Annotated in this window: 53 protein-coding genes and 3 pseudogenes (2 of these 56 running past the window's edge); 25 read left to right on the top strand and 31 right to left on the bottom strand. The window is 59.2% G+C overall.

Annotated elements, in window-relative coordinates:
• The 3 genes from J8G15_RS00855 to J8G15_RS00845 form a co-directional block, all read right to left on the bottom strand.
• Positions 1-115: the beginning of an IS256 family transposase gene (locus J8G15_RS00855; RefSeq protein ID WP_210544498.1), read on the bottom strand. Its footprint begins 1,115 nt before the window's first position; the window shows 115 of its 1,230 coding nt (coding positions 1-115); its start codon is at positions 113-115; its stop codon lies beyond the left edge, outside the window.
• 251 nt (positions 116-366) lie between these two features.
• A complete protein-coding gene (locus J8G15_RS00850; RefSeq protein WP_240538522.1) occupies positions 367-2,841 on the bottom strand; it encodes a YbcC family protein in 2,475 nt (824 codons plus the stop codon).
• 83 nt (positions 2,842-2,924) lie between these two features.
• On the bottom strand, positions 2,925-4,520 hold the full coding sequence (locus J8G15_RS00845) for an NADH-quinone oxidoreductase subunit L (protein WP_210545313.1): 1,596 nt from the start codon (positions 4,518-4,520) through the stop codon (positions 2,925-2,927).
• 98 nt (positions 4,521-4,618) lie between these two features.
• On the opposite strand from J8G15_RS00845, the gene J8G15_RS00840 reads away from it, so the two are divergent.
• A complete protein-coding gene (locus tag J8G15_RS00840; RefSeq protein WP_210545307.1) occupies positions 4,619-5,509 on the top strand; it encodes a LysR family transcriptional regulator in 891 nt (296 codons plus the stop codon).
• A gap of 484 nt (positions 5,510-5,993) precedes the next feature.
• Here J8G15_RS00840 and J8G15_RS00835 read toward each other — a convergent pair whose 3' ends face one another.
• Both J8G15_RS00835 and J8G15_RS00830 read right to left on the bottom strand, forming a co-directional pair.
• Positions 5,994-7,235: a hypothetical protein gene (locus J8G15_RS00835; protein ID WP_210545303.1), complete on the bottom strand. Its 1,242-nt coding sequence runs from the start codon at positions 7,233-7,235 to the stop codon at positions 5,994-5,996.
• A gap of 3 nt (positions 7,236-7,238) precedes the next feature.
• Complete coding sequence (locus J8G15_RS00830) at positions 7,239-8,765, bottom strand: NB-ARC domain-containing protein (protein ID WP_210545301.1); 1,527 nt, start codon at positions 8,763-8,765, stop codon at positions 7,239-7,241.
• A gap of 125 nt (positions 8,766-8,890) precedes the next feature.
• Here J8G15_RS00830 and J8G15_RS00825 point away from each other — a divergent pair, with 125 nt between their 5' ends.
• Positions 8,891-9,865: an IS481 family transposase gene (locus J8G15_RS00825; protein WP_210545300.1), complete on the top strand. Its 975-nt coding sequence runs from the start codon at positions 8,891-8,893 to the stop codon at positions 9,863-9,865.
• Positions 9,866-9,989: 124 nt separating this feature from the next.
• Here the strand turns inward: J8G15_RS00825 and J8G15_RS00820 are convergent.
• From J8G15_RS00820 to J8G15_RS00810, 3 genes and pseudogenes are all read right to left on the bottom strand, one after another.
• Positions 9,990-13,508 (bottom strand): annotated as a pseudogene (locus tag J8G15_RS00820) (pyruvate carboxylase).
• A gap of 550 nt (positions 13,509-14,058) precedes the next feature.
• Entirely contained in the window at positions 14,059-15,480 is a 1,422-nt protein-coding gene (locus J8G15_RS00815) for an FAD-binding oxidoreductase (protein ID WP_210545298.1), read from the bottom strand.
• 525 nt (positions 15,481-16,005) lie between these two features.
• Positions 16,006-17,010 carry a hypothetical protein gene (locus J8G15_RS00810; RefSeq protein WP_210545296.1) on the bottom strand — a complete coding sequence of 335 codons (1,005 nt, stop codon included), beginning with the start codon at positions 17,008-17,010 and terminating at the stop codon, positions 16,006-16,008.
• 119 nt (positions 17,011-17,129) lie between these two features.
• Between J8G15_RS00810 and J8G15_RS00805 the strand changes: the two genes are divergently transcribed.
• Positions 17,130-18,992: an acyl-CoA synthetase gene (locus J8G15_RS00805; RefSeq protein ID WP_210545295.1), complete on the top strand. Its 1,863-nt coding sequence runs from the start codon at positions 17,130-17,132 to the stop codon at positions 18,990-18,992.
• Positions 18,993-19,545: 553 nt separating this feature from the next.
• Entirely contained in the window at positions 19,546-20,436 is an 891-nt protein-coding gene (locus J8G15_RS00800; protein ID WP_210545293.1) for a tetratricopeptide repeat protein, read from the top strand.
• 364 nt (positions 20,437-20,800) lie between these two features.
• On the opposite strand, the gene J8G15_RS00795 is transcribed toward J8G15_RS00800, so the two are convergent.
• From J8G15_RS00795 to J8G15_RS00770, 6 genes and pseudogenes are all read right to left on the bottom strand, one after another.
• Complete coding sequence (locus J8G15_RS00795) at positions 20,801-21,034, bottom strand: hypothetical protein (protein ID WP_210545291.1); 234 nt, start codon at positions 21,032-21,034, stop codon at positions 20,801-20,803.
• 282 nt (positions 21,035-21,316) lie between these two features.
• Positions 21,317-21,643 (bottom strand): annotated as a pseudogene (locus J8G15_RS21975) (EamA family transporter); the annotation flags it as partial.
• Between the two features lie 161 nt (positions 21,644-21,804).
• Complete coding sequence (locus J8G15_RS00785) at positions 21,805-22,740, bottom strand: metal ABC transporter substrate-binding protein (protein ID WP_210545288.1); 936 nt, start codon at positions 22,738-22,740, stop codon at positions 21,805-21,807.
• Between the two features lie 50 nt (positions 22,741-22,790).
• The gene (locus tag J8G15_RS00780) at positions 22,791-23,681 is read right to left on the bottom strand and encodes a metal ABC transporter permease (protein ID WP_210545287.1); all 891 of its coding nucleotides are present in this window, start codon (positions 23,679-23,681) and stop codon (positions 22,791-22,793) included.
• 8 nt (positions 23,682-23,689) lie between these two features.
• Positions 23,690-24,490 carry a zinc ABC transporter ATP-binding protein AztA gene (gene aztA, locus J8G15_RS00775; protein WP_210545285.1) on the bottom strand — a complete coding sequence of 267 codons (801 nt, stop codon included), beginning with the start codon at positions 24,488-24,490 and terminating at the stop codon, positions 23,690-23,692.
• On the bottom strand, positions 24,487-24,639 hold the full coding sequence (locus J8G15_RS00770) for a hypothetical protein (RefSeq protein WP_210545284.1): 153 nt from the start codon (positions 24,637-24,639) through the stop codon (positions 24,487-24,489). The genes aztA and J8G15_RS00770 overlap by 4 nt, the downstream gene beginning before the upstream one ends.
• A gap of 105 nt (positions 24,640-24,744) precedes the next feature.
• On the opposite strand from J8G15_RS00770, the gene J8G15_RS00765 reads away from it, so the two are divergent.
• The 8 genes and pseudogenes from J8G15_RS00765 to J8G15_RS00735 all read left to right on the top strand — a co-directional run bounded on the left by J8G15_RS00765 (position 24,745) and on the right by J8G15_RS00735 (position 29,415).
• A complete protein-coding gene (locus J8G15_RS00765; RefSeq protein ID WP_210545282.1) occupies positions 24,745-25,257 on the top strand; it encodes a Fur family transcriptional regulator in 513 nt (170 codons plus the stop codon).
• Positions 25,254-25,758 (top strand): annotated as a pseudogene (locus tag J8G15_RS00760) (ATP-binding cassette domain-containing protein); the annotation flags it as partial. The gene J8G15_RS00765 and the pseudogene J8G15_RS00760, both read left to right, overlap by 4 nt.
• Before the next feature lie 189 nt (positions 25,759-25,947).
• Positions 25,948-26,793, top strand: coding sequence for an ABC transporter permease (locus tag J8G15_RS00755; protein WP_210545280.1), 846 nt, complete (start codon positions 25,948-25,950; stop codon positions 26,791-26,793).
• A 140-nt stretch (positions 26,794-26,933) separates the two neighbouring features.
• Positions 26,934-27,071, top strand: coding sequence for a hypothetical protein (locus tag J8G15_RS21970; protein WP_370627466.1), 138 nt, complete (start codon positions 26,934-26,936; stop codon positions 27,069-27,071).
• 74 nt (positions 27,072-27,145) lie between these two features.
• On the top strand, positions 27,146-27,481 hold the full coding sequence (locus tag J8G15_RS00745) for a hypothetical protein (protein WP_370627465.1): 336 nt from the start codon (positions 27,146-27,148) through the stop codon (positions 27,479-27,481).
• A 45-nt stretch (positions 27,482-27,526) separates the two neighbouring features.
• A complete protein-coding gene (locus tag J8G15_RS21965) occupies positions 27,527-27,661 on the top strand; it encodes a hypothetical protein (protein WP_370627464.1) in 135 nt (44 codons plus the stop codon).
• 186 nt (positions 27,662-27,847) lie between these two features.
• On the top strand, positions 27,848-28,276 hold the full coding sequence (locus tag J8G15_RS00740; protein ID WP_210545278.1) for an ankyrin repeat domain-containing protein: 429 nt from the start codon (positions 27,848-27,850) through the stop codon (positions 28,274-28,276).
• A gap of 89 nt (positions 28,277-28,365) precedes the next feature.
• On the top strand, positions 28,366-29,415 hold the full coding sequence (locus tag J8G15_RS00735; RefSeq protein ID WP_210545276.1) for a nitronate monooxygenase family protein: 1,050 nt from the start codon (positions 28,366-28,368) through the stop codon (positions 29,413-29,415).
• Positions 29,416-29,436: 21 nt separating this feature from the next.
• Here the strand turns inward: J8G15_RS00735 and J8G15_RS00730 are convergent, their stop codons facing one another.
• Positions 29,437-30,363 (bottom strand): pyridoxal-phosphate dependent enzyme, encoded by a 927-nt coding sequence (locus tag J8G15_RS00730; protein ID WP_210545274.1) that lies wholly within the window; start codon positions 30,361-30,363, stop codon positions 29,437-29,439.
• Between the two features lie 268 nt (positions 30,364-30,631).
• On the opposite strand from J8G15_RS00730, the gene rarD reads away from it, so the two are divergent.
• Complete coding sequence (gene rarD / locus J8G15_RS00725) at positions 30,632-31,525, top strand: EamA family transporter RarD (protein ID WP_210545272.1); 894 nt, start codon at positions 30,632-30,634, stop codon at positions 31,523-31,525.
• Between the two features lie 40 nt (positions 31,526-31,565).
• Here the strand turns inward: rarD and J8G15_RS00720 are convergent, their stop codons facing one another.
• A complete protein-coding gene (locus J8G15_RS00720; protein WP_210545270.1) occupies positions 31,566-32,453 on the bottom strand; it encodes an SDR family NAD(P)-dependent oxidoreductase in 888 nt (295 codons plus the stop codon).
• 109 nt (positions 32,454-32,562) lie between these two features.
• Here J8G15_RS00720 and J8G15_RS00715 point away from each other — a divergent pair, with 109 nt between their 5' ends.
• Complete coding sequence (locus J8G15_RS00715; RefSeq protein ID WP_210545268.1) at positions 32,563-33,438, top strand: NUDIX domain-containing protein; 876 nt, start codon at positions 32,563-32,565, stop codon at positions 33,436-33,438.
• Positions 33,439-33,695: 257 nt separating this feature from the next.
• Here the strand turns inward: J8G15_RS00715 and J8G15_RS00710 are convergent, their stop codons facing one another.
• Together J8G15_RS00710 and J8G15_RS00705 are read right to left on the bottom strand one after the other, a co-directional pair.
• Complete coding sequence (locus J8G15_RS00710; protein ID WP_210545266.1) at positions 33,696-35,021, bottom strand: MFS transporter; 1,326 nt, start codon at positions 35,019-35,021, stop codon at positions 33,696-33,698.
• A 45-nt stretch (positions 35,022-35,066) separates the two neighbouring features.
• Positions 35,067-35,345 carry a metal-sensing transcriptional repressor gene (locus tag J8G15_RS00705; RefSeq protein WP_210545264.1) on the bottom strand — a complete coding sequence of 93 codons (279 nt, stop codon included), beginning with the start codon at positions 35,343-35,345 and terminating at the stop codon, positions 35,067-35,069.
• Positions 35,346-35,404: 59 nt separating this feature from the next.
• Here J8G15_RS00705 and J8G15_RS00700 point away from each other — a divergent pair, with 59 nt between their 5' ends.
• The 5 genes from J8G15_RS00700 to J8G15_RS00680 all read left to right on the top strand — a co-directional run bounded on the left by J8G15_RS00700 (position 35,405) and on the right by J8G15_RS00680 (position 40,170).
• The gene (locus J8G15_RS00700) at positions 35,405-35,809 is read left to right on the top strand and encodes a hypothetical protein (RefSeq protein WP_210545262.1); all 405 of its coding nucleotides are present in this window, start codon (positions 35,405-35,407) and stop codon (positions 35,807-35,809) included.
• Positions 35,810-35,880: 71 nt separating this feature from the next.
• Complete coding sequence (locus J8G15_RS00695; protein ID WP_210545260.1) at positions 35,881-36,618, top strand: HupE/UreJ family protein; 738 nt, start codon at positions 35,881-35,883, stop codon at positions 36,616-36,618.
• Positions 36,619-36,638: 20 nt separating this feature from the next.
• Positions 36,639-37,301, top strand: a complete 663-nt coding sequence (locus J8G15_RS00690) for a transmembrane anchor protein (protein ID WP_210545259.1) — start codon at positions 36,639-36,641, stop codon at positions 37,299-37,301.
• A 705-nt stretch (positions 37,302-38,006) separates the two neighbouring features.
• Entirely contained in the window at positions 38,007-39,386 is a 1,380-nt protein-coding gene (locus J8G15_RS00685; protein WP_240538401.1) for a nodulation protein NfeD, read from the top strand.
• Positions 39,379-40,170: a slipin family protein gene (locus J8G15_RS00680; RefSeq protein WP_210545257.1), complete on the top strand. Its 792-nt coding sequence runs from the start codon at positions 39,379-39,381 to the stop codon at positions 40,168-40,170. Before J8G15_RS00685 ends, J8G15_RS00680 begins: the two co-directional genes overlap by 8 nt.
• Positions 40,171-40,209: 39 nt before the next feature.
• Here J8G15_RS00680 and J8G15_RS00675 read toward each other — a convergent pair whose 3' ends face one another.
• Positions 40,210-40,851: a cold shock domain-containing protein gene (locus tag J8G15_RS00675; RefSeq protein ID WP_210545255.1), complete on the bottom strand. Its 642-nt coding sequence runs from the start codon at positions 40,849-40,851 to the stop codon at positions 40,210-40,212.
• A gap of 341 nt (positions 40,852-41,192) precedes the next feature.
• Here J8G15_RS00675 and J8G15_RS00670 point away from each other — a divergent pair, with 341 nt between their 5' ends.
• From J8G15_RS00670 to J8G15_RS00660, 3 genes are all read left to right on the top strand, one after another.
• Positions 41,193-41,984, top strand: coding sequence for a restriction endonuclease (locus J8G15_RS00670; RefSeq protein ID WP_210545253.1), 792 nt, complete (start codon positions 41,193-41,195; stop codon positions 41,982-41,984).
• 169 nt (positions 41,985-42,153) lie between these two features.
• Positions 42,154-42,774 (top strand): glutathione S-transferase family protein, encoded by a 621-nt coding sequence (locus J8G15_RS00665; protein ID WP_210545251.1) that lies wholly within the window; start codon positions 42,154-42,156, stop codon positions 42,772-42,774.
• A gap of 45 nt (positions 42,775-42,819) precedes the next feature.
• Positions 42,820-43,206, top strand: a complete 387-nt coding sequence (locus J8G15_RS00660; RefSeq protein WP_210545249.1) for a DUF1761 domain-containing protein — start codon at positions 42,820-42,822, stop codon at positions 43,204-43,206.
• A 28-nt stretch (positions 43,207-43,234) separates the two neighbouring features.
• Here the strand turns inward: J8G15_RS00660 and J8G15_RS00655 are convergent, their stop codons facing one another.
• From J8G15_RS00655 to J8G15_RS00640, 4 genes are all read right to left on the bottom strand, one after another.
• On the bottom strand, positions 43,235-43,378 hold the full coding sequence (locus J8G15_RS00655) for a hypothetical protein (RefSeq protein ID WP_210545247.1): 144 nt from the start codon (positions 43,376-43,378) through the stop codon (positions 43,235-43,237).
• A 27-nt stretch (positions 43,379-43,405) separates the two neighbouring features.
• Entirely contained in the window at positions 43,406-44,419 is a 1,014-nt protein-coding gene (locus tag J8G15_RS00650; RefSeq protein WP_210545245.1) for an ABC transporter permease, read from the bottom strand.
• Positions 44,420-44,520: 101 nt separating this feature from the next.
• Positions 44,521-46,236: an ATP-binding cassette domain-containing protein gene (locus tag J8G15_RS00645; RefSeq protein WP_210545243.1), complete on the bottom strand. Its 1,716-nt coding sequence runs from the start codon at positions 46,234-46,236 to the stop codon at positions 44,521-44,523.
• Entirely contained in the window at positions 46,233-46,961 is a 729-nt protein-coding gene (locus J8G15_RS00640) for a hypothetical protein (RefSeq protein ID WP_210545241.1), read from the bottom strand. Before J8G15_RS00640 ends, J8G15_RS00645 begins: the two co-directional genes overlap by 4 nt.
• A 205-nt stretch (positions 46,962-47,166) precedes the next feature.
• Between J8G15_RS00640 and J8G15_RS00635 the strand changes: the two genes are divergently transcribed.
• From J8G15_RS00635 to J8G15_RS00625, 3 genes are all read left to right on the top strand, one after another.
• Positions 47,167-47,349 (top strand): hypothetical protein, encoded by a 183-nt coding sequence (locus J8G15_RS00635; protein WP_210545239.1) that lies wholly within the window; start codon positions 47,167-47,169, stop codon positions 47,347-47,349.
• A gap of 534 nt (positions 47,350-47,883) precedes the next feature.
• Positions 47,884-48,132: a hypothetical protein gene (locus J8G15_RS00630; RefSeq protein WP_210545237.1), complete on the top strand. Its 249-nt coding sequence runs from the start codon at positions 47,884-47,886 to the stop codon at positions 48,130-48,132.
• 199 nt (positions 48,133-48,331) lie between these two features.
• A complete protein-coding gene (locus tag J8G15_RS00625) occupies positions 48,332-49,879 on the top strand; it encodes an IS3 family transposase (RefSeq protein WP_210544764.1) in 1,548 nt (515 codons plus the stop codon).
• A gap of 195 nt (positions 49,880-50,074) precedes the next feature.
• Here J8G15_RS00625 and J8G15_RS00620 read toward each other — a convergent pair whose 3' ends face one another.
• The 8 genes from J8G15_RS00620 to J8G15_RS00585 all read right to left on the bottom strand — a co-directional run.
• Positions 50,075-50,389, bottom strand: a complete 315-nt coding sequence (locus J8G15_RS00620) for a helix-hairpin-helix domain-containing protein (RefSeq protein WP_210545235.1) — start codon at positions 50,387-50,389, stop codon at positions 50,075-50,077.
• A 132-nt stretch (positions 50,390-50,521) separates the two neighbouring features.
• Positions 50,522-51,541 carry an ADP-glyceromanno-heptose 6-epimerase gene (gene rfaD / locus J8G15_RS00615; protein WP_210545233.1) on the bottom strand — a complete coding sequence of 340 codons (1,020 nt, stop codon included), beginning with the start codon at positions 51,539-51,541 and terminating at the stop codon, positions 50,522-50,524.
• Positions 51,538-52,467, bottom strand: coding sequence for a D-glycero-beta-D-manno-heptose-7-phosphate kinase (gene rfaE1 / locus J8G15_RS00610; protein WP_210545231.1), 930 nt, complete (start codon positions 52,465-52,467; stop codon positions 51,538-51,540). The genes rfaD and rfaE1 overlap by 4 nt, the downstream gene beginning before the upstream one ends.
• Positions 52,468-52,484: 17 nt before the next feature.
• Positions 52,485-53,642, bottom strand: coding sequence for a lipopolysaccharide assembly protein LapB (gene lapB / locus J8G15_RS00605; RefSeq protein WP_210545229.1), 1,158 nt, complete (start codon positions 53,640-53,642; stop codon positions 52,485-52,487).
• Positions 53,632-53,940, bottom strand: a complete 309-nt coding sequence (locus J8G15_RS00600; protein ID WP_210545227.1) for a lipopolysaccharide assembly LapA domain-containing protein — start codon at positions 53,938-53,940, stop codon at positions 53,632-53,634. Before J8G15_RS00600 ends, lapB begins: the two co-directional genes overlap by 11 nt.
• Positions 53,941-54,003: 63 nt before the next feature.
• A complete protein-coding gene (locus J8G15_RS00595; RefSeq protein ID WP_210545224.1) occupies positions 54,004-54,315 on the bottom strand; it encodes an integration host factor subunit beta in 312 nt (103 codons plus the stop codon).
• Positions 54,316-54,427: 112 nt separating this feature from the next.
• A complete protein-coding gene (rpsA, locus tag J8G15_RS00590) occupies positions 54,428-56,113 on the bottom strand; it encodes a 30S ribosomal protein S1 (RefSeq protein WP_210545222.1) in 1,686 nt (561 codons plus the stop codon).
• 124 nt (positions 56,114-56,237) lie between these two features.
• Positions 56,238-56,303, bottom strand: the 3' end of a protein-coding gene (locus J8G15_RS00585) for a bifunctional 3-phosphoshikimate 1-carboxyvinyltransferase/cytidylate kinase (protein ID WP_210545220.1). It continues 1,941 nt past the right edge of the window; 66 of the gene's 2,007 nt are visible here — the last part of the coding sequence; the start codon falls outside the window, past its right edge; the stop codon is at positions 56,238-56,240.

Below are 56,303 nucleotides of genomic sequence, written 5' to 3'. Positions count from 1 at the left end.
CTTTGGTGAGCGGCGTCAAGAGGCCATTCTGGCCAATCAGGTCTTCGGGCTTTTTGTAGTCGGCCAACAGGGCGTCAATCAGCTCGGCGGGTAAGGGTTTCATCTCTACGGTCATCTCGGCTCCATGCAAGACAGCAGTTTCCTGCCAAATAACCGTTTACACAAAACTTCTTACACCCTCGACTGGCCTGGTGAATTGGCCCAACCCGCCGCTCTGCTCGCCTGCCCAAGCGCTACAACCACTGCTAGGCTGAGTCCTTGGCCTGGGCCATCACCGCTATCTGGCTTTGAATGGCCTTGCAGGTGCATTGCCGAGTTTTCATCAGCAAAAGCTTTTCCAACCTGCGAAGCAGGGATGCTGACACATCACTGCCCTCCCAATTGCACAGGCCTCCATTCACCGCGCAAATAGAAGTCGAAGCCCGTCTGAGTAAAGCGCCAAAGGTGCAACCAGCCGTTGTCCAGCAATTGCTTGATGATCAGGTGCTTGCCGATCACGGCGTCGATGGCCGCCTGATCCGCATCAATCACCACGGTCAGGCGAAGAGGTTCGTGCACCCAGCGCTCGCCATCGTGCAAGGACTGCTTGGAAAGTCCGATGCGCAAGTCGTCGCCATTGCCTTCGAAGACACCGAGGTTTCCACCAACGACGTTGTGAAGGACTTTGTTGCCGCTGCCCAGTCGCACCGGCTCGCAGGTGGATGCGTGGTATTGCCAATTGATCCAGTGGGTCACCAGCATGGGCGCCGTCATCAAGAGCTCCAGCACGCTGCCATCTGCATCCTGGCTGGCGTCGTAGTCGTGCAGAAAACTCTTCCCCTCCAAGACAACCCCAAGACTCCTCTTGCGGGGGGCAATCAGGAAGGACGCGTTGCCCGCAAGACCCCATTCGGGCCGGGTTTGGGCACCGTCATTCGCACGGCGACGCAATTGCGCGAATAGCAGGTCGCTTGGCGTACCCGGGTTCAAACCAAGGCTGGGCGCACGCTCCCGGCGCACCTGATCGCCGGCCTTGGCAAAAGTGTCCTGCATCCGCTCCCAACGCAGGCGTGCATCCGGCGGCATGAGGTCGAGGTCGAAACCTTCGATCTCGTCCGTGGTGGTGTTGTGCAGGGCCGCCACAAACACGGTGGCGTCCGCCACCGTGGCGATGCCCCGGGCCTGCAGACCTTCGCGTACTGCTGGTTCATTCAGCAGCTGCGCCAGGCTGCGTGCATTCACCTCGCCGGTTTGACCGCAACATGCGCCGCAGTCAAGCGCGGCGGCTTGGGCGTTGTTGGCTGACTGACTGCCATGCCCAACCAAAAGAACCAGAGGGGCCAGGTTGTGCTCCAGTCCCATGGCATGCAGCACGCGCGACGCCAGCGTCACTTTGGTATCGATGTCGAGACCGACCAGCTGGGGGCGGCAAATGGAGCGGTATCGGGCGGGCAGCCCCGCCAAGTCGTCTAGGGCTCTCTCTTCTTTGCCGGGAAGCAGCCAGCCGCCGAGCTTGCCGAGATAGCCCCACCCCGCCGCCTCCACAAACGAGAAAGCAGCACCCGGCCACCGGCTGGCAGCGCGCCATTGGTCGGCCATGGCAAGGCTGTTCTGGCGCAAGTGCACGGCCGCCGTTTGAAGCGCTGCATCGGGTTCACTCTGGCGCACAGGCGTGGGCACAATGCAATCGGTCACCTCAAAGGCGGGCGCCAGCAAACCGGGCAGTTGCGGACGTCTGGCTTGAGTCGCAAGCGGCGTGTAGGCCACCGGCAGACCGAAGAAGCCCGCGAATCCCAGGGTTTGCACGGCGGGCGACGCGGCTTCCAGCGCGCGGCGCATGGGTTCGCTTCGCACATCGATACAAAATGCCGCCTGTACCTCGATCTCTTGCGACGCCGCGTCTGCCGCGTTAACCGAAAGCAGGCCTTGTGCAAGGGTGCGTTGGTATCCGGTCTCCAGCGCCAATTGCCAGACTTCGTCGATCAAGAGCGCTTGTTCGGCGTCATCAAAAACAGTGGGGGCCTGATGCCAAGCGCGCCGCAGTTCGGTGAACGCTCTTTTGGCGTCGGCGTCGTCTTTGCACTCCAGCAGCAGCGCGCCCCAAGCCAGACGAATGGCCAGCAGCTCGCCCAGATGCGCGTCCTTGCGGCCTTCTTGGCCGGCTTGCCAGGCAAGGTAGGCGCACCAAGACGCCCAGCCATTGACCGTCAACAGCACCGCTTCCAGGTAGTCGGCCCACACCGATGGTGGCAGCCCCAGGCGCTGCATGACCCAGCTCTCAGCGTCGTCAGCGGTCTTGGGCAACGCATTGATGGCACGTCCAATGTCGGGCAAGCCCATGAGCAGGCCAATGCCATGGTCATGTTGCAGCGTGTCGCGCCAAAAGGCGTACAGGCCCTGCGAGCGCTCGGGCTGCCAATCGGCCTGGTGCCTGTCAAAGTAGGCACCGCAGATCTGGCTCACCTGGTGCGTGATCGCCTGGCGCCAGGAAAGCCGTGTGTGGCGCTGCGGATCGTTGTCGAGCACGTCGATCAGCAGTGGCAATTGCGGCACAGCCGCGCTCGACTGCAAAGCGTCAATGCACTGAGACGGTGTGAGCTGCAAGGCTTGCGCCGCTGGCAACTGACTCAGGGCATGCTCCAGATCGGCGGGGCTGATCCTGCCGCTTTCCCAGGCGGCCAGCTGGCGCTCCCGCGGGGGGAAGACCTGGATGTTGCCCAGCATCGCCATGCGTGCGGCCACCCGGCGCACCGGCATACCGACGCGTGACCAATGCGGGTTCACCGCGATGGCCCGATCCAGAGGCCAGGCGGGGGCGATCGACTGGCAGGCCTGGCCGCAGGCTTGCTCAAGCTGGGCCATCAACTGGGCGTTGTGCTGGTTGGGATGGCTCAGGGAGTCGGCAAGACTCCCCCTTTCTGGGTGGGCGGACATGTTTGGCGTTTTCATGACGTGGTTCCATTCGGTTTTTCAGTTGATTGCGGGGCGGGCGCCAGCGGTTTTTCCGCAACGTCGGCGCCAGCGTTCTTGGGCGATTGAGGTGTCCAAACTACAGGCCAACACTGGAGCGCCATTCGCGTGAACGCCTCGTCCATGTAGAAGCCTGCATAGCTCCGGCGGCGCCAGCTACTCAGCGCCTGCGGTCGCAATTGCAAGAGGGCCAGGCACAGGTACACAGCGGCCATGCCGAGCATTGCGACCATGCCCAGCGCTTCATGGGGCGCGTCGCTGAGGCCAAGCGGCAAGGCATGGGCCAGCAGCGTGGTGGCGGTAAGACCGCCGACCATCAAGAGCCCCAGCAGCGTCTGCCGCCCACTGGAGGACAGCCGGGCGGGCGCAGCAGGCAGCCACAGCAGCGGCGCCCAGGCCAGGCCCAGCACGGCGCTCCACCACCAGGGCCAGGCCGGGTGATCCGGCAGCGCCTGAACTGACAGCACGACCGCGAACGCCATCACCGGGGCCAGTGCCACACTGATGGCGGAAGGCGACGACGCGCTGTGCAAAGCCTGCAGTCGCGTTGCGCGCACCACGCTGGAAGACGACAGGAAGGCGTGTGCCTTGTAAAGCGAATGACCCATGAGGTGCAACGCCGCGAGGGTATAGAAGCCCAAGGCAACTTCGACCAGCATGAAACCCATTTGAGCCACCGTGGACCACGCTAGCCGGACCTTGATGCTGATGCGAGTCAGCATCACCATGCCCGCCAAGACGGCGGTGGACAAGCCGAACACCAGCAGCAATGCACGCGCAGGAGCCGCCTGCTCCAACAGCGGTGCGAAGCGGATCAACACAAAGCCGCCCAGATTGACCACGCCCGCGTGCAACAAGGCAGAGACCGGGGTAGGTGCCTCCATGACCTGGATTAACCAGCCATGCACGGGTAGCAAAGCCGTTCGCAACACGACAGCAAGCACCAGCGCCACGGCGCTGAGCTGCAAGGCGATCGACATGCCCTCGCGGTCAAGGTGCGCCCACAGGGCCGAAAGCGAACCGCTGCCCACCTCCGTCCAGGCCAGGGCCGCCGCCATGATCAAGAGCCCGTCGGCAACCCGGTCGGCGATACGTTTCTTGTGCGCGGCGAGTCTGGCAAATGCCCGCTCGGGGTAAAAGCACAACAGCTGCTGCAACACCACCCCCACCAGCGCCCAGGCGGCGATCAAGACCAGCCAATGGTCAGCCATCAGCAACAGGTGCACCGCCGCCAACACGCCGGCCAACGCCGCCACATAGCGCCGCTGCCCGTCTTCACCTTGCAGGTATCTGGCGGAAAAACCACCAATGACGGTCCCCAGCAGCTGCACCAACACCGCCAGAATCAGCCCCAGAGATGAGGCCTGCAAAGGTGCGGGCAATTGAACGCCCCTCGATCCAAGCCACAGGGTCAGCACCGTCAGGGTCGTTGCAACCGCAGAAAACCATTGAAACCGGCGCCACAGCGCCGAAACCGAGACCCGGTCGAGCCGGGAGAGCAGCGCCGCAGCCGCCATCAATGCGATGGGCGCCAAAGCGCTGGCCGAAAATAAAACTGGGGAAAAATCCATCGCACAAACCTCTTTTAATGGGGTGTGTGGATCATGCTCACCCGTTACTGTTCTGTAAAATACATTGAAAGTATCAAATCAATATACAAAACAGAACGATGAAGCTGGACCAACTGAATTTCCATCACCTCTACTACTTTTGGCGGGTGGCCAAGTTGGGACATTTGACCCGCGCGGCTGAAGACCTTCACACCTCCCAATCCGCAGTCTCGGCACAGATTCGCCAGCTAGAGGAGCGCATCGGAGATGATTTGTTCGACCGCGTTGGCCGCCGCTTGGTGCTGACGGATACAGGTCAGCTGGTGCTGGCTTATTCCGAGAATATTTTTGGACTCGGCCAGGAGATGCTGGGGCGACTGGAGGGCCGCATGGCCGGCATCACGCGTTTGCGCGTCGGCAGTGTGGCCACCCTGTCGCGCAATTACCAGGAGAACTGGATTCGCCCATTGCTTTCAGATCCTTCCCTTGTGTTGACGCTGGAGTCAGGGCTGCTAGAGGACCTGATCGTGCGACTCCTTCAGCACCAACTTGACGTGGTGCTGGCCAATGAAACCGTTCCAACGGATCCCGCTCGCCCGCTGCTTTGCCGGTTTCTGGGCAGCCAGTCAATCTCGTTGGTGGGGCCCGCCAGTCGCTGGCGATCACAAAGTCTGCGCATCCCCGAAGACCTGGAGGGTCTTGACATTGCACTTCCTGGGCCAAGGCATGCCCTGCGCGCGCAGTTCGACGCGCTTTGCGTCTCTGCAGGCGTGACTCCCCGGCTGCGCGCAGAAGTAGACGATATGGCGATGCTGCGTCTGATTGCTCGCGACAGTGGTTGGTTGGCGGTTCTGCCGGAAGTGGTTGTTCAGGATGAGCTTCGCGCGGGAATTCTGGTGACCGTCGGCCACTCCACAGACCTGCAGGAACGCTTCTACGCCATCAGCACACCGCACCGGCATCGCATTGAGGCGCTTGAGCACCTGATGAACCGCGAACCGTCGAATTGAGGGCGAGCTTGGGGTCTTGTCTTTTTCCTGCATCAGTTGGAAAAGGCAAAAGGTAAGACCAGCCCTTGAAGTCTGCAGGCGATCAGCATCCGCCAGGTAACTGGGCTCCCGGCGATCTATGCGCGAGGTGACATGAAACAAGCCACCGGGGAATTCAATGCGCAAAGGTCGTGCCATCGGCGGACTTTAGCCGGGTGAGTGTTGCATTGCGAGATCTGACCCCGTATCCCTCGCGCTGTAAATGCCTGCGATGGTGGCGCTGAAGTACAACCCCTTGATGAAGGTCTTCGCGGAACGCCTCAGGGGAGACGGGCTGGCTCCCAAGGCGATGATCGCCGCTTGCATGCACAAACTGCTGCGCCAGATATACGGCGTACTCAAGTCACGCAATGCCTTTGACGCGCAATTCTTGGAAACCGGCTTGACTTTCAAGACGGCATCTGACCCTCAAGCTCCCTCACTGCTGACCCTAAATCCTCTTGCTCTAATAATCAGAATCGGTTCCTTGAATTGCTATTGCCAACTTATGGGCAAATGACCCTAAGGTTTTTACACCACGCACTTCCAAATTTGCTTTTTTAGCTTCATCAAGTGAAGGCAACTTCTGAAGACCATGAAATCTATCTCCAACACTGCCTTTCTTAACATAGTCGTCATACTTAAGAAAATGGGTCGGCTCTGATTGTTGAATTTTTGAGAGTTTTTGCTTCAAATTATCATGATAATTATATTTCAAATTATTGAACACATAATCAAATACTTTACCAGCAACATCGAACTTTTTTCTTCGAATACAAACATCTACAAAATAAGAAAGGCCATTAAGACACTTCATTTTGCTTTCGTGACCAAGATTTTCAATGACATTATTTTCAACAAACGAAAATATATTCAACCCAGGATAGTTGTAGATTCTGAAAAACTCATGCCGTTGTTCTGCAAAGGTCGCCTCATACTCTTCCTGCTCGATATCCCCCAGCCGCGACGCATCCTTTAGCTCCTGTCGAGCGCTCCCTAACAAAGTAAATTCATACCGCATGAGCATGCACAGCAAATCGAGTTCATCCTCAGCAGATATCCCATCGACATTCAGAGCAGACTTAACTGATTCAATGGCCCGTTGTTTGAGCGGTTCGTCGCCGCGCCAAAGATAGGTGGAGAATGCTTTTACGAATACAGAAGATTTATTATATTCAAAATTAAATTCTTCAAATACTCTAATGCCTTGATCATAGTCACCGGCGTCTTCGATGAGATATTGTGCAAGATTTACGACGGCTCTTGCCTTTACGTCAGGGCGTGTTGCAGATCGAGAAATAAGGTGACGATATTTATTTACTACCTCTGACACTTTGTGCGTAACGCGCGAACTATCGGAATCGGTTAATAATGCCAAATAGCTATCGATATTTTTATCACTTCCAACGGTTATAAGTCTTCCCGTTATACCGCCAGCATCGCCATCATCAATTCGAGCCTCCTTCATTATCGCGGCAATTTCACTAGAATAAACCTTAAATACTTTTCCATCTTCAATTTTCACCACCTTGAGCTTTACCAGTTCATCGATCGCACTGCTAAACCTCTGCTCATCCTTCTCCATATTCAAAATGTATCTCAACTTAGAAATCACATTAATCAAATCCCCACCAAAAACCATCTGACCCATTGCCCAAAAAACCCTACGCGCGTCGGTAGATAAGTAATCCCAGATGCGTCCATACAAGAATTAAATTGATTCTTGGCGTGTTTTTAGATCGATGCCCATCAACTCAGATATGGATCCGCGCTGCCCGTATATCATTGCGCTTTGAAATATAAAAAGAGGGCGCCCACTGGTCAATTCGTGAAAAACACTCCGAAACTCCTTCAAATCCAAACCAATTTGATAATCCTTCGAGGAAATTCGAAGATATGACTCCAAAACACTATCAAAGAACTCTAAGGTCTCGTCTTCAGACAACTCTAGAACCTCTATTTTCTCGCCAGTAATCTGACTAGCCGAGCGCGTTGTCAATACGACCTTGTGATGCCCAATATTCAATAACTTAACGAAATCTAGGAATTTCTCCTTTTCCTCAGATGGGAAAGTTTCATAGTCGTCAAGAACTATGAGAATTCGGCCATTAAATTCAACCAAAGGAGTGGGGTCAAACGTTTCCGTTTGAAAGACTATACGATTCGCAAAAGCAATAACCTGATCAAATGAATCAACGCTCCCCTCAATCGCCTCGATGGCGCCGGTATAAAAATTTAATAGTCGATCTTTTGCAGAAACAAAAACAATATAGTCAAATATTCGTTTCTCAGCGCTCAATAGAGATTCACAAACTCGTTGCATCGACGCAGTTTTCCCTACGCCACCGTGGCCCCATAACGTAGCAAAAACCGTAGATTCATTTGATTTCAGAAATTTAACAACTTTCTTGGCTATGTCAGTTTTAATATATTTTCTGTAGTTATTTTCATAATTATTTACAACAGGCCCATTCGAAGATCGCCGTCGAAACTCATCAATTTCACGGCCACCATCCACAAGCGAAGGTGTTTCAAAATATGCTCGACCAGTTTTTACTAGTTTATTGAAAACAGATCGCGCTGCCAATCTATCTTCAACGTAAGAGAAAGTGAAAAATTCTTGCTCATCGTCAATCGCAACAAAGGGGGATAATAAGAACATCCCTTGCATAGTTTTTATATATACGCATTCGATCTGGAGTATTCCAGCTGCTCTTGGCGAACTCCAAGGTGCCAAATCACCATCGGATTTGAAATTTATTCCTTTGTAAACCGCCCCTTCTTCTTTTGTAATTTTCACAAAATCGAACTTTTCACCGAAAATTTCTTTAAATCCTTGAGAAATCATATTTTTCAGAGCAGTAAGCTCCGCAAGAAATGATGCAGCATCGTCATCGAAGGAAAACCCATGACCCAACTTCTCGTTCCTGAGGCTTGGATATTTATTGATCCCTTCTCGAAAATCTTTAAGTCGAGCAATTTTAAATAATTGACCGCCAACATCCAAAACACGGGATAGTTCAACTATTTTTCCAATCGAAGGCCGCTGAATTTCGATAAAGCATTTCAATCGAACTGCCTCTGGAATAATCTCAAAGTTTTTATTCCAAAGATATCCAATAATTATCAACAGGTTTAACTCTAACCCAGATTGCAAGTGAATAGCTGCATCTCGCTTGCTACCATTAAAAATGCAAAGATTAACCTTTGAATCAATTTTTTTTGTAATGTAGTCCATGTCTTCTCTTTTGAGGCTATTTGTCGCGTCCCGTGTGATCATGTTCCCGTCCGCAGCTGGCCCTTATTCAAAGCTCGCCAGTTGATGCGGGGCGTGATTGCGTCCTTACAAGGAGAGAAGACGTCATGAGTCAAGTCCATCCCTGCGCCCGAACCACCCCTCGCACACGCGCTGAGATAAGGACCTCGCCCGCTGGTGCCAGTGCGCTGGCCGACCGATACAACATCACGCCCGCCACCGCTCGCAAGTGGAAAGAGCGCGAAGATTCAGAGGATCGCTCCCACCGCCCGCGTACGCTGAAGACGACGCTCAGTCCAGCGCAGGAGCAACTTGTTGTCGAGCTTCGGCGCACAGTTCTACTGCCCCTGGACGACCTGCTGGCGATCACCCGCGAGTTCATCAATGCCGCTGTTTCACGCTCAGGCTTGGACCGTTGTTTGCGCCGCCATGGCGTCTCCGATCTGAAAGGCCTGCTGCCACAAGTTGAGGGGGAGCCTGCGCCACTGAAAACCTTCAAGGACTACGAGCCTGGATTCATACACATTGACAGCAAGTACCTGCCGCAGATGCCTGATGAGACGAAGAGGCGCTACCTCTTTGTGGCCATTGATCGAGCGACACGGTGGGTCTATTTCCACATTTACAACGACCAGACTGACGTCAGCAGTACCGATTTTTTGTGCCGGTTGAGAAAAGTCTCGCCCATGAGAATTCAAAAGATTCTGACTGACAACGGAAGTCAATTTACCGACCGTTTTACAGCCAAGAGCAAACAAGCCACGGGCAAGCATACGTTCGACATCAGCTGTGCCGAGATGGGTATCGTGCATCGCCTGTCGCCCCCACGCCATCCGCAAACCAATGGCATGGTGGAGCGCTTCAATGGGCGCATCAGCGACTTGGTTAAGCAAACACGTTTCTCATCAGCGGCTGAGCTGGAGACGACTCTGACGCTCTATTTAAAGACCTACAACCACCATATCCCGCAGCGGGCTTTGAAGCACCAAACACCTATTCAAGCTTTGCAGAAATGGCGCGCAGGAAAACCTGATTTGTTTGTCAAGCGAGTTTATGAACAGGCGGGACTTGACAGCTATTGACGATTAATTAATGTTCATCAGTGGATGATTTAGAGGTAGGTCTTGCCTTTTGCCCCTCCATATGCATTTTTCTAAGATGAATCTACCATCCAGAGATTCGAAGAACTCTGGGCATCGGCTCTCTTTAAGCCGCAGGCTTTGCAGCCGCTCCCCCCACGGCCCGCAACACCACCAGCAGCTCCTTGGCCTGCACGCGGTCGCCAGACACCACATACACGGCTTCCACCTCGGCGTCGCGGTCGGCGGCGACGTGGGTTTCCATCTTCATGGCTTCGAGCGACAGCAGCGTGCTGCCGGCGTTGACGCGTTGGCCCACGACCACGGCCACGTTGACGATGGCACCGGGCATGGGCGCGGCCACATGCCACGGGTTGCCGGGCTCGGCCAGTGGGCGGGCGCCCTCGGCGGCCGCGGCATTGGCGGCGGCCACGCGCACGGTGCGCGACTGGCCGTTGAGCTCAAACTGCACCTTGTGCGCGGTTTCGCCGTCGTCCGCGATGCTTTGCAGGGCCACCAGCAGGGTCTTGCCGGGGTCGATCTCCAGCGCAAGCTCTTGCTGCAACTGCGGGCCGTAGAAGAACACGGGCGTGGGCAGCACCGAGGTGTCTCCGTTTTCCAGAACGAAGGCGCAGTAGTCGCGCATGACCTTGGGGTACATCAGGTACGAGGCGAGTTGTTGCTCGTTGAGCGGCATGCCGCATTCGGCTTCGGCCTCAGTGCGCGCAGCGGCCAAATCGACATCGGGCATGTTGTCGCCGGGGCGGTACGGCGCGGGCGGCGATTCGCCCTCCCCCAGTTTCAGCACCTTGCGGCTCACTGCGACTGGGAAGCCGTCAGGCGGGAAGCCCAACTCGCCCTTGAACAGCGAGACCACCGAGGCGGGGAATGCCACCTCGCGCGCGGGGTCGAGCACGTCGGCGGTGGTCATGTCGCTGGAGACCAGCATGAGCGCCATGTCGCCCACCACCTTGGAAGACGGTGTGACTTTGACGATGTCGCCGAACAATTGGTTGACGTCGGCATAGGCTTGGGAAACCTCAGTCCACCGGTGAGCCAGGCCCAACGAGCGGGCTTGCTCGCGCAGGTTGGTGTATTGACCGCCGGGCATTTCGTGGCGGTACACATCAGCGGTGCCGCTGCGGATGTCGGCCTCAAAAGGCGAGTAGAAGCGGCGCACGCCTTCCCAGTACATGGCGGTGGCGTGCAAGGCGTCTGGCGAGAGGCCGGGGTCGCGCTCGGTGCCGGAGAGTGCTGCGGCAATGGCCGAGAGGTTGGGCTGCGAGGTGAGGCCGCTCATGGCGTCGATGGCGCCGTCTACTGCGTCGCAACCGGCTTCAATGGCCGCCAGCACTGAGGCGGCGGCGGCGCCACTGGTGTCGTGGGTGTGAAAGTGCACCGGCAAGCCGGTCTCAAGCTTGATGGCCTTGACTAGCGCGGCCGCCGCGCGGGGGCGGCAGATGCCGGCCATGTCTTTGATGCCAATGATGTGCACGCCGGCTTCTTTCAGCTCTTTGGCGATGCCCACGTAGTAGGCAAAGTTGTATTTGGGGCGCGAGGTGTCAAACAAATCGCCGGTGTAGCAAATGGCACCTTCGCAGAGCTTGCCTGTGGCCACCACGGCGTCAATGGCCACTCGCATGTTTTGCACCCAGTTGAGGGAATCAAACACGCGGAACAGATCGATGCCGCCGTCTGCGGCTTGCTGCACAAAATGGCGCACCACGTTGTCGGCGTAGTTGGTGTAGCCCACGGCGTTGGAGCCGCGCAGCAGCATTTGCAGCAGGATGTTGGGCGCGCGCTCGCGAATCTGCGCCAGCCGCTGCCAGGGGTCTTCTTTCAAAAAGCGCAGGGCCACGTCAAAAGTGGCGCCGCCCCAGCATTCCAGCGAAAACAGCTGCGGCAACTCGCGTGCCACATAGGGCACGATGGGCAGCATGTCGGTGGTGCGCATGCGCGTGGCCAGCAAAGACTGGTGGGCGTCGCGCAGCGTGGTGTCGGTCACCAGCACCTGCTTTTGATCCAGCATCCACTGCGCAAAGCCCTTGGCGCCCAGCTTGTCCAGCAGCTGGCGCGTGCCGTCGGGCACGGGGCTGCTGCAGTCGACCTTGGGCAACACGGGCTTGGGCAGCGGCAAGGCTGGCAGGGTGCGGCCGGCCACTTCGGGGTTGCCGTGCACCGCGGTTTCGGCCAGAAACCGCAGCAGCTTGGTGGCGCGGTCGCGGCGCACGGTGAACTCCAGCAACTCGGGCGTTTCCTCAATAAAGCGCGTGGTGATTTCGCCGGCGGCGAAGTCGGGGTGGTTGATGACGTTTTCCAGGAACTGCAGATTGGTGGCCACGCCGCGGATGCGGAATTCGCGCAGCGCGCGGTCCATGCGCTGGCTGGTCTCAATGGCCGTGGGCGCCCAGGCCGTGACCTTGACCAACAGCGAGTCGTAATACGGGGTAATGACGGCGCCGGTGTAGGCCGTGCCGCCGTCGAGCCGAATGCCAAAGCCGGCCGCGCTGCGGTAGGCGGTGAGGCGGCCGTAGTCGGGCAGGAAGCCGTTTTCCGGGTCTTCGGTGGTCACGCGGCATTGCAGCGCGTGGCCGCGCAGCGGAATGTCGGCCTGCAGCGGCACACCCGTGGGGTGGCGGCCGTCTTGCGTGTCTTGGTTGACGCCGATGTGGCCGCCTTCGCTGATGCGAATCTGGGCACGCACGATGTCCACGCCGGTGATCAGCTCGGTCACGGTGTGCTCCACCTGAATGCGTGGGTTCACTTCAATGAAGTAGAACTTGCCGTCGTCGGCGTCCATCAAGAACTCGACCGTGCCGGCGTGGGTGTAGTTGACCGAACGCATCAGGGCCAGCGCGCTTTCGCACAGCGTGGCGCGGTCTGCCGCGTCAAGGTAAGGCGCGGGGGCGCGCTCGACCACCTTCTGGTTGCGCCGCTGTACCGTGCAATCGCGCTCGTGCAAGTGCACGATGTTGCCGTGCAGGTCACCCAGGATTTGCACTTCCACATGGCGTGCGCGGCGGATCAGCTTCTCAAAATAGACCTCGTCGTTGCCAAAGGCGGCCAGCGCTTCGCGGCGCGAGGCTTCCAGCGAAGACTCCAGCTCAGCGGCTGATTCGATGACGCGCATGCCGCGCCCACCGCCGCCCCAGCTGGCTTTCAGCATCACCGGAAAACCAATGCCTTCGGCCAGGCGCTGGCACTCGGCCAGGTCCAGCGGCAGCGGCGGCGTGGCCGGCATCACCGGCACACCAGCGGCCACCGCCGCATGGCGGGCTGCCACCTTGTTGCCCAGAGTGCGCATCACGTCACCGCTGGGGCCAATCCAGCGCAGGCCGGCGGCCACCACGGCGTCGGCAAAGTCGGGGTTTTCAGAGAGAAAGCCTTAGCCGGGGTGAATGGCGTCCACACCGGCTTCGCGCGCGATGCGCAAGATGTCTTCACCGTCAAGGTAAGCCGCCAGCGGCTTCTTGCCTTCACCCACAAGGTAGCTCTCGTCAGCCTTGAAGCGGTGCAGCGCTTGCCGGTCTTGTTGGGAGTAAATGGCCACGGTGCGGATGCGCATCTCATTGGCGGCGCGCATCACACGGATGGCGATTTCAGAACGGTTGGCGATCAGGATCGAGCAAATCGGCGCGGGCTGCATAGGGGTACTCTCCGGTTAGGGTGTCACCCCGCGTGATGCGGGGCTCCTCAGGCAATGCGATCTCTAGAGCCCATGGCTTGGCTTCCCTCAGGGTCGTGAGTTCGAGTCGGCTGACATTGAGTGTAGGCGCTGCCCGGCTGGCATTGAGCGAGGCGAAGCGGCCAGAAACATTGGATTTGACAGCCCTGCCCTTTGCACTGCGCCGTGAGGACCGCCTTGGGCCTGGGCTGCACGCCAGTTGCCGCCGAGCGTGCCATACCGACTGCGACCTCCAGCATTCAACTTACTATTGAATTGATAGCTACTCCCGCATAGAAAATAAGCGCTAGAGGCCGATTTCTTATAAATATCAATGCCCAACAACCTAACACGGTTGACGGTGTGAGGCACCCGCCTTCACGCGATTTTTCCGGGCAATTTTGCGCAAAGGGCTGGGTACTCGCCTCCTTTGGGGACGGCGACAAATTTAGCCCCAAAGAACAGGCCAACGGCTTTCTGGCACAGGCAAGTGATGACCCAGCGGCAGCGAGTCGGCAACAGGCCCTCCCGGCTAGGCCTTGGGCAGAATGTTCTGGTTCTGCGAAAACAAATTCGCGGGGTCGTACTTGGCCTTCAACGCCGACAGCCGCTCGAAGTTGGGGCCATAGGCCCCGGCCGCCACGCGGGACGCTTCGTCCTCAGGCATGAAGTTGACGTAAACGCCGCCAGTGGCGTGTGGCGTAAGTGCATCGAACAGTCCGCGCCCCCAAGCGATGCATTTCGCGTCGTCGGCGGCCTCGCGCCAGCGGGTGTGCACGTTGAGGACGAACTCGGCGTCACGATGTGGGTAGGCGGTGTCGGCCACGCCCACACGGTTGGTCGAGCCTCCCATCTGGCCAATGAAGGCCTCGCATTCGTCGCTCGGCAGCTTGGCGACGGCCTCGCAGAGGATGCGCTCGACATCTACGGTCATGGCCATGAAGTCGTGCGACTTCCAGTAGTTGCGAGCGCCCGGCGCCAAAAGCGGATCAAAAGCGGTCTGCCATTGAGTGAAGGGCATGGGGCCAGCGTGCACACCATAGGGTTTGCCAAAGCTGTGCAGAGGTTTGGTGATCTGCTCCCCCTTGCTCAGCTCGCCAATCCAGCAAAACGCCACGACGACCACCGGTTGGCCGTGCACCTCGGCCGGCAGGAACGGCAGAGGCGGTGCCTTGCGCAAGATCATCCAGGCTGTCATGTCGTCACTGGCCGCAGCGGTGAACTGGCGATAGCCCTCGAACACCTGCTTCGCCTGATCCAGCGGATACACCACCAGCCCAGCCAGCACCTGCGGGCCCAGAGGGTGCAGCTGGTATTCGAACGAGGTGACAACGCCAAAGTTGCCACCGCCGCCGCGCAGTGCCCAGAACAAGTCGGGGTGCTGTGTGGCACTGGTTTGCACGAACTCGCCAGAGGCCAGCACCACGTCGGCGGCCACCAGGTTGTCGATGGTCAGGCCGTGCTTACGGCTCTGCCAACCAAAGCCGCCACCCAGCGTGAGGCCGGACATACCCGTGGTTGAATTGATGCCCGTTGGGGTGGACAGACCAAAAGCCTGCGTCTCGCGATCGAAGTCACCAAGGAGCGCGCCGGGCTCGACCCATGCGCGCTTTGCGGCGGGGTCGACACGGACCGATCGCATTGCCGACAGGTCAAGCATTAACCCACCCTCACAGGTGGCCTTGCCCGCGATGTTGTGCCCGCCGCCGCGCACGGACAACAAAAGATCATTTTCTCGCGCGAAGTTGACGGCCAGCATCACGTCGCTGGTGCCGGCAGCACGCACAATGGCCGCCGGGTGGCGGTCGATCATGGCGTTCCACAGCGTGCGGGACACGTCGTAGCCGTCATCCGTCGGCATCAGCAGTCTGCCGCGCAGCGCGCCGCGCAAGGCATCGAGCTTGGTGTCGTCGATGCTGGTGTTGTCACCCTGGGAAGTTTTGAATTGGGTCATGGAACCGATCTCCTGTAGCTTGCAGCCGGAAATCAATGAGTCGCACCGCATAGCGTCCGACCGCGCTTGCGATGCGTCGCTGGTCTGCCTTGCTGCACGCCCAAGCCCCACAGACCCTTTCAGTGTCGCCCGGCAGATCAAGCAACCAAGTGAACTTTTATACGCCTCTTTCGCCCACTTGGCAACAGCGCCTCTCGCATCGCTGATTTAAGCGCCACGCTCCGAACTGGTAGCGCTGTCGACCTCAGCTACGTGCACCGCAGCACTACATCCCGAAGAGGCCGAGTCGGTTGACCGTATGAAATCCATAGGTGAGTTACCGATTACGCCTGCGGTGAGAGGATTGGTTTCAGGAGGGCCAGGAAGCTGGCAAGCTTTGACCGAAATTTCAAATTCGGCTGCGGAAGACGTGTCAACAGACACAAGCCGATCAGGAGACTTTCCAGCATGACGACTGAGGCACGCAGACCACCCACCATGGCGCCGGCGCTAATGTCACGCTTGACCGGGCTTGGGGAGGAGGGGTCAGCCCTTCCACTCGAGTTGGAAGGAGAGGTCATGGCCGGCCAAATCGGAGTATTTCCGGATGGCTTTGCGGGCCAGCGTGAGCTTGACCGCAGGGGGAATCCCGTCGCTGATCCGGCCAAACAGACTGCGGTTTTCGCCCACCGGGGCGGCCTTCGTTTGGGGGAACGTTACCTCAACATGGGCCTGCCGTTGGCCGGCGTGGTCCAGCAAGCTCGAGAGCCGTTCGAACATCTGGAGCAGCGGATCGGACCGATGCGTCGACCAGTTGGCGCAGGGCATGAAGTCGACGAAGTGCATCAAGTGAAAATTCAGATTGATCCAGAGGTTGTCTGCATCGATGGTGAGCGGTTCGTTGTCGATCACCCGATGGAAGCGCAACGCCTTGATTTCGCCGAGACGGTGCAGGTTCTTTTCAAGCTCTTCGAGCAGGCCGTCGTTGTAGAGCAGCCGCAGGATCGACGGGAACGATTCAACATGAATCGCTTCGAAATCTGTGAGCAGCGCCTTCAGTTTCGGTAGCTTCTCCGCGTCCATCGCAAACGTGTTCGTTGCGGTGCCCAGTATCGAATGGAGCAGCGCCACATTCGGCGAGTGCTGGGGGTAATGGCGGGCTGCGTAGTGGTGGCAGAACACGAGGTGTTCAAGAAATGTGCCGTCGGCGTGCTCCATGCTGAAGTCGCACTCGTTGACCATGAAGTCGATCAGGCGTTGATCAATCGGGGGCGCAGGCTGAGCCGATTCGGCTTCGGCGTAGGCGGCTTCGATACCGGCTGCGGCAGCGCGGTCCCACACCGATTCTTTTACCAGCTTCTCATCCATGATCTTGCGGGAAATTCCCTCAAGACCGCCGAAGATCGTCCGGCTCATGTCGAAGTCGGCCATGCGATCGACGCGCACCCGACCGGCATGATCGAACGCGCCGCCGCGTGTAATGGCAGCTTTGCGCTGCAGATTCAGCGGTGCGTCCAACTTGGCGCATTCGATGCTCGCTTTCGTGCTCATGCTTGCCTCTCGGTGTGGTTTGAAATCATTTTAGTCAAGGCACTTTTAGCAAGGGTTTTCCTATTGGCCTCAGCGATCAGGCGTCGCATCATGGAAGGCCCATTTGTCTGGAGCACCCCGTGGCCATTTTCAGTGAAGATCCGATCCGCACCTTGAACGACCTGAGGGCGTTTGAAGCGGCCATGACACTGACGCAGCGCTTGCCGGAGCGCAGCGTGCTGGACGTATTCATTAGCGCCGCCGCGCGCCAGCCCGAGCGCACCGCCATCACCATGCTGATGAGCGGCGCGCCCGACGAACAGCCCCAGCGCGTTAACTATGCGCAACTGCTGGGCATGGTGCGGCGCTCCGCCAACCTGTTTCACAGCCTGGGTGGACCCCGCCCCGGTGTGGCCTATATGCTCCCGAGCTTGATCGAAACCCACGCCACGCTGTGGGGCGCAGAGACAGCGGGCTATGCGGTACCCATCAACTTTCTGCTGCAGGTCGAGCACATTGCTGCGCTGCTGGAGGCGTCGGGTGCGCGCATTTTGGTGGCACTGGGGCCCCACCCCGTGCTCGACATTTGGCAGAAAGCCTTGGAGTTGCGCGAGCGCGTTCCGGGGCTCACGTTGATCCGGGTGGCACCGCCAACGACACCCGCTGAGGAGGGAGTAGTCGACTTTCACACCGCGTTGGCAGCCCAGCCGGAAGATCATTTGGTCTTTGGCGAACCGGGCAAGGATGACGACGTGGCGGCCTACTTCCACACGGGTGGCACCACCGGCACCCCCAAGCTGGTGGCCCACACGCACCGCGGGCAGTTGACTGCCGCCTTTGGCGGTGCGGCCATTGGGGGCTACCGCGCCGATGACGTGCTGACTGGCACCTTTCCGCTCTTTCACGTAGCCGGCACCATTGCCTGTGGCCTGGCGGCCTTTCTGGCGGGCATGGAATTGGTGGTAATTTCACCGGGTGGCTTGCGCAACCCCGCCATGGTTCAAGGGTTTTGGCGTTTGGTGGCCCAGTACAAGGCCACGCTGGTAGGCGGTGTGCCCACGTCAATTGGCGCGATTCTGGAGGTGCCGCTGGACGGGGCCGACATCAGCGCGGTGCGCGCTGGCATCACGGGTGCGGCCTTGTTGCCGCCAGCGGTGGGCGAGCGCTTTCGCCAGGTGACCGGGCGCAATATGTATGAGGTTTACGGCATGACCGAGGCGTCTGGCCTGATCGCCTACGACCCGTTTTCTGGCGCCGGAAGTGCGGGGTCGGTGGGCTGGGCGTTGCCCTACACCAAAGTTGAAGTTCGCCGCTTCACAGCTGAGGGCCAACTGGGTGACATGTGCGAAGCCGGTGAGGTCGGGGTCATCAGCGTGCGCGGGCCCCATGTGTCGCCGGGCTACCGCAACCCCGAACACAACGCGGGCATCTTCCAGGACGGCGTGCTCAACACAGGCGACCTAGGCTACACCGACGAACAGGGGCGGCTCTACATTGCAGGCCGCACCAAAGACCTGATCATTCGCAGCGGCCACAACATTGACCCGGTGATGATCGAAAACGCGATGAGCGAACACCCGGCCATTGCGGTGGCCGCCGCCGTGGGCATGCCCGACGCGTATGCGGGCGAGTTGCCGGTGTGCTTCGTGACTCTGCGCCCCGGTGCTCAGGTGAGCGACGCAGAGTTGCACGCCCACGCGCAGGCGCGCATCGGCGAGCGCCCCGCCTGGCCCAAGCACTTCCACATCATTGAGGCGATTCCGATGACGTCGGTAGGCAAGATTTTCAAACCCGAGCTGCGCTGCGATGCCGCCACCCGAATGCTCATGCAATTGCTAAATGAACAATTCCAACTAGCAGATGCCAAAGTGCAGGTCAGCGCCGGCGGCCCGCGTGGCATGCGCGTGAACGTGTCGCTGCCCAAGTCCTCGCTGTCCATCGTGCCCGCCATCAAAAAGCTGCTGGACGCCTATCTTTTTGAAACGCAGGTGCAGGTGGACTGAAGCGTGGCAGCTTTTCACCCCCTGACTCGGGTGGCCTCGTTGGGTGAGGCCTTACCAGGGCCGCACGGCATCGCCTTCAATGACCAGAATGCTATTTATTTAATAGCTACTCCCGCATAGCGCGCGATGGATAATGGTCAAAAACCCATATAGATACTCAACAACAAACGGTTGAACCAGGCCCCAAAGGGAACTTCTTGAGGGAGCGCTTGCTTTCCCTGAAACTCCCAGATAGGTGGTTTAGCCCTTAGGACCCCTACCGTCATCTCCCCCGTCACCGTTGCGGCCCCAGAACGGACATTCCCGCCTCATTAAAGAGGCAGTCACGCCAGGGTTTCACCTCGTCGTCGGAGGCGCTTGTCCTATCCGGACATTAGCCAAGCACCTCAATCACAACAGGCCAATGACACGCACCACCCATTGAAAATTACTTTGAGAAGACGCGACGAAATTCGGCAAGCTTTACACCGCTGACACACCGTTGGCGCTTGTTTTCGGTACGCTCACCATCCATCTGGCAACGTCAATCGTTTACATCTCAAAGGTCGCATCAATGGAATTCAAATCAATCGCTCAACGCGCCGGAAAATGGGTTGTCGTCGCCGCACTGTTGGGCTTCGGCTTCGCGATGGCCCAGTCCGAGCCGACCCTGGGCGAGGTTTATGCCGCCGCCCAGTCCGGTCAGCTGGACAAGGCTCAGACCCTGATTCAACAGGTGTTGGTTTCTCACCCGAACAGTGGCAAGGCGCACTTTGTGCGTGCTGAGCTCTATTCGCGCCAGGGCGACTTGGGCAGAGCCCGCGATGAGCTGGCAACCGCTGAAAAACTGGCGCCCGGCTTGCCATTCGCCAAGTCGGACGCAGTTCAAGCCTTGCGCGCACAGCTTTCCACGAGGCCCCGCGCCCAGACCACGACGGCGCCCGTCCTGAGCCGCGCCGCGCCAGCGGTGCCAAGCTCTCCTTTTTCCTGGGGGTTGCCCCTGCTATTGGCGGGGGGCGTCATTTTTCTGGGGTACTTGGCCTTTCGCAAACGGGCGCCTGAACCTTTTATTCAACCCGCCGCCTACGCACCACCCAGTGGTTTGAATGGGCCGCAGAGCTTTGGCTTGGCAGCCGGTGGCGCTGGTCCATCGATGCAGCCCGCCTACCCTCAACCCACCAGTCCTCAACAGGCGAGTAGCGGGATTGGCGGCCAAATCATGAGTGGCCTCGCCACGGGATTGGCGGCAGGCGCCGGTGTCATGGCGGCACAGGCCATTGGCCGAAACCTGATGGGCCACACGAATGAGCCCACCAATCAACGGGACAATTTCAGCGAGGTCGATCAACCGCCAATCAATCGCAACGTCAATATGGGCGGGCAGGACTTCGGCGTCAATGATGCCAATTCCTGGGACGACGGCGGCGCCATTGACGTTGGCGGCGGGGGCGATTGGGACAATTGATGCCCCGCGACTTTGATAAGTCAACCCCGAACTTAACGATCCCCGTGTTGGGCTGGCTCGCGGCTGGTCCAACGCCGCTCCTATTTTTATTCGACAACTGAACCATGCACAAAGAAGAGAAACCCGAGTCTGGCAAAGCCCCCACGCTACGCTTTGGACGTCTGCTGGCAGTCCTATTTGCGTCGGTGTTTTTTTGCGGCTGGCTGGTCTGGTTTTCAAGCACCTACCTGCTTGACTGTTGTGGGCCTTGACCAGCCCTCCCGGCACCTGCCGTTGGCGAACGACGGGATGATGGCCCGTTCTGACAGGCGGCAATACCTTTTCTCGGCTGAAATCGCCACCGCAAGGTTGCCCCTGCACCCACCTAAGCCGCATGCGGCGAGATGTCAGTTTGTGAACTCAACCCAGTCAAGGCGCTGGTTCTAAGGTCGGCCATCGTTCGGAGGGAACATTGAATCAACACATCGAACTGGTAGCCCCAGATGCTCAATGATGGGCTGCCCAGCCGGGTTAGGTCGCAGGTGGAACTAGTGCCGGTGTCATTCATCTCCACCACGCCCGCCTTGCCCAGTTGTTTCAGCCGAGCAGACAGCAACATGGGGGACAACAGGGGTGCGCCGACGAGTATCAGTAGGTAGTCGCAGGACTCGGCGCCTCGGTCCCGTCTTTTTCGCCTCCGATGTGGTGGTTGCCGCACCCGCACAGTCCATCTACGACGCAAAACCGCACTACTCACCGGTCCCAATTGAGTTGGGGTCGCTCTACTGGGGTACCACCATCAATGGCCTAACGGCTTTTGACCCCAATCTTCGTTGTGTCGATCAAGACAGGAGGCAAACTCGACTTAACCTGACTGGAGTGGATCTCACCGCTTGAATGCCAGCACCAGGCTGAACTTGTGCCCCGGCGCGACCTTGGAGGCCTCACCCAGTTGCAGTGCCCGAAAGTAGCAAACCCAGGACGCCGCCGTCGCCAGGCCAAACAAGCCCAGAAAAATCTAGGGTCGAGATGACAGCGTGACCGGGTTGCTCCACTTGCCCGCGTACCAGACGAAGGCGGACAGCACCACCATGATGATGGCGATGCGAACCAGCGTGGCCAAGTCAGAGTCGACACCCTGAATCCCGATCTTGGCAAAAATGGCGGTCAGGGCCGCAAACACGGCGGACAGGGTGGCCCAGAAGAACCAGGAGTTGGATGTGGTCATGATTGATGGGGCAGTGAACAAGGAGCGCACAGTTTAGGGGCGTCGGTCAAGGATGGGTTGATGAAACACATGCTCCAGATCAAGGCACTGCCAGCGCCACGCGTTGATGAGGCAAACCCTTATAACGATTGGTTTGCGCGACAAAAGCCGCCAGTACAAGCTCAGTTCAGCGCCATGCCATCAACCAGCTTCGTCACGTTGTGGCGCATCATTTGCAGGTAGGTGGCGCCAGGTTGGTCCGAGGAAGACAGGGCATCGGCATACAGGCTGGCACCCAGGGTCACTCCAGCGTCTTTGCTGAGTTGGGCGATGAGCCGGGGGTTGGCCATGTTTTCCACAAATACGGCACGAATTTTTTCTTTCTGGATTTGCCGGATGAGCCGGGCCACCTGTTTGGCGCTGGGTTCACTCTCGGTGTTCACCCCTTGCGGCGCCAGAAACTGGACGCCGTACTGCAAGGCAAAGTAACCAAAGGCATCGTGGGAGGTGATGACCTTGCGCTTGGCTAGAGGAATACTGGCGATCTGTGCTTTGGCCCAGGCGTCCAGCGTTTGCAGCTCTTTCACATAGGCCTCGGCGTTCGCCTGGTAGCGGCTGGCGCCGCCTGCGTCTGCCTGGCTCAGGGCGGCTGCAATGTTGCGCACATAGAGCACGACGTTGTTCGGGTTTTGCCAGGCGTGCGGGTCTTGTTCTGCGTGGGCATGGCTTGCCTGAGCTTTGGATTCATTCATGGGCCGGGCCGTCACGCCCTGGGCGGCCACCACGGTCTGGCCTTTGTAGCCGGCAGACTTGAGCAGCTTGTTCGCCCAGGGCTCAAAGCCCAGCCCGTTGGTGACCACCAGCTTGGCGGCCAGCAAGGCTCTGGCATCGGCCGGTTTGGGCTCGAACACATGGGCGTCTTCGTCGGGACCGACCAATGTGAAAACCGTCACGCATTCACCACCCACCACGCGCACCAGGTCCCCCAGGATGCTGAAGCTGGCGACCACGGGCAATTTGTCGGCCGCATAGGCTTGACCGCCCAGCAGCGCCCACGCGGTGGCACTGACCAGCAGAAGCCGGCGCGAAAAGAGGGTGAGTTTGAGGGAATCCAGCATAAAAGAAGCTCCTAAAGACGGTGGTAGAAAACGAAAAGGAATGCGCTGCGTCAAGCCACGCGGTGCTTGGGGCTCCGGCAGCGCACCAGCCAGCCGCCGGGTGCCAGCAAGAGGGATGCGGCATAGAGCACGCCGGCGCAGCCGATGATGGTGGGCCCCGAAGGCGTGTCACAGTGGTAGGAGAGCAGCAGCCCGGCCACACCGGCCAGCGCGGCTTGCACGCTGGCGTTAAGCAGTTGCGCGGGTAAAGTGTCATGCCACAGGCGCGCACTCACGGCGGGCAGCATCATCAAACCCACCGCCATCAACGTGCCCAAGGTCTGAAAGCCCGCGACCAGGTTGAGCACCACCAGCATCAAAAAACCCTGCTGCCATGCCCACGCCGGCACACCTCGGGGGTGCGCGCCCAAAAACACGGGGTCAAAGGTTTCCAGTACCAGGCCACGGTACATCAGCGCCAGGGCCAGCACGCTGACGGTGGCCACCCCCGCCACCAGGTACAGCCCGGCCTGGTCCACGCCCAACGCGCTTCCAAACAGGATGTGCAGTAGGTCCAACTGGGTGCCATGGCGGGAAATCAGCATCACACCCAGGGCCAGCGCCACCAGATAAATGGCGGCCAGGCTCGCGTCCTCCTTGAGCGTGGTGAAGCGGGTGACGGCGCCGGCCACCGCCGCAACAAGCAGACCTGCCAGCACGCCGCCCAGCGCCATGGCCGTGAGCGACAGGCCGCTGACCATGAAACCGATGGCCACACCGGGAAGCACCGCGTGGCTGAGCGCGTCGCCCAGCAGGCTCATGCGCCGCAGCGTGAGGAAAACGCCCAGCGGCGCGGCGCTGAGCGCGAGCGCCAGCGTGGCCACCAATGCGCGGCGCATGAAGGCGAATTCAACAAACGGGGAGAAGAAGGCGTCCCCAAGCGAGCCCAGAAAAATGTCCATGGCGGGCCTTATTCGGTGATGGCCAGGCGCTGGGCCAGCAAGGTGTCAAAGTCCCGCCGATTGAACGCGCCACCCTCCTCACACAGGGCAGCGGATTCGTCCCAGGCTTCGGCCATGGCGCAGGCGCGGGCCAGATGGGTGTCGGTTAGCACGTCGGCAGTTGCACCCCAGGCAATGCATTCGCGGGCCAGAAGCAGGGTTTGGGGGAAGTGCGCATGCACCTGTGCGTGGTCATGCAGCACGGCCACCACGGTGCGCCCCTGACGGTGCCACTGTTGCACCAGCGCCAACAAGCCGGTGGTGGTGGTGGTGTCTACCGCGCTGAAGGGTTCGTCCAGCAAGATGAGCTGCGCGTCCTGCACCAGCAGGCGCGCAAACAAAGTGCGCTGCAACTGCCCAGTGGAGAGCGTGCCCACGGGGCGGCGCTCAAAGCCTTGCAAGCCCACGGCGTGCAAGGCTGCATCGACACGCGCCTGCATGACAGGCGTGCAGCGGCCCCAGGCGCCGGTGTGCTCCCACAGGCCCATGAGCACGCAATCGCGCACGTCCAACGGGAAGCTGCGATCTAACTCGCTCTGCTGGGGCAGGTAAGCCAGACGCAGGCCGGGCGCGCGTTCCACCCGGGCTTGCGGGTCAACAGGGACCAACCCGACCAGGCTTTTAAGCAGCGTGCTTTTGCCCGCTCCATTGGGGCCGACCACAGCGGTGAGCGAGCCCATTGCAAAGTTACCACTCACGTGGTGCAGCGCAGGGTGCTGGCGGTAGCTCACCGTCAGGTTGTGCAGCGCGATGGCGGCTGGGTTGGTCATAGGGGTGCGACTTCCACGCAGGCCCACCACACCCCCAGCCACAAAAGGGCAAGCAAGGGGGCGACGGCCAGAGCCCGCAACCCGGCGGGCCAAGCCAACACGCTGTGGCGCAAAGCGGGTGTGAATGGAAAAAGTGAACGGTGTTTCATGGGTAATAATGCAACTCGATTGCAGTAATAAGACCGTAAATATAACGCAACTTGGTTGCATTTTAAAATTTAATGCAACACAATTGCATTTTTAGAAGGCGTTGTATGGCCCCCTTGCTCCCATCCACAGATCCGATTGATGCGCTGCTGTCTGCCCACGGCCTGCGCCGCACGGCCGCCGCACGCCAGGTGCTGGGCTGGCTGCTGGCTCACCCGGACACCAGCTACACCCACGCCCAGTTGCAGGTCGCACTGGCCGACGACGAAGAGGCCGCGCTGGACCGGGTGACCCTTTACCGGCTGATTGACCGGTTGACCCAAGTGGGCCTGCTGCTGTGCCGGGTGGACAGCCAGCGGGTGCGCCGCTACCAGGCCATGCCCACCAGCGTGCACGCCATCCCCCACTTTGAATGCCAAAGCTGTCACCGCGACAGCCCGCTGGCCGGTGCGCTCAAGGCCAGTGCCAACGACCTGGAAAAGGCTGCTCAAACCGCGCTGGAAACATTGGAGGCACTGGGCTACAAGGGCATGAGCATGGACTTTGCCGTGCGCGGCGTGTGTGTGGATTGCGCCTCCGGCGCTGCGGTGCCAAACACGCCGACGGGTGCCGACGCATGATTCGCACACGAGGTTTGGGCTATCGCTACCCGGGGTCTGACCTGGCGCGGTAGTTCCCCGACGTGGATGTGGCGCAAGGCGCCGTGTTGATGCTCAGCGGCGCCTCGGGCAGTGGCAAGTCGACTTGGTTCGCGCTGATGGCGGGGCTGGTGGCACCTACGGCGGGTTCGGTGGACGTGGCCGGGCAGCCGCTGAATGATCTTAAATCTGTAGCGTCTGACGCTTAGCGGGCGAAGGCTGTTGGCTTCTTGCCGCAAAAATTGCACCTGAGCGCGGCGCTGACCGTGCAGCAAAACCTGGCGATGGCGCAATGGGCTGCAGGCCAGCCGGAAGACGCCGCCACCATCGGCGCCACGTTGCAGGCGCTGGGCGTGCACGACCTGGCGCAGCGCAAGCCATCGCAGCTTTCTGGCGGGCAGGCGCAGCGCGTGGCGCTGGCGCGTGCTGCTGGCCGACGAGCCCACCGCCAGCCTGGACGACGAGGCGGCTGCCGACGCGGTGGTGGGTGCCAAGGGCAGCCCCATGCAGCTCATCCTCTCGGGCGTGCTGCACATCGACGTGCCACCGGGCAATGTGCCGCTCAAGGCCGTGAACGAGCTGGCCAAAAACCCGCTGGTAGCGTAGATCATTCCCATCAGCCTGGGCCACAACTTTAGGGGGTACCGCATCGTCGGCACCTCGCACGCCTACATGGACCACTACGGCGCCAAACTGGCCGAGGGCAACATGTGGAATACGTCCATGCAGGTGGTGCTGGGCACCACCGCGGCGCGCAAGCTGGGCCTGAAGCTGGGCCAGAGCTTTGTCGGCTCGCACGGCCTGGGCGCGGGCGGGCACTTGCATGGTGACAACCCCTACACGGTGGTCGGCATTCTGGCCGCCAGCGGCAGCGTACTGGACCGGCTCATCCTGACCGACACGGCCTCCGTGTGGAAGGTCCACGAGGACTACACCGGGGTGGACGACGACGACCGCAAGGTGATGGCAGAAGAGCGCGAAATTACCATGGCCTTGGTCCAGTACAAAACGCCGATGGCAGCGTTGAGTTTCCCGCGCTATGTGAACACCAGCACCGAGATGCAGGCTGCGGCACCCGCGCTGGAGATCAGCCGCCTGCTGCATATGCTGGGCCTGGGCACCGATGTGCTGCGCGCCTTTGCCGCTGTGCTGCTGTTGGCGGCGGGTCTGAGCGTTTTCATCGCGCTGTGGAGCGCGGTGCGCGAGCGCCGGGCCGATTTGGCGCTCTTGCGCATGCTGGGCGCACCGCCGCGCAAGGTGGCCGCGCTGCTCTTGTCTGAAGCGCTGTGGCTGGGGCTGGTGGCGGCGGTGCTGGGCGTGCTGCTGGGGCAGGCATGCACCGCGGCGCTGGCCTGGCTGCTGGCACTGGACAACTCGCTGCTCATTGGCGGCTTGGTGTGGCCCGTGGAATTGTGGATCGTGCCCTGCCTGGCGCTGGGCGTGTCGCTGGTGTCCGCGCTGCTCCCTGCCATTGGCGCCTACCGCGTCAGCGTGCTCGAACTGTTGCAATCGCGGTGATGGATTGCCCCCACCCTGTATACAATTTTTTATCAACCCGGAGAAATATATGAAAAAAAACACTTCTAGCCTTTGTATTGCTTGCACAAGCGGCTACTTTTTCAATAGCAAAAGAAAGCGCTGAAGAGACCAAACAAGACGTGACCAAGCACCGCGCCATGGCCGCTGCGCATGAGGCAGCTGCCCAATGCCGCGAGTCTGGCAAGGGCGAAGACGCGTGCAACAAGGCGCTGCAAGCCGCGTGCAAAGGGCTGGCCATTGGCAAGTTTCCGGCATGAAGCATGAGCATTGAGCGTTGAGCGTTGAGCGTTTTAAAACAATGACACATTCAGATCATTAGCTGGAGACTTTGATGAAACCCTGTGTTCGACACTTTTTTCTCGCCATAGGCGTTGCAGCAGCCAGCCTGGGCGCGCAAGCCCAATTGAGTTCGCCCATGCCGGGCGTGCCCGCAGGGAGCGGCGCCGGCGTGCATGGGGCGAACAGCCCGATCGCGCCGCTCACGCAACGTGCAGACGTAGTGCCATGGTCGGTACTGACCGAAGTCCTGATCAAGAAAGAAAAAGGCCGCTTTTTGCCCACTTTTTCGACCGGCATACAAGCCCTCAACAAGAAAACCCAGCGCATCCAGGGGTTCATGATGCCTTTGGAGCCCGGTCAAAAGCAGAAACACTTTTTACTCAGTTAGGTGCAACTGACCTGTGCGTTTTGCTACCCCGGAGGCCCTGAGAGCATGATCGAAGTCAAGACCAAAACCCCCGTTAAATACTCGCTTGAAGCACTGGTCGTCGAGGGTGAGTTCGCGGTGCTCGACGATGATTCCAATGGCTTTTACTACCGCATGACTGATGTCGTGGTCATCAATTGATTCCACGGCACCCCGCCAATAGCCGGACGCCGGTCGTCGTAAGGCATTGAAATCGCGCTGGCTTCAATCACTGATCAGCAACAGGTCACCGCGCAGCAAGCCAGAGCGCAACCCAGCCGAACGGTATGAGAGACTGCAGCCTTGGGCGAACCTGCCCCCACCCTGAAACATGGCCTCTTAGACCCGATGAACGACTGGAAAATTCTACAAATGATCAAGGCGTGCGGCTGGCCGCTGGCTCCGGAGCTGCTCGCCAGCGACGCCAACTTCAATGCCCGGCTGGAAGGCGGCCTGGTGCCGCTGCACTGGGCCTGCGCGCAAGGCAAGGCCGGGCTGGTCAAGCACATGATTCAGCACGGGGCAAATGTGCAAGACGCCGCCGATGACGGCCAAACGCCGCTCACCCTGGCGCTGGATTCGAAGAGTTTTCAGGTGGTGATGCTGGTGATCGACCGGCTCAAGGCGCTGTCAGCGCCACTCCCTGACCCGGACCTGCGCAAGCGCCTCACCGACGCCTTCAGCGAAGGCCATACCGACGCCAAAAACCGCATTTTGCAGACGCTGAAGGACTGGGACCGCATCGCCAAGAAGGTGGGTGCAGCACCGAAGCCCTGACTTGGCCTGGCCTGGCCAGGGAGGATCGGTGGCAATCCCCACGGGCCGACCACGGCGCTGGCAAAAACCAACAACCAAGGGAAAGCCACATGACATATTCAGAACAATTGGGCCTCCAATTCCCCCTCATTCAAGCCCCTATGGCCGGCGTGCAGGGCAGCGCCTTGGCGATTGCAGTGTGCAACGCAGGCGGGCTGGGCTCCCTGCCCTGCGCGATGCTGTCTCTGGACGGGCTGCAGGCTGAACTTGGCGCCATAAAAGCGGCCACGGACCGGCCGTACAACGTCAACTTTTTCTGCCATGTGCCGCCCCAGCCTAGCCCGGCGGCGGACATAGCATGGCGAGCCCGGCTGCAACCCTATTTTGACGAATTTGGTGTGGACAGCAGCGCCATTCCTGCCGGGCCGGGTCGCGCACCTTTCAGCGATGCGGCAGCCGACGTGCTGGAAGCGTTCAAACCTGCCGTGGTGAGCTTTCACTTTGGCCTGCCCACCCCGAAATTGCTGGCGCGGGTGAAAAGCTGGGGAAGCCGGGTGCTGGCCAGCGCCACCACGGTTGAGGAAGCCTTGTGGTTGCAAGCGCAGGGTGCGGACGCCATCATTGCCCAAGGGCTGGAAGCGGGTGGTCACCGGGGCATCTTTCTAACTGAAGACTTGAGCACCCAAGTGGGCACCTTGGCACTGTTGCCGCAGGTGGTGAAGGCCGTCTCGCTGCCCGTGATTGCCGCAGGTGGCATTGCCGACTCAGCGGGTGTGGCAGCCGCCATGGCGCTGGGCACAGCGGGGGTTCAGGTAGGCACCGCCTACCTGCTTTGCACTGAGGCCACCACCAGTGCCTTGCACCGGGCGGCTTTGGCCTCCCCCGCTGCGGCGCACACGGATGTCACCAATGTGTTCACGGGCCGCCCGGCGCGGGGCATGGTGAACCGGGCCATTCGCGAGTTGGGTCCCATCAGCGATCTCGTGCCCGCTTTTCCGCTACCAGCGCCCACCATGGCGGCCTTGCGCGCTGCCGCCGAGCGCATGGGGAAAAATGACTTCACGCCGCTGTGGGCGGGGCAAAACGTCAGCGGGTGCGCAGAAATCAGCGCGGCCGACCTGACACGGCGATTGGCGCACGGATTTGGGCTGGCGGCTTAAGCGCGTGGTTGCAAGCGGAGATCAGGCCTTGGCAACGCCCGCCCATTGCTGCATTTGCTCCAGGCTGGCCGTGACGCCGCCACACACCATCACCGCTACTGTTTTGAAGGGGGCCAGCACGGGCAAGCGGCCATACACCGCAGCCAGTGCCGCGCCACAAGCCGGCTCCACCACCACGCGCTGGTCGGATACGAATGACGCGCAGGCCGCCAAGGCTTCGCTGTCGGACACCACCACGGGGTGAATCGTGTGGCGCCCGGTCCATTCCCACGCTTGCTGGCACACCTGGCGCGCGCCCAGCGAGGTGGCGATGCTGGTGATCGCGGGCAGTGTTGCCCGGCGCCCAGCTGTCACCGATTGCGAAAATGAGTCCGCCCCGGCGGTTTCCACCGCGATCACGGGCACATCAGCCCAACCATTGCGGTGCAGGCCTTCCAACACGCCGCTGAGCAAGCCACCACCGCCGACCGACAACACGATGGCTTCCGGCTTTGCGCCCTGAGTCACCATTTCGTCTACCAAAGAGGCGTGGCCTTGCCACAAAAGCGGGTCGTCAAAGGGGTGAATGAAGGCGTCGCTGGGCGTCAACATGGACACCGCCAGCGCATTGGCCTCTTGCCAGGACGGGCCGTGAACGATGACCTCGGCACCCTCCTGGCGAATCAACGCCTTGGCGCGCTCCGTGGTGGTTTGCGGCACCACCACCGTCACCGGAACACCTAGTTTGCGCCCCGCGTAGGCCACGGCAATACCGGCATTGCCGCCTGAGGACGAAACAAATCGCTTGGCCCCGCGCTGCACATGGGTCTGGCACGCCAGGCCCACGCCGCGAATTTTGAACGACCCCGGCGGCTGCAAGGCCTCCATCTTCAGCCAGACGGCGCAACCGGCGTGGCGGCTTAAGGCCTGGGATTCAAAGTACGGGGTTTCAATATGTAGAACAGTCATGCGTTATGCGCCTTGCGCCAATCAAACAGAAGAAGACGCCACATTAACAGGTGGCCCCCGATTCCGGGCGAGCCCATCGGACCCGATTCGGGATCGTCCTCTCCAGGCGCCTGCTGGCTATACTCAAACGTTCAAAAAACGCTACCCATTCAGGTGTTTTCAGACACTTAAGGTGTGCCAGTGCCATCTCTGAACGAGGTACGAAAACGGCGACCTCAGTGTCTGCACTTCGCTCCAAACGCTCACACTTGCCAGCTCAAAGGCCCACATGAATATCGGTGTTGTTTTCGCCTCGCTGGCGTATATTTTCTGGGGTTTGTTCCCGCTTTACTTCAAGCAGGTGGCGGACGTGCCGTCTTTAGAAGTGGTCATGCACCGCACGGTGTGGTCCATGATCTTTGTCCTGCTGGTACTGACGGTCATGAAGCGCTGGGCCTGGATTGGCGCGCTGCGCCAGCAGCCACGGGTGTTGGGCGCGTTTGCCCTCTCCGCCTTGTTGCTGTCCACCAACTGGCTGGTCTATGTCTGGGCCGTGCAAAACGGCCACGTGTTGGACGCCAGCCTGGGCTACTTCATGCTGCCTTTGATCAACGTGGCGCTGGGTCTGGTTTTTCTGCATGAGCGACCACGGCGCGGGCAGTGGTTTGCCGTCAGCGTAGCGGCGGCAGGCGTGTTGTGGTTGGCCTTGCAAACGGCCCATTTCCCGTGGGTGGCACTGGTACTGGCTTTGAGCTTTGGTTTCTATGGCTTGATGCGCAAAGTGGCACCCTTGGGCGCACTGGAAGGACTGGCGCTGGAGACCATGATGCTGGCGCCCATTGGCGCAGTTGCACTCGGGTTTTGGACCTGGAGCGGCCAAGGTGTGCTGGCCCAGGGCAACATGACCGAGCTAAGCTGGCTGGTGCTGGCGGGACCGTTGACCGCCATTCCCTTGCTGCTGTTTGCAGCGGGTGCCCGCCGCATTCCCATGACCACCATGGGAATCTTGCAATACATTTCGCCCACCTTGCAGTTTGGCCTGGGCATTTGGGCGTTCAACGAACCGCTTCAGCCGGCACGTCTGTTTGGCTTTGTCTTGATCTGGATCGCGCTACTGATTTACACGCTGGAAAGCTGGTGGGTCCGACAGCGTGCCATGGCGTCACCCACTCCTCGGAAGTAGTGCGCCGCTGACCGGCCCCTTTGCGCGGCCTCTTTACGCTCTATTTTTGAGCGGCGGCCATCTTCATCGCCTTGCCCACCTCGTTGGTGCCTTGAGCCGCGCCGCTTTGCGGCACGCTCTCGCCCGCTCGCTCCGTCACCTCGGCCAGACGCCGCGCCAACTGCTCGGGCACCTCATCGCCCATGCCCAACCAAATTCCGCCAGTCAAGGTGATGTGGGCCGCCTCAAAGGTGCCCGCCCCGGCACACAGAATGGTGCGATTGGGCGCGTCGGTGGACGCCAGCACCAGCAGCGCGGGCACCACCGCCTCAGGCTTCAAAGCGGCCAACACGGCTTCGGGCATCAGGCCTTCGGTCATTTGCGTGGCGGCGGTGGGCGCCAGGCAATTCACGCGAATGTCGTTCTTGGCACCTTCAATAGACAGGGTTTGCATCAAACCCACCAGCGCCATCTTGGCCGCGCCGTAGTTGGACTGGCCAAAGTTGCCATACAAGCCGCTGGATGACGTGGTCATGATGATGCGACCATATTTCTGTGCGTTCATGATCGGCCACACGGCCTTGCAGCAATGCACAGCGCCAATCAGGTGTACGTTCAGCACCAGTTCAAAGTCTGCCAGCTCCATTTTGGTAAAGCTTTTGTCACGCAGAATGCCGGCGTTGTTCACCAAAATATCGACCCGCCCCCAAGCGTCCATGGCCTGCTGAACCATGGCTTGCACCGCCACAGCGTCGGTCACCGATGCCTGGTTGGCGATGGCCTCACCACCTGCCGCGCGAATCTCGGCTGCCACAATCTCAGCCGCTGGGCCAAGATCATTCACAAGCACCTTGGCACCGCGTGCGGCCAGTGCCAGCGCATGTTGTCGGCCCAAACCGCCGCCGGCGCCGGTGACGATGGCAACGCGGTCTTTGAATTCAATAGTCATGTTTTTTCCTGAAAGGTAAGTAAGGCAGTTGGCAGGGTGATTCTGCTAGTCTCCCCCGGCCACGCCCCCACTCTACGTCACGGTGGCGACTGCCCACCTGAAAGCATCCATGGAACTGAACTCTGAAATCATCGCCACCCCGCCGCGCCCGGCTGCCACGGTGGTGATGCTGCGCGATGGCGACGACGGCCTGCAGGTGTTTATGGTGCGCCGCCATGCCCTGTCTGATGTGCTGGGCGGCGTTTATGTTTTTCCTGGCGGCAAGGTGGATGCGACGGATGCGCTGCTGAACATGGACTCCCACCTGGACCAGCCCCTGACTTTGCTGCATCAAAACCTGAACGAACACGACATTGCCCCTCTCACGGCCGCCAGCTTCTATGTGGCCGCCATGCGGGAGGCATTTGAAGAATCAGGCGTCTTGTTTGCCCATGGTGCCTCGGCCACCCAGGCCGAGCACGGCACCCGCCTGCTGCGCGAAGGCATCACCTTTGACGCCATGCTGGCGCAACTGACCCTGCGCCTGAACAGCAGCAGCATGCTGCCCTGGTCGCGCTGGATCACACCGCGACAACCCTCCGTCACCAACAAGCGCTTTGACACCCGTTTTTTTGTGGCCGCCGTGCCCACCGGCCAAGTGGCCCGCCACGACGACCATGAGGCCACCGACAGCGTGTGGCTCAGCCCCCGCGCGGCGCTGACGCAGTATTGGGCGGGACAGATTGAGTTGGCCCCGCCGCAAATCATGAGCCTGGCACAACTGGCCCGCCACACCGAGGTGGCCAGCGTCCTGCAAGCCGCCCGAAATGCCCCACCATCGCTGGTCGCCCCCGAGTCGTTTGACGACAGCGGAGAGCGCGTGATTTGCTACCCCGGAGACGAACGCCACTCCCTGCGCGTCCGCGCCCTGCTCGGCCCCACCCGGCTGGTCTACCGCAACAAGCGGTTTGAGCCGTTAGCGGGGTTTGAGGGATTGTTTGATTGAACTGGGCGGGAGGCCGATGGGGGTTGCCGCGCAGGTGATGACGTCGAAGGTGGCATACGGTGTTCGACTGGCTGCTGTACCAGAACGTTATGATTTCAATAGCTAGCCCCACAGATTTCACCGTGCCTTGAGGTTAAAAGCATTGAGCAACTCTTGGTTGACCTGCTGGCGATGGCCGCGCATTGTCCGGACGGAATCAAAAATGACGCGCTGAACCACCACAAGCTGAACCAGACATTGGCCCAGTGATTGCGACATCAACCTCCCATGCTCGGCCAATGCGGGTGCTCGTCATCGACAACGAAAGAGTGGGAGTGGCGCACACCCTGGGTGGTTGGACCGGCTCCACGGATGTGGGCATGTCCTGCTGGCAATTCCAGGTGTTCGTGCTCGATGACCTCTGGGTCATGAGTCGGCCAGACCACCAGGGCTACCCAGACAGCCATTGCCCCGGAACTACCCAGAATGGCAAACGTCACTGGCATGCCGTAACGCGTCCCGAGCCAACCGGCCAAGGGGTAGAACAACAACCAGCAAGCATGCGACAGTGCAAATTGAGCCGCAAACAGCGCAGGTCGATCCTCAGGATTCGCGGATCGCCGCAACAAGCGCCCAGAAGGGGTCTGGGCGGTGGAGTAACCCAAACCGAGGCAGAACCACAAGGTCATGAGTGAGGCGTGCCCCACTACCAAGGTGCCTGCGAACATGCCCACGACCATCAACGCTATGCCGGCCAACATCACGCGCCGTTCGGCCAGTTTCTCCAACAAGCCGGGCAAGGCCAACGCAGCGATCATGGAGCCGGCACCAAAGCTGGCCAACGCAAGGGCCACCGCGCTCTGGGTCAAACCGAATCGACCCTGCACGATGACCACGGTGTTGACAAAAACCATGGAGCCGGCCGCCGCGACGGCCGCATTGACAGCAAGCAAACCGCGCAGCCGAGGTGTCGCCAGGTAAATTCGCAGGCCGCGTGTGCTTCGGTCGTAAATGCTGCGACGCTGTGGAGCTGGATGCGTGGGCAAGACGACCGAGACCACCAACACGGCAGAAGCCAAGAACCCAACGACCGTGCCCGCAAACAAATTGTGAAAGGTGATCACCGTCAGCAACGCGGCGGCCAACATCGGGCTGACAAGACTCTCCATGTCGTAGGTAAGGCGCGAAAGCGACAAGGCCTTGGTGTAGTCCGCCTCTTTAGGAAGGACGTCAGGGATGATGGCTTGGAAGGTGGGTGTGAAAGCGGCCGAGGCCGCCTGCAACACAAAAATCAACACGTAGATCTCCCAAATTTGGGAAACAAACGGCAGCAGCAGGGCAACACCTGCTCGTACCAGGTCCAGAGTCACCAGCATGGTGCGTCTGGGCAGGTGTTCGGCAAATGCCGCTGCGACCGGCGCCACGCCCACGTAGGCGATCATCTTGATGGCCAATGCGGTTCCCAGGACCATCCCTGCGTTCTCGCCGGCCAAGTCAAAGGCCAAAAGCCCAAGCGCCACGGCAGCCAGACCGGTTCCAATCAAGGCAATCACCTGAGCGGCGAACAAGTGGCGGTAGGTACGGTTGGAGAGAATGTCCAGCATGCTTTGTCGTAAAGGATCGGCGTTCGGTGGGTAAGAGCCAACAACTCAGAGGTACCGAGTGATTTCCTTGAACTCGTCCATCGCGTTTTTTTGCTCTCCACCCAGTGGTCCCACGAGATGCTCAAGGCAGTGATCCAAATGGTCCTGGATCAGTGCCTTCTTGGCTTGCTGTACAGCCTTCTCCACAGCCTGCAACTGCTGAGCGATATCCAGGCAGGGACGTCCCTCCACCAACATGGCTATCGTGCTGCTCAGATGCCCATTCGCCCTCTTTAGACGCTTGATGACGGCGGAGTGTGAAGCGTGGATGTGCGGTTGTGTCATGCTCGGTATTATCCTCCCTGGGGGGATACTATAATCCTACGAACCCCCACAAAAACTTCATGACCCTGCTTGCTCAACCATCCACACGGCCTACTCTGGCAGCAATGTGTATGCGGTGGCTGGTGCTCATCGTGATCACATACGGGACCGTCGTCTCATCGATTGGACTCACCCGTTCCCATGGCCTGGCAGCTATTGTTGAATCGCATCAGTCTGCGCCGACCGCTCCAGAAGAAAATCACGGACATGAGCATGCAGTACAAGAGGTAGATGCTTCGGGAGCTGATGAGCGGGCCAGTGGGGAACATCCGCACCACGCGATGGATCATTCGCACGACATGGCCCATTACCTGCCCCTTACTTGGGGCGCTGCATCGCCGCAACTCCCCAGCTGGGAAGTCATGGTGCGGCCCTGGATTGAGATGGGGCAAGCCTACCGACTGGATCGCCCACCGATGGGCTAAGGCGCTTCTCGTCACAGCCTTCACGCTGCATTTCGTAGCGTGACCACTTCTTTCAGTCCATTGGATCCTTCATGCACAGCCATGTACTCGACAGGCTGCCACGTTCGCCATGGGCGAACTGGCATACCCGTCTGCTATTTCTTTCAGCACTCATCGTTTGTCTTCTCATTGGGAGCAATGAGGTCTTCGCCCATGCCGTCACGGCTGGCGACAAAGGCTACATCCAGGAAATCTCAGGAGTAAACCTTTTGCCCTTCATGTACCTGGGTGCCAAACACATGATGACCGGGTATGACCACATCCTGTTCCTCTTCGGGGTGATCTTCTTCCTCTACCGCATCCAGCACATTGGCATCTATGTAAGCCTGTTCGCGTTGGGTCATTCCACGACCATGATCCTAGGCGTGTACTTCAACGTTGGTATCAACAGCTACCTGATCGACGCGATCATCGGCCTGTCCGTCGTCTACAAGGCGTTGGACAACCTTGGCGCTTTCCAGCGTTGGCTGGGTTTTCAACCCAACACCAAAGTTGCGACTTTGGTCTTTGGCCTGTTCCACGGCTTCGGATTGGCAACCAAGATCCTGGAGTACGAGATCTCCGCCGACGGCCTCGTGCCGAACCTGCTCGCGTTCAACGTGGGCGTTGAAATCGGGCAGCTGTTGGCATTGGCAGTCATCTTGATCGGCATGAGCTACTGGCGCCGCACACCCAGCTTCATCAAACACGCCTACACCGCCAACGTCGCCATGATGAGCGCGGGTTTCATTTTGGTGGGCATGCAGCTCACCGGCTATTTTGTGTGTTGAACACCAAAGGAATTTCTAACATGTACAACAGCGATTCACCCTCACGCGCCGAGCTGCCGTCTTCCAAGCAGCTCCTGCGATCCACCATCCTGGCCGCCATTTCGGCGCTGGTTCTTTTGGTTGCCGTGGTGCTTCCGGCCGAATACGGCATCGACCCCACTGGGATCGGCCGAGTCCTTCGGATGACTGAAATGGGTGAGGTCAAGCAACAGCTGGCGGCAGAGGCCGCCGCCGATGCTGCTGACGCACCGGCAGCAAAGGCGCCCACAAAAAGCGCTACTGGCATGGCAACGGCCAATGTGGCAGAACCAGCAGCCAGCCCTGTAGTGGCTACTGTCCCGAAGGAACTGGCGAAACCCGCCGCTCCCATGATTGCATGGCGCGATGAGATACCGTTCACCCTGACTCCGGGAGAAGGTACGGAGATCAAACTAAAAATGCTGGAAGGCGCGAAGGCCCAATATTCGTGGGTTGTTGAGGGCGGGCAGGTCAACTTCGACACCCACGGAGATGGCCCGGGCAATTCAATCAGCTACGAAAAGGGGCGCGGCGTTTCTTCCGACGACGGGGTGCTGCAAGCCGCGTTCACGGGCAATCATGGCTGGTACTGGCGCAATCGGGGCAAGTCCAACGTGACCGTGATTTTGCGGGCCCGTGGTGACTACACCGAGATCAAAAAATGATGTAAGTGAAGGGCACTGCGCTAGCAATCGCAGTGCACTCCCATCCAGCGTGACTTGAGACGCCGCCGCAGAATGCCTGCATTACCATTAAACCCATGATGGATTGAATGGTGATGCAGTTGGAGTGCCACGGCCTATTTCCTTCCCCCCTCTCCACCCCTGCCGGCGCGGCAAGGGCGCTAGACACCCCTATGCGGCCAGCGTTGTTGCGTGGTTGATTTCAACCTGGACGGCTAGCTGTCTAAGTGGTCAGGGTCAGTGGTGGTTCACTCGGCGTTGCCGTCGTTTCGCGGCCCGTGCAGCCGAATTGCCACGATCCCGGCCATTGCGACCAATCTCACCAAACCCTCAACGCAAGCTCGATGAAGCGCAGCGAGAGTCGCTATATATTTGGTAGCGATAAACATCTTTACTACGGGGGTTAAAGGCAACAATTGCCAGAATCTCTGCAAGCATTTGATTCACCAATCAGGCCCTGGTCCAACAAACCACGCCCCTCTCCATTGATTTCGATCAATGGCCATTCTCCTCATGGGCGCATGATGACGATTTGGAATAAGCGCTTGCCGGGACCGTATGGCAAACGCCTGACCGATAACCCTGACTGGAGATGCCATGCCCAGAATATGCGCCGCCCCCCGCCTGAACATGTGGCCATGTGGTGTGAGTCGGCGGGTGTGCGCAAGTCTGATGGCGCTTATGGTCATGATCCTCACCGCGATCACTGGGCCGGCGGTCCACGCAGCGCCTGTCGTGGTGCTGACGGTGCAAGATGCCATCGGCCCCGCCAGCGCCGACTACATCATTCGCGGCCTGCAGCGTGCGCAGGAACAAGGCGCGCCCTTGGTCGTGCTGGAGTTGGACACCCCCGGCGGACTGGATTCATCCATGCGGGAAATCATTCAGGCCATCCTCGCCTCACCCGTTCCGGTGGTGACTTATGTGAGCCCGTCGGGCGCGCGGGCGGCCAGCGCCGGCACTTACATCCTCTACGCCAGCCACGTGGCCGCCATGTCGCCCGCCACCACGTTGGGTGCCGCCACACCCGTGGCCATCGGTTTGCCTGGCGTGCCCCAAGCGCCCAAAGGCTCCCCCGCACCCCCTGCGGAAAAAACAACGCCCAATGAACCAGCCCAAGCACCTGCCATGCCAGACGACCCCATGAAAGCCAAACAGGTCAACGACGCAGCGGCCTTCATTCGCGGCCTAGCCGAGCAGCACGGGCGCAACGCCGTCTGGGCTGAGCGCGCGGTGCGCGAAGCCGCCAGCTTGACGGCCAGCGAAGCTTTGAACGAGCGCGTGGTTGATGTGGTGGCCAGCGACCTGACCGACCTGCTGAACCAGATCGATGGCCGCACGGTGCAAATGGCGGGGGGCGAACGCCGCCTGCAAACGCGTGGCCTGGCCACCGAGGTCCGCCCACCCGGCGTTCGACACCGGGTTCTGAGCGTGATTGCCAACCCGAGCCTGGCACTCATCTTGATGTTGCTGGGCATGTACGGGCTGTTTCTTGAGTTTTCCTCCCCTGGCTTTGGCGTGCCGGGCACAATCGGCGCCATCTGCCTGCTGCTGGCCCTGTTCGCGTTTCAGTTGTTGCCCGTGAATTACGCGGCGTTAGGGCTGATTCTGCTGGGCTTTGCCCTGCTGGCCGCCGAGCTGGTGACGCCCGCGTTGGGCGTGCTCGGTGTCGGCGGCGTCGTGTCCCTGATCGCTGGCGGCTTGCTACTGTTTGACCGGGATGTACCGGGGCTCGGCATCCCGCTGCCTTTGCTGTTCGGCATCTCACTCACAACAGCGGCCGGTGTGCTGCTGGGCGGCGGCATGGCATTACGGGCGCGGCAGGCGCCAGTGGTCAGTGGACGCGAAGATCTCATGGGCACCCAAGCCAAAGTGGCCCAGGTGGTGGACGGGCAGGCTTGGGCGCATATTCACGGCGAGCGCTGGAAAGTGCAGGCCGATGCACCGTTGAGCCCCGGTCAACTGGTCCGCGTAGTCGCGATCACTGGGCTGGTGCTTCAGGTGCAGACCGATACCGTTCCCAACGTGACCAAATCAAAAACTGAAAGGGGACCGTCAAATGTTTGATTTCAACCTGGGGCTGGGCACCATACTAGTGCCGCTGGCGCTATTGCTGCTGGCGTCGTCGTTCCGCATATTGCGCGAATACCAGCGAGGCGTGGTGTTTCAGCTGGGGCGATTTTGGAAGGTCAAAGGCCCTGGGCTGGTGATCGTCATTCCGGGCCTGCAACAGATGGTGCGGGTGGACCTGCGCGTGGTCACCATGGATGTGGAGCCGCAGGACGTGATCTCGCGCGACAACGTGTCCGTCAAAGTCAACGCCGTGATCTTCTTTCGCGTGATTGACCCCGAGAAGGCCATCATTCAGGTCGAAAATTTTCTGATGGCCACCAGCCAGTTGGCACAAACCACGCTGCGGGTGGTGCTGGGCAAGCATGAGCTGGACGAAATGCTGGCCGAGCGCGAACGCCTCAACCTGGACGTGCAGCAAATTCTCGACTCCCAAACCGACGCCTGGGGCATCAAGGTGACCAATGTCGAGATCAAGCACATCGATCTGAACGAAACCATGGTGCGGGCCATTGCCCGCCAGGCCGAAGCCGAGCGCGAGCGGCGCGCCAAGGTGATCCACGCAGAGGGCGAAAAGCAGGCCGCCGTGGCCCTGCTGGAAGCCGCGCAAATGCTGGCGCGCCAGCCTGAAGCGATGCAACTGCGCTACCTGCAGACCATGACCCAGGTGGCCGGTGACCGGGCAACCACCGTGATCTTGCCGCTGCCTATGGACATGCTGGGACGGCTGCTGGACCGGGGTCAAAGTGCGGACAACCGGCCAGACAATACTGAGGGGTAGCGGCTTGGTCTGATCTGTGCTGGCGGGCGACCTAAATGCTCAGTTGCACCACTGCTTCTCACAAGGCACGCCGTCGTTGTTGCCGTCCATCTTCATGCTGGGGCAATTTTTGAGGAAAAGCGTGGCCTCTTGGCAGGAGTTCATTTGGCTGCACATGTTTCGGCCATCGCACCGAAAACCAGCAGAAGCCTGGGGCGTGGCGCTGATGAGAGGCCTGGCAGGTGTTGGGGGCGGTGCCACCGGGTTCGTCACCCCAATGGCAGCAGGCGACTCCTCATTGACTGACTGCATGGACGCAGCCCGCAATTGGCTGGCCCGCGCTTCATAGTGCTTGTAGCCGTACATGCCCAAACCCGCCAAAAGCAGGATGACGATGACGCGGCTACCAAAGCCTTGCCGCGCCGGGCTCCGGCTCAGGTGCGCGGGCATCGGTTGGTAGCCCCGAGGCCGGCTGCGCTGCCCCAAGCCACCCCGTTGCACCCGTACCGCCCGCTTTTTATTCGCACCGTCTGCTTCGACCTCAAAGGTAAGTGACTCCCCGTCCACCGGAATATTGCTGTCGCGCGGGAATGCCGAGATGTGAACAAACAGGTCTTGCCCGCTGTCGTCAGACAAGATGAAGCCAAAGCCCCGCTCGCTGTTCCACTTGCTGAGTTTGCCCGCATAGCGCTTGGCTTCCATAGATCACTCCCGTTTCACTGATGCCTCGATTGGCGGGCGCACCGTGCTGTTTTGAATCTATGGAGAGATTCTAGGGGCGCTCTTCGCTGTGAATTTGCTTCCATTTTGATAGCTACTCCCGAATATTTAATAAAGGCTGGAGGCCAATTTCTCTTGCCGCTAAACTGCGGCGCAAACCACATCCATAGTGGGCAACTGCATCAGGGGGAAAAGCAAATGGCCAGGCACAAGACCAACAAGCGCAAAGAGCGGGGACTCGGCTCCATGAAGGAGAAGGGGCTTGGGCTTTGTGCCCTGGGCGTGGGGGCGCTCGTGCTGCCCTGTTCGTAGGAAAATTTCTGGTGCTTGCGTCGCTTGCTCATGCCCTTCGCCCCTTGGGTTGGATGTTGTTGTTGATTGGGCTGGTGCTTTTGGGTTTTCATCACTTTTACCAGCCCAACACCGCGCAAACCGATACGCTTCCCCCACCCACGCCCCGGCCGGCCGGGCGCAAGGTTTCGCGAAAAATCAAAAATGACATGGCGACCGAGCGGCGCGACCCTGAGATGGGCACGCTTCAGCCTCGGCAAGTCGAAACCTGTTGGAGCCCGGCAGTGTTCGCAGCCATTGAATGGCGCCGGTTTGAGGCGGTGTGCGAAACGCTGTTTGGCCAGGCGGGATTTGAAACCAAGTCGCAATCACACGGTGCCGATGGTGGCGTGGACATTTGGCTGCACAGCCGCAACGCCGAAGGCCCGGTGGCCGTGGTGCAGTGCAAGCACTGGCAGGGCAAGGCGGTGGGGGTGAAGGAACTGCGGGAGTTCTTTGGCGTGATGGCCTCCCACAAGCTCACCCGCGGAACCTACGCCACCACCTCAAGCTACACCACGGACGCAGCTGCCTTTGCCAAAGCCAACGGCATCAATGCGCTGGACGGTCGTGGCCTGTTGGCGCTGATTGCCAAACGCAGCCCTGAGCAGCAAAAAGCCTTGCTGAATGTGGCCTATGAGGGTGACTACTGGCGCCCCACCTGCGCCAGTTGCGGCACCAAGATGGTCGAGCGCACACCAGCCAAGGGCGGCCATCGTTTTTGGGGTTGTAGCGGTTACCCAAAGTGCAAGTCGCGGCTGCCAATGGTGGCGGAACTGCGTTAGGAATTGCTATATTAATGATAGCTATTTTCGCCTTAAATTATCGGGCAAACGGGCTATTTCATCAAAAAACCCAAAGAACTATCGTCACGAAAAAGCTGCGAAATGCCACGCCGCCTAGAATCCGCCCCACATGCTCACCCCTGTCGCACCTCATCATCTGGAGCCCTCAATGACCCAACTCACACTCACTTATTTTGACGTTCACGGTGGCCGGGGCGAACCCGTTCGCTTGGCGCTGCACATAGGCGGTATTGCGTTTGAGGACAAGCGCTTTGGCTTTGCCGAGTTTGCCGAGGTGCGCAAAACCACGCCGCTGAGCCAGGTGCCAGTGCTGCATGTGGACGGCGTGCAGGTGACACAAAGCGACGCCATCACACGCTACGCGGGCAAGTTGGCGGGCCTGTACCCCACCGATGCGTTTCAGGCGCTGCTGTGCGACGAGGTGATGGACGGGCTGGAAGAAGTGAACGTGAAGCTGGGCACCACCTTTGGCTTGGCGGGCGATGCGCTCAAAGACGCCCGCACCGCGCTGGTCAATGGCCCGCTGCCCAAGTACCTGGGCTGGCTGGAGGCGCAATTGAAGGCGCATGGCGGCCAATACTTTGCCGATGGCCGCTTGACAATTGCCGATTTGAAGGTGTTTAACTTTGTGCGCGGTTTGAGTTCTGGCCAGCTGGACCATATTCCCACTGATTTGGTCGCCAAATCCGCCCCGCTGCTGAGCGCCCATCAGCACCGCGTGGCCGATTCGCCCGCCGTGGCCCATTACTACGCCCAGTTTGCTGCCTGAGTCAGGTGCGCCCGCGACCACGTCGCTGCTTGGAGAACCACAGCCATGAATGAACTCACCCAAGGGGTCAGCTGGGTTGGCGTGATCGCGGGCTTTGTGCTGTCCTTTTTAATGGGGTGGCTTTGGTACAGCCCCAAGTTGTTCGGCGTTCCCTGGGCTGCTGGGGTGGGAGTGGAATTGCAGGGCGCAGGCCAAATGCCCGCAGTGGCCATGGTGACGCAGGCGCTGGGCACCTTGCTGCTCTCGTGGGTGGTAGGCATTGCGGCTGCGCAGGGCCATTTTCTGACGGTGGTGCTGGTTTTTGCCATGCTGGTGCTGCACATCTTCAGCAACGGCAAGTACGCCGAAAAAAGCAACGCCGCCGTGACGATTGAGGCGGCCTACATTGCGGCCATAGGCGTGGTAATGATGGCCTGCCACGGCCTTTTCTGACCCTGACCGCTGCGCCAACCAGACGCCCCTAAACCCGGCGCCGGTAGCCCAACAAGGCCAGCGCCAACACCATGGCCGTGAAGAACAAGATGGGCCAGCCAAGGCTGAGCACTTGAGCCGATTCAGCCCCGCGAAACAGCTCGATGCGCATGGCACGCAAGAAGTGGGTCAATGGCAGGGCTTCGCCCGCGGCCCGCGCCTAAGCGGGCATCCCGTGAAACGGAAACATGAAACCGGACAACAATATGCTGGGCAGGTAGAAGAAAACCCCCAGCTGCACCGCCTGCAATTGGGTTCTGGCCAGCAGCGACACGCACAAACCCAAGCCCAACTGACCCAGCATGAAGGCCGTGGCCAGCACCCATAAAGTCGGACTGGCCCACGGCGTATCAAACAGGCACCACGCCAGCGCCTGCAGCAAGGTGTATTGAGCAAACCCAAAACCGGCATAGGGCAATAGCTTTCCCAACACGATGTGCCCGGCATTCAGTGGTGTGGTGCGCAAGGCATCCCAGGTGCCGCGCTCTTGTTCATGCACCACACACAAGGCCGCCATGAGGGTGAGCGTCAATGTCAAAATGACACCGCTGAGGGCGGGGACGAGGTAGGCACCCGAGTCGGCAGGCAAACGGTAGCGCCCTTGTATTTGCAGACTCAGGGGCACCCCCTGGACTTGCAGCGCCACCGCAGGCGCACCCTGCGGAGTCGCCAATTGGGTCAGCTGTTGGGTCAATTGGTGCGCCAGACCATCGCCTATTTGCGCTACCAAAGCCTGGGCATGGGGGTCAGAGAGATCAACCTCCAGTTGCAGTGGCACCGGTTGGCCCCGCAACACGTAGTGCGAGGGTTTACTGGGCCAGTGCACCAGCAAACGCAACTCGCCGGCTAGAAGGCGGGCGTGGGCGGTGGCCGCGTCCAGTGCTGCATCTGACAACTGCAGTGCCTCGCCTTGGCGCAGTTGAGCCAGCATCGCTTGGGTGAGGGAAGTGTCCAGCGCGGCGTCAGCGCTTGCGCTGTTGAGCGCTGGTGTGGCCACCCAGGCGGCCGGCATGTGTCGCGGCGCAAGAGAGATGGCGAATCCAAACAGGAGGATTTGCGCCAGCGGCACGCCCATCAACAAGGCCAATGTGAGCCGGTCGTGCCGAAGTTGTAGCCACTCTTTGCGGGCCACGGCTGCTGTCATGCGCCAGGCGCGTGCCAATAGAGCACTCACAACACGCCCTGCCCCACGCGCAGCAACGCACGCAAACCCGTCACCAAGTCACCAGCGCCGTGCTCATGGGCCAAGGCCTCAGGCGTGCCCCGGTAGAAAATTTACCCCTGCGACAGCGCAATCAGGTGCTCACACTGGGCGGCGTCTTCGGTGTCGTGGCTGCTGACGAACACACATGCACCGCTGTTGCACAGCGCGCGAATTCGGCTCCAGAGCTGGGCCTTGGCCTCCACGACCCCTGCAGTGGGCTCGTCAAGCAAGAGCAGGCGCGGGCCGGCCAGCACCGCCGCCGCAAAGGCCACGCGTTGTCGCCAACCGCCTGACAACTGGCCCACGGTTTGGGTCCACACCGGTTGCAGCCCATGTGCAGTGGCTTGTACCTGGAGTCGCTCGGTGGGACGGGGCAGGCACAGCACGTCAGCGCGAAAACGCAGGTTGTCCACCACGGTCAGCTCTTCATACAGGCCGCCTTGTTGAGGCATGTAGCCCAACAAGGCGCGCTCTGAACCGCGCCGCCCGAGCAGGGGCCTGGCCAACACCTCGCCCTGGTCTGAAACACTCAGACCAGCCTGTCCGTCCAGCAGGCCGGCCAGCAATTTGAACAAGGTGGACTTCCCCGCCCCATTGGCGCCGTACAGCAAATAGAGTTGACCGGACTGCAGGCGCAGGTTCAACCCCTGCAAAAGCGTACGCCCAGGCACTTTGCAGACCAGGTTTTGCAGGAAAACGCTGGCCTTAGGCTCGCTCAAGTGCACCCCCCCCCCCCCGTAGCTGTATTGCGTGGCCTCGGCCCCCAGAAAAAGCACGGGGCCGGGGCGCACCGGCGGGTGGGCCATTACATCGTCCAACGCGGCCCAGATGCTGGCGCTGCCCAGATTGCCCACCGCCGCCGCATGGGCGCACACGCGCTCTGGGTCTAGCTGCCACTGCTCCGCCAGCCAAGGGGCGACGGCCCCACTGGCCTGGTGCGGCACGATGAGGTCAGCATCTTCAACGGACCAGCCGGCTTGGGCCAACGCCGCCCGGCCGTTGTCCAGCAAGGCCAACCCATGGCGGGCAACACTGTCGTAATCATGTTCAAACTGCACGGCACCGCCGGGTGCGTTGGGGGCGTCCGAGCCGCCCACGCGCAAAGTCAGACCCGGCGCGGGCGGGTTTTGGCATTGCCCAAAGTAGGCGGCGTGCAGGTAGGGGCCGGGCTGGGCGTCGTCCGGGCCAATGATGACGGCGGCGGCGCCATCGCCCATTTGCAAAAAGTTGACCCATTGCGCGGCATCCCTACTGAGGCTGTGGGGGTCAAAGAACACCGAGCCAGTCTCGGCACCCACCAGCGCCACGGGTGCGCTGCCCGGAGCGGCAGTCATGGCAAAGGCGATTTGCAAGGCGTTGGCAAAGCCGGTGCAGGCCTGGCGCAACTCCATATGCGCCCCCTGATGCCCCACCAAGCGGGAGATTTCTGCCGACCCGCCCGGCAACAAGGTGGCCGGCGTGCTGGTGTGGCTGATGAGGTAGCCCAATGCATCAGGCGCCAAACCCGCGCGCATTTGCGCTTGCTGCACAGCCTGGGCGGCCAGTTCGGGGTTGCGCGCTCCGGGGCGCGGGGCTTCAACAGCTGCAGAAAAATCGCGGCTCAAATGACGGGTTTTCACCCCCAGCCGTGGGCCCAGCAGACGGGCATGGCGCTGGGTGCGCAGGTCAAACCGCTCTGCCACCCGCGCCGCCAGGGCCTCGGTGGTGACGGCCGGGCCGGGGTAAGACGCGCCCCAACCCAGCAAGCGGCGCCGGCCCTGAGCCAATTGCAGGCGACCAGGCGTCATGCCACGGCCCCCAGACGGGCCAAGGCCGGAGCCACCGGGGCCAACAGGGAGTTCAGTCGGTCGCTCAGGGTTCGGTTGAGCTGCCCCTGATTTTCTGACTCATAGCCCAACTCACCTGCCAAGCGACGAGCCAGTCGAACGTGCCCTGCCTCATCTGCCCGAAGCTGACTGAGTGCCGCATGCAGCGCGGGCGCGCGGCTGATGGCCGCTCCGTGACGCAGCAGGGGCTGCAACAAACGGCAAACGGCCAAGTCCAGGGCGGCCACGCGCGCCAGATGCTCGGCGGGGTCCGGCGTTTCAAGACGTTTGAAAAAGACAATCAACCGGGTCAGGGAAATGCCGGCGTTTGGGCGGGGCAACTCGTCTCGCAAGCCCGAGAGCAATTCAGCATGGCGATGTTCATCTTGCGCAATCTGGCTCAGGGTAGGCCAAAAGCTGGCCGGCACGGCGGACTGGAGCGAGTGCCCAAACACGTGCGCAGCGGACTCTTCACCACAGGCCAGAAAGGGCAACAAGTCGGCGATGTCCTGGCGCTGGCCTGGGTTCAGTCCAGTCGAGAGCGCACTGGCTGGTATCCGGGTCTGCGTTGTCACCCGCAAGGACCCCGCTGGCAAAAAACAGACTGGCGCCAACGGCCACTGAGCCGAAGTGGTTTGGTCAGAGTTTGAACAGGGGTCGGGGCGAGAAAGGGTGGCGCGACAGGGCGTGCCAGTGTTGGAGGTCATCAGTGCCATGGGTCTGGGTCGGCCTGCTACTTGCCCTTCTTACATCGGGCGTACCGAGGATGACGGTGTTCAGCCCCCTGCCCTGTGGGCGGAAGGACCCTGCCTTATAAGCGGATATTAGGGTAAACCCTGTAAAAAACTCTCCACACTCTTACAATACAAGGGTAAACCCTTATATTTAAACCCATTCTTAGCAGGACTCATCATGAACACATCAAACGCCTCCACTCTTAACCCCGCCATCGCGATGCCGACGTATTCGGCAGGCAAGGCATCTGTCGGTTCACAAAACTGGTTGGTACGCGTAGGCCGCGTGGTTTTGGATGCCATGATCAAAAATGGCGAACACCGTGCCCGCATGGCGCTTCGCAGCCGCAACTTCTATTGAATGACGGCTTTTCCTCTAGCCAACGCTGACTGGAGCAGGATAGATTGCTATTTTTTAGATAGCATAAAGATACCGAGGTTCCAATATCGGTAATGCCATCGCCATGCCCGTGAACATGGGTTGTTCGCGAATGTCGCTCAAACACGCACTGGAACTGCGGCGATGACGCCTGGAGACTGCGGCGTCCTAAGCGCTTGGCCACACCATGCATGATTTTTGACTGCCCCGAAGTAGCCCGTGTGTTCAACATCCAAATGGATGCCAGACTGCGTGTCAAAGCAGACGCCAATGCCGCCGTGAGCCGCCCACCATTGGCGTCCAACCCATGCCCGCCTGCATTGAGCTAGAGTTACTCGTCATTTCGCTGGCTTTTAAAGCCTCTCAAGGGCCAAGTTGCTCGACAACCTCATCTCCTGCTCAACGAATAGGATCGCCCCAACAAAAGGGGTCAACTTGTGGAGCCGAGGGGTGGGCCAGCCCGTTTGATTCAGTCGGGGTGGGTTACCCTCCCCCCTTCACAAATTTAGGAACACCATGAAAAAACTTAACATCACCATTTCGCTTGAAATGTCGGTCCCCGATGATTGGGAGCTAAGCACGACCTCTGAAGGCACCCAGGTACTGAAACTTCCTGACAACCAGTTCATGGACATTGCCATTGAGCCACTGTTTGCGAGCAACCCGGAAGAAACCTGGTCCAGCACGGATAGCGACGACACATTGAACGACATTCTGGACATGGTCGAGAGCGAAAGTGTGACCTACGAGTTTGTGACGCACTAAACACCAGTTCAGCCACCCTCTCAAGGTGGCGAAGGCACCATCGAGAGCCCTCCAATGCCTCGATATTGAATGGAGCGCCGTGGCATCAATTCCCCCATTTGGGGGATATGCTTTTTTACTGGTTTGCCAAACACTCTGGCATGTTAAAACCTGCTCGATGGGGGTGCGGACAATAACCTGGACTACTTGGAGGTAGTTCATGTATTCATACGAAGAGCGAATTCGAGCCGTCAAGCTCTATGTCAAGCTCGGTAAACGTACCGGACCGACCATTCGGCAGTTGGGCTATCCAACAAAGAATTCACTCAAGGGTTGGTATCGAGAGTACGAACGGGATCGGGACTTGCAGGTGGTGTATACCCGATCCAGGGTGAAGTACACGGCTGAGCAAATCCAAGTGGCGGTTCAGCATTACCTGGACCACGATCGTTGCATGGCCTCCACCATGAGGGCACTGGGATACCCATGCAGGGAGTTGCTCACTGAGTGGATTGACGAATTGCATCCGGAAGTTCGACCGCGTATCGTGGGGCGTGCACCGAATGTTCAGCACCCTCAGGATCTAAAGAAAGCCGCAGTGGTTGAGCTGTGCACCAGGACGACCAACGCTTTAGCCGCTGCCCAATCAGTGGGAGTGTGCCGGCCTACGTTGTACAACTGGAAGAATCAACTACTTGGTCGAGAGGCCTCAGCATCCATGAAGCGGCACAAAGATTCTGGGCCAATCCCCAAACAGAAAGACCTCACAGAATTGCAGCAGCACGTCACACTGCTTGAACGTGACATCCGGCGCTTGCAGCTTGAACATAACCTACTGAAGAAGGCCAATGAACTGTTAAAAAAAGGCCTGGGCGTCGCCCCGCAGCACCTGAGCAATCGGGAGAAGACCCTGCTGGTTGACGCCCTGAAGCACACGTATGCACTCGCAGAGCTCCTTGGCGAACTTGACCTGGCCCGTAGCTCCTACTTTTATCACTGCGCCCGGCTAAGGAGTCCTGACAAATACGCTGACGCTCGGGTTGCCATTGCCGATGTCTTCCAGAGCAATCACCGTTGCTACGGTTACAGGCGAATTCGTGCAGCACTTGGCCGGCGCCATCTGCATATCTCCGAGAAAGTCGTGCAACGCTTGATGAAGCAGGAGTGCTTGGTCGTTGCCGCCAATCGAAGGCGTCGGTACGGGTCTTACCTGGGAGAAATCAGCCCTGCACCAGAGAATCTCATCAATCGGGACTTCCAGGCTGCGACCCCGAATGAGAAGTGGCTGACTGACATCACAGAGTTCCATATCCCGGCTGGGAAGGTGTATCTCTCCCCTGTGATCGACTGCTTCGATGGTTTGGTAGTCAGCTGGACCATTGGCACACGCCCCGACTCCGACTTGGTGAACACGATGTTGGATGCTGCTGTTGAGACAGTAGCCGACAGCGAAATCCGGCCTGTCATTCACTCTGATCGTGGTGCTCACTATCGCTGGCCTGGATGGCTCTCACGGGTACACAATGCAGGACTGATTCGATCGATGTCGCGCAAAGGGTGTTCGCCAGACAACGCAGCCTGCGAGGGTTTCTTCGGGGGATTGAAAACGGAGCTGTTTTATCCTCGGAGCTGGCAGGACATATCAATCGATCAATTCATCCAGGTCGTTGACTCCTACATCCGCTGGTATAACGAAAAGCGCATCAAGATCTCCCTTGGCTCACTCAGTCCCATTGAATATCGGGCGAGCCTCGGAATCACGGCATAAACCAGTCCAAGTTTTACGCCGCACCCCCCCAGCTTGGGTATGGCGCTTTATCCCAACGACGGCTTGGAAATCAATTCCCTGCTGGCCGAGGCAGGCCAAGCTATGTACCAATGCAAAGCCACTGGCCTGGTCAGTATCTATTGATCGCCCCATGAGAAACGCCCGCCTAGGCGGGCGTTCATGCGCTCTGAACAATTATTTGGCAGCAGTAGTGGCCGGCACCTTTTCGGTTTTCGCCGAGGCTGCTTTGTAAGCCGTTCCATTCACGGTCAGACCTTCTTTCGAAAATTTGGCGGCGTTGCCATTGCCGACACCATTGACACGGTCGACCAAGTCAGTCCAATTCTTGAATTCGCCCTTTTTTCTCTCAGCCAAAATCTTGCCGGACATGGCTGGGCCAATTCCTTTGATGCCATCCAACTCTGCCGCGCCCGCTTTATTGACATCAACTGCGGCGAAACATACAACCGCTGAAAACAGGGTGATAAACGTTGCGATTTTCTTGAACATTCACGAGCTCCGGTGATTGATAAAAACCATCTCATTTATTTGTTGATGGCGTGTCAATATAACGGTTTTCATGACAAATGAGACCATTTCCCGGCACCATTTACCTTAGTTTTGCTTATTTTTTCACCGAGCTCAAACGGCGCCTGCCATTTCGGCAATATATTTGCCCACACCCGTTTTCACATCCGAGAAAACATGATCACACCCAACGGAACGCAATGCGCTGATGTCAGCCTGGGTGTAACACTGATACTTGCCACGCAAGGCCTCAGGAAAGTCGATGTAGTCGATCAAACCGGCGCCAACGATGGACTCCAGTGGCAGTGCGGCCTCACCCTTGAGTTCACGCATGGCATTCACAACCGATGAAGCGACGTCATTGAAGGGTTGAGCTCTGCCGGTTCCCAGGTTGAATATGCCCGATTGCGCGGGGTTGTCAAAAAACCAGAGATTCACCGCAACAACGTCGTCAATGAATACAAAGTCACGCATTTGCGCACCCGGCGCGTAACCCCCGTAGCTGCCAAACAATTTGACCTTGCCATCTTTGACAAACTGGTTGAATTGATGGAAGGCAACGCTGGCCATGCGCCCTTTGTGCTGCTCACGCGGTCCGTAGACATTGAAATAGCGAAAACCAACAACTTGCCCCAGTTTTCCCGAGTGGGCTCTTTGAAAATTGGCGCCACATTCGCGACGCATGCGCTGGTCAAACAGCAGTTTGGAATAGCCATAGACATTGAGTGGACGCTCAAACAAGGGATCTTCCTTGAAGGTCTCCGAGCCGCCATAGGTCGCGGCGCTGGAGGCATAGAGTAGGCGGGCGCCACGCTTCTGGCAAGACTGGAACAGACTGCACGACAGCGTGTAGTTGTTGTCCATCATGTACTTGCCATTGCTCTCCATGGTGTCACTGCAAGCACCTTCGTGGAAGACAGCCTCAATTTGACCGTAGCAGCCTTGCGCAAAATGCTCGTAAAAAACACTGGCGTCAACATAGTCCGAAATCCTGAGATCAGCAAGATTGAGAAACTTGTCGCCTTGCGTCAAGTCATCGACGGCAATGATGTCGTCAATGCCGCGGGCATTCAGGCCTTTGATGATATTGCTGCCGATGAAGCCAGCGGCGCCCGTTACAACGATTCGGGTCATGAAAACAACTCCTCATAAGAAACGGTGGCGGTTCCAAACTTGCCCACCACAATGCCCCCTGCCTTGTTCGCCCACGGCAGGGCATCGCGCATGCTCATGCCGGCGCCCACCAGCGCGGCCAGTGTGGCAATCACCGTATCGCCCGCACCAGTCACATCAAACACTTCCAATGCGTGAGCACTCACCGTCAATTGCCCCTGGTCATCAAACAAGGTCATGCCTTCTTCGCTGCGAGTCAGCAGCAAGGCGTCCAGCCCCAGTTGTTCCCGCAAGTTTTGAGCCTTGACTTGCAATTCCTCTTCATCGGCCCACCCCCCGATCACCAGTTGCAACTCCGCCCGGTTGGGAGTGATCACACTGGCATTCTTGTAGCGTGAAAAGTTCGATCCTTTGGGGTCGATCAAAATGGTTTTTTTGGCAGCGCGGGCCCCTGCAATCATGTCGCTGACATGCGCCAAGCCGCCCTTGCCGTAATCAGAAAATAAAATGGCATCGTGCTCCGGCAGCAGCGCAGAAAATCGGGCCGTCTGGGACGCCAAAACTTCTGTCTTTGGCGTGTTTTCAAAGTCCATTCGCAACAATTGCTGCTGTCGACCAATCACCCGCAACTTGACTGTTGTCTTCAACTCCGGATCTCGACCAAAGAACGTCTGTATGCCCGTGCCGGCGACAAGCGCCTCCAACTTGTGGCTGGCCTCGTCGTCACCCACCACTGTGAGCAGTGAAGCCTGGGCACCCAATGTCACCACGTTGTAAGCCACATTGGCTGCACCGCCATTGCGCTCTTCCTCATGGGTCACACGGACCACAGGCACCGGAGCCTCCGGGGAAATTCGGTCCACCGCGCCATACCAATAGCGGTCAAGCATCACATCACCGACCACAAGGACACGTGATCGATTGAGATTCTCAAGGGAAATGTTCATGAATTCAGATGTCTCAGTCATAACTCTTCGACCCGTCGAGCGGGGTAACTGTCCCAGGTCTGGCAACCCGGGCATTGCCAAAAATGTTGCTTGGCTTCAAAGCCACAAGCGGCGCAACGGTATCGCGTCAACGGCTTCACGGCGTGATCCAGTGCGCGTTGAACCTGCGGGTGAAACTGTTCATGCTCCAATTTTTCCCCCGCAATCCACTTGGCAGCCGCCACCAGCGAAGGTTCACGCTCCAGATGACGAACATACCAATCGCGTGGCGTCGGCGAGGCCGCGTCGGAGGACGCTTGGAGCAACACAATCGCATCCAATACATCCAGCGACGGCGCCGCTTCGTAATTGGTTCTCAGTAATTGCAGTGCGTCAGTGGTTTGACCCGCGCTAAACGCGTATTCAGCCAATGGACTGGCAATGAGAGGGATTGCTGAGGGGGATGCGTCAATGGCCATTGCAAGGGTGGCGTACGCCGCCTGTGCGTTACCCTGATTGCTAAGAAGCCGAGCAAGATCAAGACGGGGGCGGGCCGCTTCAGGCGCTGTCGCGATTGCTTCGTTCAAAGCGGCCACTGCATCTTCGGGTCGCTGCTGCGTAATAGAAGTGGCCGCTTTCTCACACAGATAGTGGGCAAGTCGCCCCTGGAAATTGCCTTTTTTTGACGCGTCCAGCTTTTGTGCAACCAATGCCGCCTGCGGCCAATCTCGGCTACGCTCATAACTGGCCAACAGGGAAAGGCGAGCCTGCGCCTCAAAAGGGGTGCCTTCCAATTTGAGTAAGGCTGCCTCTGCCCGGTCCAGCAATCCCGCTTTCAGATAGTCCAGAGCGAGTGCATGTTGGGCTCTTTGGCGGTCCGCCAAACTCAGGTCACCTCTGGACAAGAGATGTTCGTGAACGCGAACGGCACGCTCGTATTCACCGCGGCGCCGGAACAAATTGCCCAGCGCAAAGTGCAGTTCGGATGTATCTGGGTCATTTTGAACGGCCTCAATAAATGCATCAATGGCTTCGTCTTGCTGCTCATTGAGCAAAAAATTCAACCCTTTGAAATAGGCTTTGGGTGCCTGTTGGTTCTCAAAGCGCAGCTGGCGTATATCCATGCGTGAGGCAATCCACCCCAGCACAAAGGCGAATGGAAGCCCCAGAAGTATCCAACTCAAATCAAAGTTCATGGATGGCAGGAAAGGTAGCCGAAGCGGGAGAATTGAGGGGTGCGGCCGACTCGGGTTGCACCACGGCACGCGACTCGGCTCGGTTGTTTTTCCACCACCTTGGCACCATACCGAGAGCGCCCACCGCGACACCAATCGCAAAAACAATTAACACAATCAGGACCTGAGGTGCGTGCCAGCGCGTGCCAAAAAAGAAGTGCACGGTTGCCTCTTGCTGATTGTTCAGCGCAAAAGCGAAAAGGGTAAAAAAAATGGCCGCCTTAAGTGTCCACTTAAGCAGCCATATGAGCTTGTTCATTGATCTTCCCAGTGAAGCGTGATTCTAACGGCCGGTAGGCCAACACAAAATGGAATGGCCGAATCAAACCTGCTTGTCTTGTTCAAGTTGAGCTGTTCGTTGATCAACAGCTTCTCGCAAGGCCTTGCCCGGTTTGAAATGCGGAACACGTTTTTCGGGAATCGCCACGCTCTCTCCATTTCGAGGATTTCTCCCCATGCGCGGTGGACGATGATTGATGGAAAAACTTCCAAACCCCCGAATTTCAATTCGGTTTCCACGAACCAGCGAGTCATTCATGGCGTCAAGAATCGCCTTGACCGCAAACTCCGCGTCGCGGTGTGTCAGTTGGCTGAATCGGGCCGCCAACTCTTCAACAAGATCAGAACGCGTCATTGGTTTGTGTCATTGACAATTTAGCTGCCCAGAAATGAATCTGCGCCGAGCGCTTTCGCGTTCGGCGCAGTGTCAGGATGCCAGATCAACTCTGGCATGACAACGAGTTTTTTTACTTCTCGTTGTTGTCCAGTTTAGCGCGCAACAAAGCACCCAAGCTGGTGGTGCCTGCGTTCTCGCGGGCAGACTGCTGGCTCAACGAAGACATGGCTTCGTTTTGGTCAGCAGCGTCCTTCGCCTTGATCGACAACTGGATGTTGCGGGTCTTGCGATCCACATTGACCACTACAGCCGTGACTTCGTCACCTTCTTTGAGCACGTTGCGTGCATCTTCCACGCGGTCGCGGGAGATTTCGCTGGCGCGCAGGTAACCGATGATGTCGTCACCCAGATCCACTTCAGCGCCTTTGGCATCCACAGTCTTGACCTTGCCGGTCACGATCTGACCTTTGTCATTGATCGTGGCAAAGGTAGTGAAAGGATCGGAATCCAACTGCTTGATTCCCAAGGAGATACGTTCACGGTCCACGTCAACAGCCAACACCAGAGCTTCCACTTCCTGGCCTTTTTTGTACTCGCGAACAGCAGCTTCACCCGCTTCGTTCCAAGACAGATCAGACAGGTGAACCAAGCCGTCGATGCCGGCAGCCAGACCCACGAAAACGCCGAAGTCGGTGATCGACTTGATTGGGCCCTTCACGCGGTCACCGCGCTTGGTGTTCTGAGCGAACTCTTGCCATGGGTTGGCCTTGCACTGCTTCATGCCCAAAGAGATGCGACGCTTGTCTTCGTCGATTTCCAGAACCATGACTTCGACTTCGTCACCCAGGGCAACGATCTTCGAAGGAGCAACGTTCTTGTTGGTCCAGTCCATTTCGGACACGTGCACCAAACCTTCGATTCCTGGCTCGAGTTCAACAAATGCGCCGTAGTCAGCGATGTTGGTGATCTTGCCAAACATGCGGGTACCCTGTGGGTAGCGACGGTTCACGCCCATCCAAGGATCATCACCCATTTGCTTCAGACCCAGAGACACGCGGTTTTTCTCGGTGTCAAATTTCAGGATCTTGGCTGTGATTTCCTGACCAGCTGTCACCACTTCAGATGGGTGACGGACACGGCGCCATGCCATGTCGGTGATGTGCAACAGGCCGTCGATACCGCCCAAGTCCACGAATGCGCCGTATTCGGTGATGTTCTTGACCACACCTTGAACCACGGAGCCTTCTTTCAGGGTCTGCATCAGCTTGGCGCGCTCTTCGCCCATGCTGGCTTCGACCACGGCACGACGTGACAACACCACGTTATTTCGCTTCCGGTCGAGCTTGATAACCTTGAATTCCAGGGTCTTGTTCTCGTACGGAGAGAGGTCCTTGGTAGGACGCGTGTCCACCAATGAACCAGGCAGGAAGGCGCGGATGCCATTGACCAGAACGGTCAGGCCACCCTTGACTTTGCCGCTGGTCGTACCAGTCACAAATTCGCCGGTTTCCAGGGCTTTTTCCAAGCTCATCCACGAAGCCAAACGCTTGGCTGTGTCGCGGGACAAAATGGTATCGCCGTAGCCGTTTTCAATGGAACCAATGGCCACCGAAACAAAGTCACCGACTTGAACTTCGATCTCGCCCTTGTCACTCTTGAATTCTTCAAGCGGCACGTAGGCTTCAGATTTCAGGCCAGCATTGACCACAACAAAACTGTGCTCGATACGTACCACTTCAGCAGTGATAACTTCGCCCGGGCGCATTTCTGTGCGCGTTAGGGACTCTTCAAATAGGGCTGCAAATGATTCGGACATTTTTTTCTCGTGCGGATATAAATCCGCGGGGTTAGTTAAAAGAACCACGCAGGCAGAGCACATGAGCTGTGCGAGAGGACTTGCGTGGGTCGATGCAGAAGACTTAATTTCTGCTTTTAGCCATTCAAACTGATTTGAATGGCTGCTGGCCCTGCCACCAGGTCAACACGAGTTGAAGCGATTTCTCAAC

It is taken from the genome of Rhodoferax sp. PAMC 29310 (assembly GCF_017948265.1).
Taxonomy (GTDB): Bacteria; Pseudomonadota; Gammaproteobacteria; order Burkholderiales; family Burkholderiaceae_C; genus Rhodoferax.
This window is presented reverse-complemented; position numbering and strand designations above follow the sequence as displayed.

What these genes read in the sequence shown, in the direction of transcription:
- J8G15_RS00765 (WP_210545282.1), top strand. Translation starts at nt 24,745, where the DNA reads ATGGCCCCCTTGCTCCCATCCACAGATCCGATTGATGCGCTGCTGTCT.
- rfaD (WP_210545233.1), bottom strand. Translation starts at nt 51,541, where the DNA reads ATGACCCGAATCGTTGTAACGGGCGCCGCTGGCTTCATCGGCAGCAAT.
- J8G15_RS00715 (WP_210545268.1), top strand. Translation starts at nt 32,563, where the DNA reads ATGGAACTGAACTCTGAAATCATCGCCACCCCGCCGCGCCCGGCTGCC.
- J8G15_RS00680 (WP_210545257.1), top strand. Translation starts at nt 39,379, where the DNA reads ATGTTTGATTTCAACCTGGGGCTGGGCACCATACTAGTGCCGCTGGCG.
- J8G15_RS00785 (WP_210545288.1), bottom strand. Translation starts at nt 22,740, where the DNA reads ATGCTGGATTCCCTCAAACTCACCCTCTTTTCGCGCCGGCTTCTGCTG.
- rpsA (WP_210545222.1), bottom strand. Translation starts at nt 56,113, where the DNA reads ATGTCCGAATCATTTGCAGCCCTATTTGAAGAGTCCCTAACGCGCACA.
- J8G15_RS00830 (WP_210545301.1), bottom strand. Translation starts at nt 8,765, where the DNA reads ATGGACTACATTACAAAAAAAATTGATTCAAAGGTTAATCTTTGCATT.
- J8G15_RS00705 (WP_210545264.1), bottom strand. Translation starts at nt 35,345, where the DNA reads ATGACACAACCGCACATCCACGCTTCACACTCCGCCGTCATCAAGCGT.
- J8G15_RS00825 (WP_210545300.1), top strand. Translation starts at nt 8,891, where the DNA reads ATGAGTCAAGTCCATCCCTGCGCCCGAACCACCCCTCGCACACGCGCT.
- J8G15_RS00755 (WP_210545280.1), top strand. Translation starts at nt 25,948, where the DNA reads ATGGACCACTACGGCGCCAAACTGGCCGAGGGCAACATGTGGAATACG.
- J8G15_RS21965 (WP_370627464.1), top strand. Translation starts at nt 27,527, where the DNA reads ATGATCGAAGTCAAGACCAAAACCCCCGTTAAATACTCGCTTGAAGCA.
- J8G15_RS00740 (WP_210545278.1), top strand. Translation starts at nt 27,848, where the DNA reads ATGAACGACTGGAAAATTCTACAAATGATCAAGGCGTGCGGCTGGCCG.
- J8G15_RS00645 (WP_210545243.1), bottom strand. Translation starts at nt 46,236, where the DNA reads ATGACGCCTGGTCGCCTGCAATTGGCTCAGGGCCGGCGCCGCTTGCTG.
- J8G15_RS00630 (WP_210545237.1), top strand. Translation starts at nt 47,884, where the DNA reads ATGAAAAAACTTAACATCACCATTTCGCTTGAAATGTCGGTCCCCGAT.
- rfaE1 (WP_210545231.1), bottom strand. Translation starts at nt 52,467, where the DNA reads ATGAACATTTCCCTTGAGAATCTCAATCGATCACGTGTCCTTGTGGTC.
- J8G15_RS00845 (WP_210545313.1), bottom strand. Translation starts at nt 4,520, where the DNA reads ATGGATTTTTCCCCAGTTTTATTTTCGGCCAGCGCTTTGGCGCCCATC.
- J8G15_RS00810 (WP_210545296.1), bottom strand. Translation starts at nt 17,010, where the DNA reads ATGAGCACGAAAGCGAGCATCGAATGCGCCAAGTTGGACGCACCGCTG.
- J8G15_RS00635 (WP_210545239.1), top strand. Translation starts at nt 47,167, where the DNA reads ATGAACACATCAAACGCCTCCACTCTTAACCCCGCCATCGCGATGCCG.
- J8G15_RS00840 (WP_210545307.1), top strand. Translation starts at nt 4,619, where the DNA reads ATGAAGCTGGACCAACTGAATTTCCATCACCTCTACTACTTTTGGCGG.
- lapB (WP_210545229.1), bottom strand. Translation starts at nt 53,642, where the DNA reads ATGAACTTTGATTTGAGTTGGATACTTCTGGGGCTTCCATTCGCCTTT.
- J8G15_RS00700 (WP_210545262.1), top strand. Translation starts at nt 35,405, where the DNA reads ATGACCCTGCTTGCTCAACCATCCACACGGCCTACTCTGGCAGCAATG.
- J8G15_RS00720 (WP_210545270.1), bottom strand. Translation starts at nt 32,453, where the DNA reads ATGACTATTGAATTCAAAGACCGCGTTGCCATCGTCACCGGCGCCGGC.
- J8G15_RS00625 (WP_210544764.1), top strand. Translation starts at nt 48,332, where the DNA reads ATGTATTCATACGAAGAGCGAATTCGAGCCGTCAAGCTCTATGTCAAG.
- J8G15_RS00745 (WP_370627465.1), top strand. Translation starts at nt 27,146, where the DNA reads ATGAAACCCTGTGTTCGACACTTTTTTCTCGCCATAGGCGTTGCAGCA.
- J8G15_RS00780 (WP_210545287.1), bottom strand. Translation starts at nt 23,681, where the DNA reads ATGGACATTTTTCTGGGCTCGCTTGGGGACGCCTTCTTCTCCCCGTTT.
- J8G15_RS00600 (WP_210545227.1), bottom strand. Translation starts at nt 53,940, where the DNA reads ATGAACAAGCTCATATGGCTGCTTAAGTGGACACTTAAGGCGGCCATT.
- J8G15_RS00770 (WP_210545284.1), bottom strand. Translation starts at nt 24,639, where the DNA reads ATGAAACACCGTTCACTTTTTCCATTCACACCCGCTTTGCGCCACAGC.
- J8G15_RS00850 (WP_240538522.1), bottom strand. Translation starts at nt 2,841, where the DNA reads ATGGCCCAGCTTGAGCAAGCCTGCGGCCAGGCCTGCCAGTCGATCGCC.
- J8G15_RS00695 (WP_210545260.1), top strand. Translation starts at nt 35,881, where the DNA reads ATGCACAGCCATGTACTCGACAGGCTGCCACGTTCGCCATGGGCGAAC.
- J8G15_RS00660 (WP_210545249.1), top strand. Translation starts at nt 42,820, where the DNA reads ATGAATGAACTCACCCAAGGGGTCAGCTGGGTTGGCGTGATCGCGGGC.
- J8G15_RS00675 (WP_210545255.1), bottom strand. Translation starts at nt 40,851, where the DNA reads ATGGAAGCCAAGCGCTATGCGGGCAAACTCAGCAAGTGGAACAGCGAG.
- rarD (WP_210545272.1), top strand. Translation starts at nt 30,632, where the DNA reads ATGAATATCGGTGTTGTTTTCGCCTCGCTGGCGTATATTTTCTGGGGT.
- J8G15_RS00595 (WP_210545224.1), bottom strand. Translation starts at nt 54,315, where the DNA reads ATGACGCGTTCTGATCTTGTTGAAGAGTTGGCGGCCCGATTCAGCCAA.
- aztA (WP_210545285.1), bottom strand. Translation starts at nt 24,490, where the DNA reads ATGACCAACCCAGCCGCCATCGCGCTGCACAACCTGACGGTGAGCTAC.
- J8G15_RS00735 (WP_210545276.1), top strand. Translation starts at nt 28,366, where the DNA reads ATGACATATTCAGAACAATTGGGCCTCCAATTCCCCCTCATTCAAGCC.
- J8G15_RS00690 (WP_210545259.1), top strand. Translation starts at nt 36,639, where the DNA reads ATGTACAACAGCGATTCACCCTCACGCGCCGAGCTGCCGTCTTCCAAG.
- J8G15_RS00640 (WP_210545241.1), bottom strand. Translation starts at nt 46,961, where the DNA reads ATGACCTCCAACACTGGCACGCCCTGTCGCGCCACCCTTTCTCGCCCC.
- J8G15_RS00730 (WP_210545274.1), bottom strand. Translation starts at nt 30,363, where the DNA reads ATGACTGTTCTACATATTGAAACCCCGTACTTTGAATCCCAGGCCTTA.
- J8G15_RS00710 (WP_210545266.1), bottom strand. Translation starts at nt 35,021, where the DNA reads ATGCTGGACATTCTCTCCAACCGTACCTACCGCCACTTGTTCGCCGCT.
- J8G15_RS00665 (WP_210545251.1), top strand. Translation starts at nt 42,154, where the DNA reads ATGACCCAACTCACACTCACTTATTTTGACGTTCACGGTGGCCGGGGC.
- J8G15_RS00800 (WP_210545293.1), top strand. Translation starts at nt 19,546, where the DNA reads ATGGAATTCAAATCAATCGCTCAACGCGCCGGAAAATGGGTTGTCGTC.
- J8G15_RS00815 (WP_210545298.1), bottom strand. Translation starts at nt 15,480, where the DNA reads ATGACCCAATTCAAAACTTCCCAGGGTGACAACACCAGCATCGACGAC.
- J8G15_RS00795 (WP_210545291.1), bottom strand. Translation starts at nt 21,034, where the DNA reads ATGTTGCTGTCTGCTCGGCTGAAACAACTGGGCAAGGCGGGCGTGGTG.
- J8G15_RS00685 (WP_240538401.1), top strand. Translation starts at nt 38,007, where the DNA reads ATGATCCTCACCGCGATCACTGGGCCGGCGGTCCACGCAGCGCCTGTC.
- J8G15_RS00620 (WP_210545235.1), bottom strand. Translation starts at nt 50,389, where the DNA reads ATGTTCAAGAAAATCGCAACGTTTATCACCCTGTTTTCAGCGGTTGTA.